Source organism: Idiomarina sp. MD25a (assembly GCF_001870515.1).
GTDB lineage: Bacteria > Pseudomonadota > Gammaproteobacteria > Enterobacterales > Alteromonadaceae > Idiomarina.
Genome location: NZ_MDGT01000003.1, coordinates 115,344 through 173,014, shown reverse-complemented (window position 1 = coordinate 173,014; position 57,671 = coordinate 115,344). Strand labels below are relative to the sequence as shown.

Below are 57,671 nucleotides of genomic sequence, written 5' to 3'. Positions count from 1 at the left end.
TCTCGACCAGTGAGCACGTGGCTGACTCGGCCAGTCAGCTTATGTCGTTAGTCACGTTGATTCAACAAACCGCAGATATGAGCACGCAGATTGCCACAGCTACTGAAGAGCAAGCCTCTGTAAGCCAAGATGTGGCGAAGAACATTCAGTCGATTGCGGACTTCTCACGCGAAGTCAGTGCGGCTGTGGGCACCAGTCATAACGATTGCCAACACATGAACGAAATGGCACGTCACCTCGCCGAGCTACTCTCACAATTTAAAACACGCTAATAATTCAAGTGGCACTAGAAGTGCCACTTAACCAGCAAATTAGGGTTATGTTCGTTAACGCCATCAATATAGAATTTATTACGCCAGTACACATATTCGACACCGATATACAGAGGCGAATCGATATTAAAGTAAGGCGCTAAATCCAGTTTGAGCTGTGAGGTAAAGTTTAGATTAGCAGGCCCCACACCTGAGATACCTGAAGCATAGTCGATAAAGCCGTCATACAACCATTGCGTATCGGCGATGACAAAGCGCGCTCCCCACGATGCGGTTAGTTGGTAATTGTTAGGTAATCCGTCATTATTACGCTTATAAGCATCAAGCTCTAAAAAATCAAAGCCTGGTACATCAAATGCCACGCCCAAACCGTAAAGATAGTTAGTAAATCCATCCCCCACTTCTGCTGTACCCGATACGCTAAAATTTTTAATCCAGCTATTCTCGAATTCAGCAATATAGTACTCAGGCGAAATTTCAATGTAGGTTTCCTTAAACCCATCACTCGACTCTAACCGATCCGCAAAGCTAAATAGTTTGCCCCAGTCGTAGCCCGCAACGTACTCGAAGGTCAAAACCTGTCGATCAGGATCGCCGACTTCATATTGACTGCCATTTAAATAAGTCAGGCTGGCGTCCGACCAATATTGCTCTGCGGATACGTTGCTAGTGGTGAAACCCAACAGCACAAGGCTAGCTATCGAGATAAAATTGCGCGACATAGTACTCATTTCCGTTCTAACCGAAGGCGACTTAAAGCAAGGCGCGGATTATGCCAGTGCCCTATCGAAAAGTACATTGTTGAAGCACCTGTTAATTTTTCTAAATAATTGATATAAACAACTATGATAAGAATCATAGTTTGTCGTTGCTAAAACAAAAATAATAAGTGAGGCGGGAATGGCTGAGGCGTTAATCGAAACATCGGCAATGAGTAAAGTGTTTGGCTCGGGTAAAACGCAGTTTGAGGCATTAAAAAGTATCGATTTAGTTATCAATAAAGGTGAATTCGTTGCCCTGGAGGGGCCTTCCGGTAGCGGTAAGTCTACCCTGCTTTCGATCATTGGTTTACTCGACGTACAAAGCAACGGTGAATACTCTTTAGCAGGTCATCCCGTCCATACGTTATCGGCATATCAACGCGCCTCTCTGCGTAATCAACACGTGGGTTGGATTTTTCAAAACTTTAATCTGGTTAATGACATGACCGTTGTAGAAAACGTCATGCTCCCACTCCGTTATCATCCTTCGATCAATAAGCACCAGTATAAAGAACGTGCCATGAAGGCTTTAACACAAGTTGAAATAGCAGATAAAGCAGACAATTACCCAACGCAACTATCAGGTGGCCAACAGCAACGTGTGGCTATTGCTCGAGCATTAGTAACCAACCCTAGCCTTATTCTTGCGGATGAGCCCACGGGTAACCTCGATAGCGTTACCGCTGAGCAAATTTTAGCGGTACTCGAATCATTGCATGAACAGGGCTCCACAATCCTGATTGTGACCCATGATGCGAAAGTCGCTGCGCGTTGTAAGCGCCGCTTACAATTAAGAGACGGTCAGTGGAGCGCATAACATGTTTTTCAACTTGCGTTACGCGCTCAGGCAGTGGCAGAAGCGTAAATTTCAGACATTAACGTTAATTTTATGTCTCAGCCTATTTTGTGCTTTTACCGCCAATTTAATCGCTACAGCACCTGCGCTATTTAGCGATAGACAGCCATGGATGTCTGATTCAACGCCTTATATCACCATCGGTTTAGAGTCCCATAGCGGTAAATTTAATCCGATTGATAAGACCAACTTAGACAAATTCACACAGTCGCCAGCCATTGGTAAATTGATGACGCTGAGCAACCGGACGCTCCGAGGTTTGAAGGACCAAAGTGGCGTTGCTATCGACGATGCCGGTGCAGTATATCTTCCCCCATCGTTTATCGACCGTTTTGCGGACGAACTTCCCCCAGTGATGAAAAAGCTCTCGGATACACGTGTTATTTTGTCTTACCCATATTGGCAATCTTTAGGTGCTAAGCCGATCGAAGAGCTTGTTATTAATGCCAGCCTTACCGGTGCGCAACTACCTGTCGCAGGCGTCCTACCGAAAGGATTTAGGTTATTTCAAGGTATCGTCTCAGATATCGTTTTAACCGATCAAAAAGTGACTTCAACCTTTGGTATTAATTTTGGTTCTAATAGGCCACCTGATGAATATGTGGATAAAATAATTAATCAGCTGGTCGAGTCCGTTGCATTTCGCTACGGCATCGCTGAGTTAAAGCCGGGTTACGAGCCTGAAGATGTATCCGCTATCACACTAGCTAAAGAAGAAGCGGACGATGACAGTGTCGTATTACTTTCAGGCACTGCGAGTTGGACCCCTAAGGTGATTGAGGGTCTTCAATTTCATCCTCAGCAGCGCCAAAGGCTAATCGATCAATGGCAAATGTTACTAGGTCTTACGCTCGGCTTCCTGCTCATTGGTTTATTTAACCTACTCACTTCCAACTTCTCTGAGTACCTGCAACGAGAACAAGAATTTCAAACACGAAAAGCTGTGGGCGCATCCAACAAGGATCTAGTCCGCCAGCTGTTCACTGAAAACTCACTTTTAGGGTTCGTATCGGTGGTGCTTGGTGCTGTTCTAAGTTGGTATATTCTAAAGCACGTAGAAGCTGAGCTCGTATTGGTCTCACTGCTCAGTAGCGAAATTAAGGCCACTGGGATTATATTGAGCGTTCTTTTAACGGCAACTCTGGCAATTTTAGTTGGATTAATGCCGTTTATTTCTCTCAACCGACAAGCTCGATTCTCACGCAGTAAAAGTAACGGACAAGGGCGGCTACAGCGTTGGCTCAATGCTGGCAATATGACAGTGCAGATTGCATTAGCACTGGTTGCTATTACGTGCTCTATCAGCCTTTGGCTAACGCAAGAGCAGCAACTTGAGCAGGTTTCAGTCAATACCGACATCACTCAACTAAGCTATAAACAAGGTGAAACCAGCTCCGACCCTGTCATTAATCTCAACGAATGGAAGAGTAAGCTCGCTAATCAACCATTTGATGTCGCCATGAGCGTCGATAACTTTATCGATTCTAATCCAAGTGCTACGCAGGCAAGCACTGAGGGCTTAAATGCGCCTTCCGCTATTCCTATCCAGATAATGTCAGTTTCTGATAATTATTTTAACGTTTTAGATGCTGTTCCTATTGCGGGCGATCGAAATCCAGCCGAAGTTAATCAGGTTATTATCAACGAAACTGCCGCACGCGAGCTGGGCTTCAAACAACCGCAACAAGCACTCCAACAAACTCTATTTATTAAAGATGCTTCGAGTTATCAGTTTACTGAGGATGAACCCATTATCATTGTCGGAGTGAGTAAAGACTTACCCCACTCGAGCCTTAATCAAAACGCACAACCAATGATTTATAACCTCATAAGGGAAAGTGGCCAATTGCTCCGCGAAATATATCTGTACACGCGACCTACTAACGTCGATGCGGTTGTTGAACTGATGCAACAACAAGCTGCGAGCCGTGAGAATATGTACAATGTTAACAACGACGGCACGCTGCTACAGCTATTAAAGCAGCAGGATGAGGAGTGGTTTGTACTTGCGCAACTATTGCTTGGCTTAACCTTATTGATCTGCGCTTTAGCCGCGACCAGTTTATATCAACAAATCGTTGCCTATGTCATTCAACGCAGTCGACTGTACGCAGTTATGCAAGCTGTCGGCGCTCAAGTCAGCGACGTTGCGAAAAGTATATCGCGCATGTTGGTCACGAAACTGCTATCCGGTTTGATCCTAGGTGTGATACTCATCGCCGCCATCAATAGTTGGTTTTCTCAGCAATTTCATGCCGAGTTATTCACGGTTCATTATCTCGTGTTAAGCCTCGTCGCGATTCTACTATTGGTGTTACTGAGTTATATTCCGGCTATTTGGCGCCAGTTATCACTCCCTATACAACGTATTTTACGCGATGAGTAGACAGTAGAATTAGAGTTTTCTTAATTGCTCTAACAAGCGGTCGAGCGAACGATAGCTTAATGCCTCAGCGATGTGGCGTCGGCCCACCGACGCCTTATCATCGAGGTCGGCAATCGTACGTGCCAGCCTCAAGGTGCGATAAAATGCTCGATGTGAAAGCCCCAACTTTTCTACCACCTCAACTAAAAACCTATGGTCATCCTTGCCAAGTTGGCTATGTTCTAGTACAGCCTGTGCTGCTAACTCACCGTTCAAACAGCCTTGGCGTTGCCTTTGTCGTTGATGACATTCAACGACTTGCTTGCGAATTTGAGGTGAAGTGGGCGTGGGCTTGTGCTGCCCATCGAGCTGTCTAAGTGACTCTGTTTCTCGAGGTACCTCGACTTGAAGGTCGATTCGGTCAAGCAATGGGCCCGATAGTTTATTCAGATATTTAAGAATTTGGTCAGGTGTTGAGCGGCAGCTATCTAACGTTCCATCAAATTGGCCACAAGGCGAAGGGTTAAGCGCTGCAACTAATTGAAAGTGAGCAGGGTAAGTCGTTTGATACCCAGCTCGACTTATGGTGACTTCGCCCGATTGTAATGGCTCACGTAATGAATCAAGTACATAGCGAGAAAACTCAGCCAATTCATCAAGAAATAAAACGCCATGATGCGCGAGGCTCACTTCACCTGGCTTGGGCGGCGAGCCGCCGCCGACAAGCGCCGCAGCCGAACATGTATGATGAGGCATACGCAAATTTCGTTGAGTGAGCTGCTGAGGGGTCAGGTGTGTCTCAACCAGTGACTTTATGCTGGCGATTTGCATGCCTTCATGGTGTGTGGGTGTTGGTAAGATAGTTAAGAAGCGCTGAGCGAGCATCGTTTTTCCAGTCCCAGGCGGCCCGACAAAAAGTAGATGATGACGACCGGCTGCGGCAATGAGCAGCGCCCGCTTTGCTTGAGTCTGTCCAATAATATCAGCTAGATCGCCGAGATTGTTGGCGGCATCGGTTGGCTGATTCTGAGTTTGGGCATGCGCTAACTTGTTATGTCCTTGCAAGTGTTCAAACAACGCCGCTAAGTCGGGCACTAGAAAATGGTTACTCTGCGCGGCATAACCCGCTTCCGCCTCATTGGCCGAAGGAACAAACACGGTTCTTTGTGCCTGCCTAGCGGCTATCAATGCGGGAATCAAGCCCGACACGGCTTGAGAATTGCCCGCTAGCGCGAGTTCACCGTAGAATTCAAATTGTGCTAATTGCCCAGCATCGAGTTGGTCCGAGGCGGCAAGGATACCTACGGCTATCGCCAAGTCGAAGCGAGCACCTTGCTTGGGAATTTCAGCGGGTGCTAAGTTGACGATGATACGCGTTGCCGCGGGGAATTCGAGGCCTACATTGAGAATAGCTGATTTAACACGATCCCTCGCTTCTCTTACCGATGTCGCGGGCATCCCAACAATCGTGAAGGTCGGTAATCCACGGGCGAGATCAACTTCTACACGTACTTCGGGGGCTTCAATACCAATACTGGCGCGGGTAAAAACAGTTGCAGTAGCCATGCTCTCTCTCGCAAATTAGGAGAGCATAGCGATACAACGGTAACTTAGATGTCAGCTTGAGCAGAATTTTTTGTCGACGGGGCGATTACCAATAGTTTTCAGAGGTTACTTGGCCTGGCTTACGGCGTGTATTTTTTTCTAAACCGAGCGCTTTTAACTGTTCACGCGATGCTTGTATCATATCGGGGTTACCGCACAGCATGACCTGACTACGCTCGTTAAAATGAACACCACAGGCCTCTTGTAATTGATTACTCGCGATTAAGTCGGGGATCCGACCTGACAATGCTCCCGGCAGTGCCTCACGAGATACAATCGGCTGATAAACTAACTGCCCTGGATAACGTTGCTGACACTCATTAACAAACTCCCGATAGGTCAAGTCTTGCGCTTCGCGGACGCCCTGCACTAACACAATACGTTTAAATCGACGCCACGGTTGCTCAGTACGCAGCATTGAAATAAACGGACCAATACCGGTTCCTGTGGAGAGCAGCCAAAGATCATCGCCATCGGGTACCTCATCCAGCGTAAAAAAGCCCCCTGCCGGCTGAGTGATATTGACTTCATCGCCTGGCTTCAGCTCTGCTAATAGTGGACTTAATAATCCACCTTCGACCTTTGCAATCACGAAATCGAGAATAGACTCTTGCGGCGCACTGGCGACCGAATAAGCGCGAAGAATTTGCTCACCGCCAACGTTTAAACCTAACCGTACGAACTGCCCCGCTTTAAAATCAAATGATTCAGTGATTACGCGTAGGCTAAAAACACTGTCACTCCATTGAAAATTCTCAACGACTTTACCGCTAATCCATTGAATCATCTTACTCTTTACCCTTACTCTTGCGTGTCGTCTTGCTTATTCTGTTCAGCTACTTGCTGCTCTAACTGCTCTACACGCTCTCGCAGACGTAGCAACAGTTGTTGCTGAACATCCATCTCTTCGCGAGTGACCAGATCGAGTTTAGCAAGTTGTGATTGCAAAGTTTGTTTAACACGCTGCTCAACGTTACCGGCTAATTCTTTTACGCCAGATGGCATGCTTTCGCTAATTTGTTTAGCAATGTTTTCAATAGTCTTGTTGTCCATAAGGGGTCCTTAATTAATTTAACCGTTTGGGCTCAGACAAAAGTACGCTAAAATCGCCGCTCTTGATTTATTGTACCACTCCTAACCGAGCCTTAATAATGTTAAACGATCGACAGCGACAAGCCGTTCACTATGTGCAAGGTCCTTTACTCGTTTTAGCGGGCGCAGGCAGTGGTAAAACGCGCGTAATTACTGAAAAAATCGCTTATCTGATCCGTGAAAATATTTACACCGCCCGTCAAATCGCTGCCGTCACTTTTACCAATAAGGCCGCGCGCGAGATGCGGGAGCGTGTCAACCAAACCATGGGAGCCGGAGGCGCTCGCGGTTTAACGGTATCGACGTTTCACACCTTAGGACTTAATATTATTCGACGCGAGCTCAGCGCACTCGGTCTCAAGCCCGGGTTTTCTCTGTTCGATGATCAAGACACCTATGCACTGCTCAATGGCCTTACAGAGGACGCGTGGGAAGGCGACAAAGCGGTTATTCAAAAATGTCAGCACCGTATCGGTCAATGGAAAAACGCCATGACATCGCCAGAGCAAGCGTTGCAAGAGGCTTCGACGGAAGATGACCGACAATTTGCTACAGTTTTTGCACAATACGAAAAACATTTGCTCGCCTGCAACGCAGTCGACTTTGATGATCTGATTCGCTTACCAAGTCAATTATTACAACGCAACGAACATGTCCGTGCCCGATGGCAAAAGAAATTTCGCTACTTACTCGTCGATGAGTATCAAGACACCAATACGAGTCAGTACCTTTTGGTTAAGCTTCTAGTCGGCGAACGAGCACGTTTTACCGTAGTTGGCGACGACGATCAGTCAATTTACTCATGGCGTGGCGCACAACCACAGAACTTAGCGCTTCTGCAGCAAGACTTTCCCGCTTTGAAGGTCGTTAAGTTGGAGCAAAATTATCGCTCTCACGGTCGTATTCTAAAAGCAGCGAATATTCTGATAGAAAATAATCCCCACGTATTTGAGAAAAAATTATTCTCAGATAAAGAGTACGGTGAATCTTTGCGGGTTATTTTTGGCCGCAACGAAGAACATGAGGCGGAGCGTGTAGTCGCCGAAATTGTAAAGCAACGCTTTTTAAGCAAGACACCTTATCATCATTTTGCGATTCTATATCGAGGCAACCATCAATCCCGGTTGTTTGAGAAAGCGCTGATGAACAACCGAATTCCATACAAAATCACTGGTGGGCAGTCGTTTTTTGCGCGTGCTGAAGTAAAAGACATTATGGCCTATCTGCGCCTGTTGGTTAATCCCGTCGACGACACTGCTTTCCTTCGTATTATAAATGTCCCGCGCCGAGGTATTGGTCCACAAACCGTACAGCGTATTGGCGAACTATCTAAACAGCTCGGTTGTAGCCTATTAGAAGCTTGCGACTCTATTCACTTAAAAACCTTGCTCAATACACAAACCTTTAATGCGGTCGATACCTTTGCACAGATGATTAAGAAGGCTGCGCGGGATGCCGATCATAACGACAGTGCTGCTGTTGCCGTGCGCACTTTACTCGCAGATATTGGCTACGACGACTGGTTATTTGAAAGTAGTCCAAGCGCGAAGGCAGCGGAAATGCGGGTTAAGAACGTTTATGAGTTGCATAAATGGGTGTCCGATATGTTAGCGGGTAACGATGAGTACGAGCCCATTTCTTTAGAGCAGGCGGTCGCTAAGTTGTGTTTACGCGACATGATGTCTCGCAATGAAGACGATGAACAGTTTGATCAGGTACAGCTGATGACTTTACATGCATCAAAAGGACTTGAGTTTCCCTTTGTCTTTTTAGTCGGCATGGAAGAAGGATTACTCCCCCACCAAAGCAGTATTGATGGCAACGATATTGAGGAAGAACGCCGTTTAGCTTATGTCGGAATAACCCGTGCTCAGCAGCGTTTGGTCTTTACCTTAGCTAAGGAGAGGCGCCAATTTGGTGAGGTTTTCCAGCCACAACCCAGCCGCTTTTTACTTGAACTCCCACAGGATGACATTGCCTGGGAGCACGACAAACATAAACCAAGCGAAGAAGAACGTGAGACTTCTCGTCAACGAGGACTAGAAATGCTGAAGAATGCGCTAAACAAGCCTTCTTAGTTTAACGTGCCATTGACGGTCGTGCGTGATTTTGGTTGAAGCGATTTGAGGCATTTTGTTACGTACGCCCCTTGCCCATACTCAACACCTAACTCACTTAATATATTCGCTAAAGATTCCGTTTTAACGCCAGCTGCATACAATTCGATTTCTAACTCTTCGCAGAGCGTGGCAACGTGGCGCAACATGGCACGCGCTCGACTACTAGATTCTAACCGCATGACATAATCTTGATCGAGCTTGAGTTTCGAAAATGGATAATTATATAAAAACTGCAGTGGTCCCGCGCCACGACCAAAATGATCAATCACAAGCTTAAAGCCGGCCTGTGATAGACGTCTTAGACTCGCTACTGAACGTTTATCATTTTGTGTAAGTGCAGTCTCAGAAAACTCCAACACCAGTTGCGAGGGATTTACTTTGTATCGCTCGACAATATTCAAGAGTTGTCGAATATAACCCGACTTAAGTAGATGCCTTACCGATAGATTGAGATGAATACGCTCTTCACTTTGACCTGAGTTGAGTAAATGCTCGCAACAACGTTTCAATAGGTATTGATCCAACTTAACAATGAGCCCCGTCTTTTCAGCGAGCGCTAAGTAATCTGACGTTTTAACTCGATTACTTTCAATATTCCACTGTAAAAAGGCTTCCGACGCATGCTGCTGGCGACCCTCAATGTCTGCAATCGTCTCAAACTCGACAAAAAAATCTTGATCGATGCGGGCATGACGCAACGCTCGTTCACGCTTAACCGATTCGACTAATGTGCGATGCATAGTATTATCAAACACCACGTATCGCCCACGTCCTTGTGATTTAGCCTCATACATCGCAGCATCAGCATCACGCAGTAGACGCTCTACCGAGTCTTGCGAATCATCGCACATAGCGATACCAATACTCGCACCCGAGTAGTGTTCGTGACCATTCAGAATAAAGGGCTCATTTAAACTTGAGATAATTCGTTTTGCGATCTCACGCGCGTCGTCAACCGATGACATCGTATCTAATAGAATGACAAACTCATCGCCACCAAGTCTCGCAACCAAATCATTTTCTCGTACACACGTCTGGATACGTTTACTAACGTCCAATAGAAACTCGTCACCCGCCGAGTGACCTAATGTGTCGTTGATGGTTTTAAATCGATCGAGGTCGAGAAATAAGACTGCAAAAAAGTGTTCTGGATGACGCCGCTGATGAGCCAAGGCTTGCTGCAAACTCTCAGTAAACAAAGCCCTATTGGGTAAACCGGTTAGACTGTCGTGATGAGCATCGTGGAATAAACGTGCCTCAATTTTCTTGCGTCGTTCGATCTCAGAAACGAGCTCTTCGGTGCGTTCTTCTACTTTTTTCTCTAGGAATTGGTTAACTCGTTGAATTTCCTCATTCGCCCGGCGCCGTTCGATAGCAACAGCGACGTGCTGGGAAACAAAGTTCAATAGTTCTAAGTCTTCGTGTTTATATAAAAACTCGTCATCATAGGTCTGTACAGCAATCACACCAAATGCTTTGCCGTCCAAAACAAGCGGACTTCCCAGCCATTGCTTTGCTACGCTGCCGGTATCTTCAGTCAGCTTAATCTCGTTATTCTCAGTTAAAAGCGCGCGTTCTTTAGCATCAATAAACGCTGGCTCCGCTTTACGCATCACGTATTCTGTCAGTCCTTTACCAATACGTCGACGTTCAGCCTTATTGTCACGTTCGTCTTTATGGTATGGAAAGCGAATATACTTGTTATCAGACGAAACCAAAGCAACGTAGAAGTTATCAGCATGAATCAATGTCGCGATTTGGCTATGCAAGGCTTCGTAGAAGGTCACCATATCTTCTGACGTATTGGTCAGCTCAGAAATTGCGAACAGCACTGAAGTTTGCTGCTCGACTTTCTCCCGCACCGTGATTTCTTTCATCAAACTTTCGTTGGCGTGGCGCAGCTCAGCTGTTTGGTGAGCAATTTCGTTCTGTAGAATTTCCTTCTGCTTTAATCGCTCAAGTGCATTGACGACATGCTGCGATACGAAGGTGAGAAGATCTTTGTCGTTTTCATCATATCGATGATTATCGTGGTAACTTTGCACCACCATGGCACCGATGACATTACTACCTGAAATAAGCGGTACACCTAACCAGTCAACAGGAGCCGAGCCCATTTCCTCAACTTCACCTTGCTGGATTAGCTGCTGAAACACGTCCGGAGGGCATAGCAATGACTGACCCGTTCGCATGACATAGCCGGTCAAACCGCGTGCCAAAGACTCCATTGGCATTTGCTCGATTGCTTGTTTCTCGTCAAACTCATCAACGAAGTAAGCGAAACTGACGACTTTCTTTTCAGGCTCGTAAAAGCAAACATAAAAGTTGCGAGCATACATTAGCTCGCCGATGATGGCGTGCACTGATTGATAAAAGTTATCCATGCTGCGCGCAGAGGCTGCAAGCTCAGAAATACGGAAGAGTGCCTTCTGCACCACTTCTGCTGAACGATAACTGTATGTAAGCCGTTTTAGGCGTTCAATAACCTTGGTGAGCTTTTGGTTTTCGCGAGCAAGCTCTGTTTGATTATTGTTCGGCCCACTAGATGCCGCCATGATGCGGGGACTCCCTAACCATCACTTCTAATTATAGTTATTTATTGTTTTACTTATCGGGTTGTTACAATTATTAACAAACGTAAAGTATAAACTATAACCAGTGGGTTGCAAGAAATTGCCGCTTATATATACAAAAAAGCCACCGCTAATTGCGATGGCTCATATTCTTTTATCACTGCACGTAATTGATTAGATTTCTGCAGTCATATACTCAATGGCTGCTTTGATCTCATCATCAGAGCAATCAGCACATGTACCTTTTGGAGGCATTGCGTTAAAACCATTGATCGCGTGTTTTAAAACGGTATCCATGCCTTGGGCAAGACGTGGTTCCCAATCGTCCGCATTATTAATTTTTGGCGCACCCATCACGCCTGAAGTGTGACACGCTGTACAATACTGACCGAACACAGCTTCACCAGAGCGAGGTCCACTCGCCGCGGCTTCGCTAGCTGCGCTCTCGCCTGCTACGCGGATTTTACCAATCGGCTCAATACGTTTTGCAATAGCGTCCTTTGACATGTCATCTTGAACAGCGGCAGAGGCGCCAAAACTGATCATGGCGGCCAAGCCGAATGAAAGGCTCTTCAGTGCAAGTGTCGTCAATCGTTTCACGAGTGTCTCCTAAGAATCTGGCTGGTACACTATACCCAGTACTCGGAGATTATACCCACAAAAGCTCAAAGGATAAACACTTGAACGAAGTGACTCGTAAAATAGCGTTATTGGATCTTGACGCTTTCTTCGCTGCTGTTGAAGTACTGCGCGATCCCAGCCTCAAGAATAAACCCTTTGCGGTAGGCGGTGGCGGCGATCGCGGTGTGGTCGCGACAGCTAATTATTTAGCCCGTCGCTTCGGCGTGCATAGCGCCATGTCTGGACACCGAGCGCGACAGCTATGTCCTCAATTGATCTTTGTTAAGCCAAACTTCGCCGAATATAAGGCACTTTCGTATCAGGTGCGTGAGATTCTCGCGAGATATACACCGCTAGTCGAACCCGCGTCTATCGACGAATTTTATCTTGATTTAACCGACAACGATGCCTTTAAAGGTAGCGCTAGCTTGACTGTTGAAGCTATTAGAAAGGAAATTAGCCAACTTGGAATCACTGGCTCTGCTGGTATATCCAATCAGAAGATGGTCGCAAAAATTGCCAGCGATGATAATAAGCCCAACGGCCAGAAAGTGGTGCCACCAGAACAGGTGTTTGACTATTTAGCCACTTTACCGCTTAAGCGAATTCCAGGTGTTGGACCTAAGAGTCAGGAAACACTTGCACGCTATGGGTTAACTCATGGACATCACATTCAGACGGCCAACACATCGCAACTGCAACAAATATTAGGAGAAAAGGCTGGCTGGCTACTATTTCAACGTTGCCAAGGCATTGATCCGCGCCCGGTTACAACCGATAGAACCCGTAAAAGCGTTGGAGTTGAACAAACGCTGCCAGCGGATATTCAACAGCTAACGACGGTACAGGACTATATTCAGCAGCAGTTACTACCTCAGCTAAAAAAACGCTTACAAGTCGAGCATTGGCGTGAACGAGCGATAAAAACGCAAACCTTAAAGCTTAAGTTCTCTGATTTTAATCAAACCACAGTATCTAAAGCGAATGGATTCGTCTCACCCAGTTTGTTTTATCAACTAGCTGAAGAGGCTTGGCAGCGAGGTGCGGGTAAGCATGTAAGATTAGTTGGGATCAGCGTAACCTTACCTGATCCCAACCAACAAACCCAACTAGAGCTTGAGCTTGATTAGTCACCTTTGACAGTGATAGTGATTTTCTTAGAAACAACCGCGGGGTTGTGTGGTACGTGATTCTTATCGCCAAGAATGATTTGCAAGGTGTGTTCGCCTGGCTCAAGTGTCAGCGTTGTTTCGGTCTGACCGCCGCCAAAGTGAATGATATCGCCACCCATAGGTTGATCCATTGGCGGAAGCGAATCCATATCCACTAATAGGTGATGGTGCCCCGTATTTTTTACGTCAACACCCGCAGGCGCTACGCCCATACCTGACAAGCCGAATTTAACCTTGAAAGTTGAATTAACCACTTCGCCATCTTGCGGTGAAATGATATAAGCCTGTGCATCTTGTGGAGCTTCGCTCTGAGCCATTTCTTGAGCTTGTGCAGTGGCAACTACTGAGCCACCAAACATGGCGAGGGCGCCAATTAACCATGCGCGTTTCATAATCCTTCTCCTAAATTAGTTACGACAATTTAAACTTACTTACCAAGGACTCTAAACGATCAAACTCACCTTGCAAGGTCTGACAGGCTTGGTGTGTTTTCTTCAAGTTTTGCTGACTGCGTTCGTTCATTTCATTAATATCTGTTACATCGCGGTCAAGTGTTCGAATCACCTGGCTTTGCTGCTGTGTCGCAGATGCAACAGAATGATTCATATCATCAATTTGTGCAATCACTTCATCAATTTCTGTCATATGCCGCGTTGATTCGTCGGCACTCGCCACGCACGCCTCGCTGGTTTCCTGACTGTCATTAATAATTTCCACCACCGTGCGTGTTCCCTCACGCACTTGAGAAATCATTGTCTCGATTTCACCAGCAGACTGCGATGTGCGTTGCGCGAGGCTACGAACCTCATCTGCTACCACCGCAAAGCCTCGTCCTGCTTCACCGGCACGAGCAGCTTCAATAGCTGCGTTCAGTGCGAGTAAGTTGGTTTGCTCAGTGATGCCCATAATCACTTCAACGATCTTACCGATGTTTTGAGTATTCTCATCAAGGCTATGAATGGCATCGACGGAGTCCTTCATACGCTTCGACAAATCGGTAATTTGTTGCATATTGAACTTAAGCGCCTCGCGTGCAGACACCGAAATTTCTGTCGCCCGGGTGGCTTTTTCGGAGGCGCTTCCTGCACTAGACGATATATCACTTGAGCTCGCGCCTAACTCATTAATAGCAGTAACGACCGTATTGGTGCGTGCCGACTGTTCATCACCGAGTGCAACGGATTCGTTATTGGCTGAAACCATTTGCGTAACATTGGCTTCAAGCTGTTTAGATGCCTTACGCACATCAAGAATAGCTATCTGAATCTTTTCGATGAACTCGTTCATGCGCGAGGCGACTACGCCAAATTCATCCTCACTTTTGACAGAAATACGTTGCGTTAGGTCGCCCTCTCCTCGCGCTAGGTCAGTGACTGCATAATTAAGCTGACGCAATGGCTTCAGCAACACAGAGAGCAATGCATTAAGCAATAAAATGACTGCGCCAATACCGATAATTAGGTAAATTACCGCAGACCACGCAAATGAAGAAACATCAGCATACGCCTTTTCGGTATCGATAGCTACGGCCAAGTACCAGTTAACACCATCAATACCCTCAACAGGTTGAAAAGTGAGCATGTACTCGCGGTCATTTATCGGATAGTCGACAAACTCTCTGGTAATTCGGGCGTTATCGCCAAGATACTGGGAAATCGTTTTATCAACGTTGGCAGTTTCCGGGTGGCTTAATATTTTGCCCTGTTGATTCACCAAAAAGGCAAAGCCTAATCCCATAAAATCAGTGTTGTTGACGATTGCCGAAACGGTATCAAGCATCATGTCGCCACCGGCGACACCCAATAGCTGACCATTTTCCGTCATAGGGACCACCGCTGAAATCGTTAACTCATTGGTGGTGACATCAATGTACGGCTGAGTGTAGGTCGGTTGCTTTTGTTCGATAGCCAATTGATACCATGGCCGTTGGCGCGCATCGTAATCGTCAGGTAAGTCAATACTCGTATCATCTAGAATAAACTGACCGTCGATAAGGCCATAATAAACATTCTTAAAATCGCCTGACCGTTTCGCTTGCTGGACTTTACGCAAAGCCATTTCGGTCTCATCCGCAGGATCATACGACTCGGCAGTGGCGCGTACAATGCGCATGCGGTCATTAAGCCATTGGGAGATATTATTAGACACCGAGCCTGACATCGCATTAATTTGAGTGCGCAAATCAGAACGAATTTGGTCAGACATCTGCCAAAAGTTAGTCGCCGTAAAAATACCTAAAACCAGTACCAAAATAGCCGAAGCAGCAATAATAACTTTTTGAGTAAACTTCAATGATTTCAACATGTTTACGATCTCTTAATCCCACTCTTTGTTAACCGACCTGTATGGTGGTCTGTGGATAGCGAATTCTGCGCTTATTAGGCGTGGTCAGGAAATACACCAGCGTCAATGGTCCGACACGACCCGCAAACATCAATAACATGATGATGCACTGACTGACGGGTGTCAGATCCTCCGTAATGCCTCTGGATAATCCCACCGTTGCTGAAGCCGATAAAACTTCGAACGCTATATCTATAAACGGCAGATTGTTGAGAATCATTAGTACAAATATGCCAATAAATAACATTGCGATGGTCACCATGGTGACTGCGAGAGCTTTCATCACCGCATCCTGTGATACAGAACGTTCCATCAGGGTTACGTGTTCACGGCGACGGATGAAGGTATAAGTTGCTAACATTAAAATGATAAAAGTACCCAGCTTAATTCCGCCTGCGGTACTCATCGACCCACCCCCGATAAACATAAGCAGCAACATATATACTGCACTTGCATCGGTCAAAGAGCCAATATCCACGCTGTTAAAGCCAGCAGTACGCGGCGTGACTGCTTGAAACCAAGCCGCTGTCCATTGACCCAACTCATCGAGCCCACCTAATGTTTTGGGGTTGCTATGTTCTAACCCATAAATCACAAACATCGACACTAAATTGATCACCAATGTGGTCATCAAAATACTCTTGGTATATACCGAGAAATTACGCCAACGTCGACCTTCGTACATGTTGGTGATAACGGAAAAACCTAGGCCACCCACTATAAATAAAAACGAGATAATTAAGTTAACGGGTAAATTGCTCGCATAAGGAATCAGACTGTCTGGCGAAAGTCCAAAGCCCGCATTATTAAATGCGGATATGGCGTAAAATATGCCATGACCAAACGCTGTGAGTAGCGGCATTTCGGGCCACCACAATAAAGTCAGCGCCAATGCGGCGACCAGTTCGCAGATAACGGCAAGTAGCAATACCGCCTTCGCCGTTTTAACGATATTCATTAGGCTAGTTTGGTTCATTGCTTCTTTAGCCAATAACCGTTGTTGAATCGATATTTTACCGCCCAATGAAGATACTGCCAGAATCGCAAACGTCATAAAGCCAATACCGCCTAGTTGAATCAACACGGCTATCACGCTTGTACCAAATAACGTAAAGTCTCCACCCGTGTCTGCTACCACTAGGCCGGTCACAGTTACCGCAGAAGTTGCCGTAAAGACCGCCTGCAACCAAGTAATAGGCTCTAGCGTGGCAAACGGTAACTTCAACGCAAAAGTACCCAGTATAATTAACACTGCAAAGCCAGTCGCTAAAACAACTGGAGGGCTGGCTTTAAACGCTTTGCTCTGCGTGCGTGCGGAGGTTTTATATAAAAATGCGAGAGACGGCTTCCACAGTTTCATATTATTTCAACTTAGGCGCCATGGATTTTAGCGCTTTTAAACTACCCGCAATAACCATGGTCTCGTTGCCCTGCAATTCGCTAGAAAAGTCTGGGCTGGCGACGACTTCGTCGCGACGCTTTAACAACAGAACGTGAAAGTTTTCGACATCATCAGGCAAAATATCATTAATTGTTTTACCTTCTAAGTTTTCACTGACAGCGATTTCAACGCAGAACCAATTATGCCCTAGCGACATATATTCATTGACCATCGGATAATTCAACGACTGCGCGACACGAATCCCCATTTCTTCCTCTGGGTGGACAATCCGCGAAACACCTAATTTTGACAGTATTTGGTGATGCTCTTTAGACGTTGCTTTTGCCCAAATCGTCTCAACACCAATACTTTTTAGGTGTAAAACCGTCAAAAGACTAGCCTGTAAGTCTTCGCCGATCGCAACCAGCACAGTGTCACAACTTTCTAAGTTGAGTTCTCGTAACGCCTGCTCATCTGTCACATCCGCAATGGCTGCATGGGTAAGCTGATCAGCAAGCGCATCGACGCGCTTCTCGTCGGAATCAACACCAATAACCTCATGCCCTAGATTCAGTAACTCGAGCGAAGTTCTCGCACCAAATCGACCTAAGCCGACTACACCAAACTGTGCCATTACGCTATCTCCTGCACTGTATTGCGGACTTGGTTTCGTCCCATGTCTTTTGCGTGGTAAAGCAACTTATCCGCGCGCTCTAACCAGTCGAGCCAATTTTCATCTTTTCCTAGCTCACTCACGCCAATAGAAATCGTCATATTGACCGGATCTTGCTTGAGTTCAAAGTCAGTCTTTGCGAAATTTTCGCGCAACTTTTCTGCTGCCTGAGTAGCGCCCTCAAGGCTCGTGTCAGGCATTAAAATAACAAACTCCTCGCCACCGACTCGGAACACTTTATCAGAAGCCCTAAAGTTAGACTTAATAAGTTGCGCCGCTTGGATGAGTAGTCGATCGCCATCAAAGTGACCATACTTATCATTCACATCTTTAAAGTAGTCAATATCACATAGGGCTGCGGAGATGGCACGCCCATGACGCGCTTTTAGAGCAACTAGCTGCTCGATATCGGTCTGCAGTTGCTTTCGATTATAAACGCCCGTTAATGTGTCGGTGACAGCCAGTTCTGTGAAGTGTCGCTGCATACGCGTCAGTAACCTTACGAGTGTTAACGTGAGGATCATTAGCACTAACAGCGACACTAATGAGCGCCAAGCTACATCAGGTTCAATCGTGTATAGACTCACGCTGGTTAATAAGATTACGAATGTGACAGCAACGACGATCGCCAGTCGCCACGAGAGCAAGAATGCGATCGACGCCATGACCGGGTAGGCCCACAACAAGCCATGAATTCCGTTAACCAATGTCGAGTACATCACCGCTGCACACAACAACGTGATAAAGATAATGTGACGCCCGCGCCGCTTACTCAATCGTTTAACGCGCAACGCTGTTATAGATGTGTAGCACAAGAATGCACACAGCCAGGCGAGCATTAACCACTTACCCTCAAGTGCTTGGATGATGGTCAGCGGCAACGTTACCAGTACGGCACCCCAATAAATTCGATGGGCTACTTTTCCGGTAAACTGGCTAACAACGTCGTCCGCCGAATCGTTTGGCGTATCGCTGACCTTTCTCAAATCCATGTTAAACCATGACCTCGTTATTTCGTTTTAGCAGGTGCCAAAAACAGACTGTTTGTCAGCAACGGAACCCAGCCATCCATATAAGCGCGATAAGTAGGCGATTGCGCATAAGCTATCAGCATCCCTTTACCCATAGGCTCGACCATTAATTGCGGCTTAAACGGAAGTTGTTGCTTTATATCTGGCCACAACAGGCCACTTGCTAATACTCTCTCACCTTCAGCGAACCAAGCTAAATTACGGCCATCGTCAATACTCAGGGGAGCGAACACTTGATTACCCGTAAATGTAGCAACTAGTTCACTCTGTATTCCTGCAGTTAGCCAATGATTCTGATCGACTTCAACATTAACCAAGGCGCCCGGCACGTAGTCAGGCATCTTTTCGGATGCTTTGATATGCTCCTTAAACACCGCGGCAGACTCGATTATCTTGGCAGGTCTAAGCGCTTTTTCATCAGCGTTGTCTGCCTCAGCCGAATCCACGGCATATTCCATATGTGTCGACAGTAAGTCAGCCTCTACAGCCCACCCTGTTGCGTTACCCAAAGTGATGAGAACGCCACCGTTTTCGACCCAGTTTTGCAAATTCGTGAGACCTGTTGGCGAAAAATAGTTCGCATAGCTCGCCTGAGCTTCTGGCAGGATCAACACATCAATGCCTGCTAGGTTGGTACTTACTAACTGCGTCGTACGTATTGCTATGACCGGATAACCGATTTGCCGTTCAATTACAAAACGCGTGTGACCAGCACTTAATGATGAAACTGGCTCATCCCATGCCATTGCAATCTTTGGCGCGGTTAACGACTGAACATTTTCCGAACCAAAATTAGGTCCCTTAACCACCCAGCTCGTATCAACCCCGATGATATGAGCGCCTGTTTCAACAGCTAAACGTTGCAGGGTGGTAACTAGATCGTTCGTGGAGTTCTCAGCTCGCGTTAAGATGACAGTGCCGGCTGGAAATTCACCTGCCTTCTCATGGGTAAAAGCCAGTTCACTTTGTTTAATCGCTAAGCCCGCGCGCAGCGCGGCAGCAATAAACCGGCTTGAGTTCATATCACCCGCTTTCACAATATAACCGATCTGAGCGTCTGCATTAGTTAGTCGCCCAGGTGCTATTGGCGCAATAGCTTCCTGTACCACGGGTGATTGCACCGCTTCATCACAGTAAGCAACATCGACATTAAACATAAGCGGGAGCGACCAGCCCGTTACGTCATAAATCTGATCATCTAATAAATTAGCTTTGCGCTGCTTCTGTTGTTCAACAAAATCATCAGCCATATCGATTTGTTCGTCTAGCAACACCCGAATCAAACGATAGTTCGGCTGTGCCATGTCAACAAAGTAACTACCTTTAGGGTAGTTTACGTCACACACCTCTAGCGCCTTTTCACTGCGCATCACCTCAATACCGTGTTCCTGCAGTAAAGCTGCAAGCCGCTGTTGCCCCGCCGGGTTCTTTGGATCAGCAATAGCCACGGTCCTACGGTCACTCGCCCGACCTTGTTCGACAGCGCTGATACGATAATCGCGATATCGATTTAATAATGCCTCGCGACGAACGCTGGCTGTCTCAATAGTCGCCAAACTACTGGTAAAGTGACGTTCAACACCATCAAGATAGGTCAGTATCGTACCATCCTCGCGCGCAAAACGATGACCTCGTGCCGAGGCCATTTCGTACGTCATCGCCACCGAACCGGAATAAAGCGGCCAGCTTGCACCATAGCCTGGGTAAAAGGCATCAAATATCTCGCGAGTGTAGTAGTCATAACCGGCATCATCGAACCACTCTGCGTTATTGCGCCCCACCCAATGTAATATTTCGCGTTGTGACTCAGTGATGTAGGGGTTATAGGGGCGCGCTTCAGGTGTAAAGTAGTAACTCGAGTCTCCACCCATTTCGTGTAAATCAACAAACAGCAACGGTGGATAATCTTTTAATGCCGCCACGTGACCTTTAATTTCTGGCTGCGTAAGCGCAATCCAGTCACGGTTAAGATCAAAAAGGTAGTGGTTGGAGCGTCCTTGTGGCCAAGGTTCATTGTGTTCGGCACTTCGTCGGTCGGCATCATGAATTAAGCCAACAGTTGCGTAATAACGACTAACAAACCGTGCCCGACCATCGGGATTTTGTAACGGATCGATAAACACGACAGTATTTTCTAACCAGTTTTTTGTGTCAGCTGATGTATCTGCTAACAGATGATACAGCGTCATCATGGCTGCTTCAGGAGATGAAATCTCGTTTCCATGTACGCCATAAGATAACCAAACACTACTCGGTATGCCCTTCGCCAACTGCTCTGCCTCACGTGAAGAGGTTTTACGCGGGTCACCGAGTGCGCTCATACGTGCAGCGTAATTATCAAGCTCAGCAATATGTTGGGGGGCGGATACGGCAACAAAATAGAGAGGACGTCCCTCCCATGAGCGCCCATATTCGATTAACCGAACACGGTCACTATGGCTATCACTCAGCGCACGAAAATACTGATATATGGCATCGGGAGAAGAAATTTTAGTGCCAATTTCATAACCTAAAATATCCTTGACAGTTGAAACAGAATCTTGATAGTCATACTGATTGATTGTTGCTTTTGCGTTAACAAACGTTGGGCCAGCGAATAGCATAGCTAATATAATGCCACACATCGATTGGCGCTTAGGGCGAGATAAACGAGTCAGTTTCAGCATTTTCCGTACCTTTTTTAAGCAATTAGCTTACCGACTTTTTTTAGTATTGGATAGATATTTAACGTCCTTTTTAACCCATGAGGGCAAAACATGGATTACGAAAAATTACGGGTACTCAATCAGTTAAAAGAAGAGGGGACTATCTCGGAGGATGAGTACAACCGACAACGCGAGAAACTTAATAACGAAAGTGAGCTTGGGTCTAAGTCGGAGTTTGACGGGTTGCGTAAGCTCACTGAAGATGAAAAAACCTATGCGTTCTTCATGCATCTTGCACAGTTTTGTAGCTTTGTATTACCCATCATTGGCTTTTTAGTGCCCATTGTAATGTGGATCCTCAAGCGCGAGGACTCATACATTGATGCCCATGGCCGAATCATTTTTAATTGGCTTTTAAGCGCTTTAATATACTCAATCGTGCTATTTTTCCTCGGTTTTATTACCTTTGGCCTATCGTTTATACCGTTATTTATTCTCGGCATACTCTCGATCATTTTTGTTATTCTCGGGGCGATGAACGCTAAAGAAGGTGTTACCAAAAATTATCCACTATCAATTCGGTTTTTGTGATAGTGAGAGCTGGTGTAGCCCTGTAGATTTGCGTACACTCGAGCGACCATAGCGTTTGGGTCGTATTCATGAAGTGGATGTACATCACAATTTGGCGTTGTATTGCCGTTCTATTTGTTATGCTTGGCATTATCGGTCTTGCGCTACCGGTCATGCCAACTGTTCCTTTCCTAATTGTCGCGTTATGGGCAGCAAGCAAAGGATGGCCACAACTCGAGACGTGGTTGTTAAACCATCCTAAATACGGTCCCGACCTTATTGCTTGGCGCGAACATCGACAAATACGTCGACGCAATAAAGTTATCGCGATTACCATGATGGCAAGCGGCTATCTGATTTCTTGGTTGGTACCTTTACCATTGTGGCTTCGAATCACTGTGGGAAGTATATTGCTGATTGTCGCGGTATGGCTGGCATGTTTAGATGAATATGAGGAGCCCAAAAGTAATCACTGAGCGTTTTTAAACCACCCTTGATTCAAATCAAAAGCTAAAACATACCGAGCTTACTTAACTGCTAAACTTCCGCACTATCACGATAATTGGAGGTTTAATATGCAGCAGTGGGACTGGAACTGGCTGAAGAAGTACAATATTCACGGGCCTAGATATACTTCATATCCAACGGCTCTAAGCTTCCATGACCAGATCGACACATCCACTTGTCAAGCGGTTGTCGCTGATTATAAAAAGCCGATTTCGCTCTATATTCATTTACCTTTTTGCGCCTCGCTATGCTATTACTGCGGTTGCAACAAGATTATTACTCGCCATCAGTATAAAGCCGATGAGTATCTAGATGCTTTAGGCACGGAGTTAGAACTCTATCGTCATGTATTAGCTAACAAACATATTGCCAGTGTTCACCTAGGCGGTGGTACACCGACATTCTTAAACACAGCTCAGCTGCGACGCTTGATGGCTCTGATCAAAGATGTCAGTTCGAATCAAAGCATCAAGGAGCTGAGTATCGAGATCGATCCACGTCAATGTGATAATGAAAAACTCAGTGTATTGCGTACTTTAGGCTTTAATCGCTTAAGTTTTGGTATTCAAGACTTCGATAACGATGTCCAAATCGCAATTCATCGCACTCAGTCCTTTGAGCTCGTGGCAGAGCAAGTCAGCCATGCGCGTTCGCTCGGATTTGAGTCTATTAGCTTTGATCTCATTTACGGTCTGCCACTACAAACCGAAACCCGGTTTGCCCACACGCTCGCACTAGTCGAGCGTTTAAATCCTGATCGTGTATCGCTCTTTAATTATGCTCATTTACCAGAGCGCTTTGCAGCGCAACGCAAAATTAAAGCGAGTTGGTTACCCAAGCCGGAGCAAAAACTCGCTTTGTTCAAGCAAGCCATTGAGCATCTCACTGGGCTCGATTACCAATTTATTGGCATGGACCACTTTGCTAAGCCAACAGATTCGCTTGCCATCGCTCAACGCGAGGGCACTCTGACCCGCAATTTTCAAGGTTATGTCACTCAAGAGCAAAGCGCAGTGTTAGGGCTCGGCGTATCTTCAATCTCTCACATCGATGGTCATTTTTGGCAAAATGAAAAAGGATTAAAAGATTATTACGATGCACTTGTTAAACAGCAACTGCCTATTATCAAAGGCTATCACTCAACGTTAGAAGATAAGATTCGCGGCGATCTGATTAAAAGGTTACTGTGTGAGTTTAAAGTTAACCTTCATGCCTTTAATACAAAATGGTCAATCGATAACTTTGCAAGTCACTTCGCTGAAGAGATTAAACGCTTACAACCCTTCATCGACGATGGCTTGGTCAAACTCACCACAGACCAATTAACAATCACCTCGGCAGGTAAGCTTCTGGTAAGGACAATTGCTAGCAGTTTCGATGAGTATTTAAATACTCATCAAATGCGGTATTCTCGTGTAATATGAAGATAGCGGATAATTTATAACCAGCTTGATCTAGATCAAGTTTTGCAAAGCAGGCATTTGCTACGCTCTGCATCACGATTAATACTGATCTATATCAACACCATCAGGTGTTAAGGGGACGTCAGATGTGCCGCATGAATCACCGTCGAAGCGAGTCAGGTATGAGAAATCCAATTCAATGTAACCAATGCAGTATGCAATCTATTTGTGTACCTGCGGGTCTCGTCTCAAGTGAGATCGATAAATTGGACAAAAGTAGCCGTGAACCGCACGTTTACAGCAAACGTGACATGGTTTACAGCCCTGACCAGCCGCTCAATTCATTATTTGCAGTTAAGAGTGGCTCGGTAAAATGCTACACCATCGATAGTGAGGGTAAACAACAAATCACCAGTTTCCATTTAACCGGCGATATCATTGGCATGGAGTCGATTTCCAACGGTGCTGCTGTAACCTACTGTGAGGCAATGGAGACCTCGATGCTGTGCGAAATAAAGCTAAATCGATTGTTCGCACAAAATTTCACAGGTGTTGATAAAAATCTACTCAGACTCCTCAGTCACCGTATTGGCCAACGCAATACGCACTATCTCAACGTGGTTAATACCACGGCTGAGCAACGAGTGGCATCCTTTATTATGGGTCTATCTGACCATTTATATGAACACGGTTTCTCGCGTCATGAGTTTAAACTTCCCATGACACGCACTGACATTGCTAACTATCTGGGTTTAGCTGTAGAAACTGTGAGCCGCGTGTTTTCCTCACTAAAACAAAAGGATATCATCGACACCAAACAGTCGATTCTATTTATCCAAGCGCCAGCTGAGCTTAAACAGATGGCGAGCTAAAATTTAAGAGAGGTATCATGCCGCAACCTGCGTTTGATTGGTCAGATCCACTTAACTTACGCCATCAACTGACTGAAGAAGAGCTGTTAATACAAAAGACAGCGCATCAATACGCGCAAGCTAAGCTGATGCCTCGCGTTCAATCTGCATTTCGCGAAGAACGCTTTGACCGTGAGATCATGCAAGAACTCGGGCAGTTAGGTTTACTCGGCGCGACTATTCCAGAAGCATACGGTGGTGCGGGTGTAAATCATGTCAGTTATGGCTTAATCGCACGGGAAATCGAACGAGTCGATAGCGGTTACCGCAGTGCGATGAGTGTTCAATCATCTTTAGTTATGCACCCTATTCACGCATTCGGCAGCGAAAAGCAACGTCAAAAATACCTACCCAAATTGGCAACCGGTGAATGGGTCGGTAGTTTTGGCCTCACTGAACCAGACGCGGGCTCTGATCCTGCGAGTATGCGAACTAAAGCGATAAAAACCGAGGCGGGTTACCGCATCACAGGCTCCAAAATGTGGATTACTAATTCACCTATCGCTGATGTGTTTGTTGTATGGGCTAAATTCGACGGCGATATCGTAGGCTTCATTTTAGAACGCGGCATGCAGGGCTTATCCACACCCGAAATCGAAGGTAAGTTTTCATTACGCGCATCGATTACCGGTGAGATTGTAATGGACAATGTTGAAGTCAGCGAAGAGCAACGACTCCCAAACGTGAGCGGTCTTAAGGGGCCTTTCAGTTGCCTCAATAAGGCGCGATACGGCATCGCTTGGGGAGCCATGGGTGCTGCCGAATTTTGTTGGCATGCAGCGCGTCAATACACCTTAGACCGTGAGCAGTTTGGACGTCCGCTGGCCGCCAATCAGCTGATTCAAAAGAAATTAGCGGATATGCAAACGGAGATAAGCTTGGGCTTGCTTGCAGCGCTTCAGGCGGGTCGTCAACTCGATTTAGACGCACTTAACCCAACGGCTATTTCGCTTATTAAACGCAATAACTGTGGCAAAGCGCTGGATATCGCTCGTCAATCGCGTGATATGCATGGCGGCAATGGCATTTCTGATGAGTATCATGTGATAAGGCATGTTATGAACCTCGAGTCAGTTAACACCTACGAGGGCACCCATGATGTGCATGCGCTGATATTGGGTCGCGGTCAGACGGGTATCAGCGCTTTTTAAAAGCATACATAGGATAACGAGGGGTTAATGTACCCCTCGCTCATTCAGGTGGGCTTGATAAGCCTTATCACTGTGCTGAATATGCTGCAATAGCCATCGCTTCACAAATTCGAGTAACTCTCCTACCACTTGGTCGCCACGCTCGATACGGGTCCGAAAATCAATGACTTGCTGCACTAACTGCTGATGCTTGTGTTTATGCGCACCCAGATCGGGGTAGTCGTGGCGCTCCATTAACAACTCTTCGTAACTAAAATGGGTTGCAGTGTAGTTAATCAATGAACTCAATAATCGTTCAACCGCCTGACGGTCACCACCTCGCTGCTGTATTCGGTACAGCTCGTTGGCAATGTAAATCAACCGCTGGTGCTGACGATTAATCTCCTCAATACCAACATCAAACTGCGGTGACCATTCAATTAGCTTTTCTTGCTGCGCCAGACGCGATTCGATTATCTGGGCGTCGACTGAATAGCGATCACCTAACGATTGAATCTCACCGCCAAGCGTCGTTAGCTGCGCAGCACTCTCAAGTGCATGTTGTGAATAGCTATCAACTTCTTTCGCCGCATCGGTCGCCGTGGTAATCGCTTCTTTAATCGTTGTAGTGGTCATCGCCTGTTGCTCGGTTGCAGAGGCCACCTGGGTATTGAGATCAGTAATTTGATGAGTAAAGGTTACGATGGTATCGAGCGCCGCCTCAGCCTCTTCAGCAGATAGTTTTGCTCGCTCTGCTTGCTGCGCATTATTATTAAGACTACTCACCGCTTGTTGGGTGTTTTGCTCCAAACGTTCCACCACGCTTTGGATTTCGCCCGTTGATGTTTGTACCCGATGAGCAAGTTTACGCACTTCGTCAGCGACTACCGCAAAGCCGCGTCCTGTCTCGCCCGCTCGCGCTGCCTCGATGGCCGCGTTAAGTGCAAGTAAATTGGTTTGCTCGGCAATGTCATTGATGGTCGTCAAGATAGTGCCAATAGCTTTGCTATCTTCAGACAGGCTCTTGATCACCGATTGCGAATGCAAGATATCCTCACTCAAAGTGATGTTATGTTTTGCTAATTGCTGTACGCGCTGCCGTCCACTGCTCGCAGCGTTAAGGCTTTCATGAGCGCTGGTAGCCGCTCTTTGAGTCGATTCAGACACTTCATTGATGGCAGCGGTCATTTGTTCAGCGGCAGAGGAAACTTGATACATCGTATCGGCTTGCTGTTTAGTTTTCTCTGCTAACGCTTTGTTGGCATCGTAATTAGCGGTACCGAGTCGATTCAAACCATCGCTGGCTGTGCGAATTGCGTGAACCGAATAACTTGTCTCAACAGAGATTGTGTTGAGTCGCTCAGTAAGCCACGCCAATTCATCACTGCCTTTGAGTTGTGCGGTATTATTAAGATCGCCATTGGCCAATGCGTTTGATATTCGGTTAGCCTCGCCCAGTGAACGTTTAATTCCGGTATACATGGCAGTGAAGATAATGAGTTGAACCAACACCATGCCAGCGAGCATAACCGCATTCCATAGGATAACTTGTGTAGGATCACTCACATCGAGCGCATGACCATTAAGCGCCGCCTGCTGGCGTTGGTAAGAGTCCCACATCATTAATAAACTGAGCACAATAACAGGCAAAAACAACAAGCTGCCGGTGACAATAAATTTGTTCCTGAAACGCAGGCCATTGAAGAAAAGTTGGATTGGTTTGGTGACTGAAACGAGTGCGTGCACAAGCCCTCCGAAAATTGGCTTACATAACTACCCAACCGGTAGCATTTCTGAATGCACGTTATCCAATTTATGACACTAATGAATTGATCAGGATCAAGTCTTCACTAAAGACTTGATCTGACCCATGAGCTGAGGGGACATTATTCAGTGCTCAACTGGTATCCGAGCACACTTAAATATTTATTCTCGCGAACGATATCCGCTTCCAGTATCGCGCTTTTTGCCAACGGTCCTTGTAGCTTCAATAATAATGTCGAGCCTTTTAACTTGACCGAATGCAACACGTTATGCGTCTGTCGACTCGCGTTAAGTAGTACCGCCAATCGAATCACCACAATCATGCGAGCAACGGTAAGGTGGTCAAACTGAGCAAATTCGGACAAGTCATCGACAACAATTTTCTTACGGAAATAGCGGCACAACAAGGCGAGCACGCGCTGCTCATCTGAGCTAAAGCCTGGCATATAAGCGTTCGAGAGAATATAGCCCGAGTGCTTTTGAATAGCGCTTGAGCTTATATTCATGCCCACCTCATGTAAGCCACTTGCGCCAACGAGCAAGAGTTTGATGTCAGGTGTATTCAGTTGCCACGCTTTACCGAGTCCCTGCAAAATGCATTCTACCGAAGCCCATACGCGTTGCGCCTGAGCATCATCCACTTGATAGCGCGCAGCCATACTTTGAATAGTTTTATAACGAATGTCTTTGTGAAACACCGCCTGTTCTGCGAGTTCAAATAACACGCCTTCACGGAGTGCCGCATCCACCGAACTTAAACAATCAATATTAAGTTCTTCACACACGGCAATGAGCACTGCTAACCCACCGACAATTGACGGTATCCGTTGTACCTCGATCTCTGTTGGGTCAATCTGTGCTACATTTTTTAACGACAGCAACTTGTCGCGCAACTGATGCAACTGGTGCAGTGTTATCGTTAAATCGCCGTCGGCGTTTGGGTTAATCCACTTGGCTAGCGCCTTTATAGTACCAGAGGTACCTAACACTTGTTCCGCGTGAGCTCGCTTGAGCTGCTTACTAAATGGCTCAAGCTCTTGTTTGACGCTAAGAACCGCTCTATGAAAGCGCTTTTCAGTAATCTTGCCTTTCGCAAAAAAACGCTCCGAAATAACTAAACTACCAAAACTTTTTGATAGCAATATCTCGGGTATCTCACCCTGACCGACGGCAAATTCAGTACTACCACCGCCAATATCAATAATCAGCCGTACGCCACGAAACGGAACCGCTTGCGCCACGCCCAAATATATAAGACGGGCTTCTTCACGACCTGAAATGACTTCAATTGGAAACGGCAATAGCTGCCGTGCGGCATGAATAAACTTTTTACGATTGTTCGCTTCACGTAAGGTGTGAGTCGCCACAACACGCACCCGCTCCGGACTGAAGTCTCTCAGATGCATGGCAAATTGGGACAGCGCATCTAAACCACGCTCAAATGCCTCAACGCTGATGCCTTTATTCACCAATCCTTCTGCCAAAGACACGCGTTGCTTGAACTTATGTATCGGTTGTATTTGTCCTTCAATTACCCGACCAATGATCAAGTGGAAGCTGTTCGAGCCCAAATCAAGCGCTGCCAGGTGCTCACGGTTATCTGATTTCAACCAATCAGAATGAGTAGTTTCAGTCATAAGTTCTTCGTTTGAAGTATTCATGTATTTTTAATTGTGACCTCAACCGCTTACGACGAGAAATCTGGCCGCGCTCAGACACTGGAGTGACATACTCATTCACTTGTTCGGCATCGATACGACGTGCTTTGATATTATCGTTCCACTGCATATCCATAATAGTCAGTATATCCTGTTGTGCAGCGTGATCATAAATTGGGCATGCGACCTCAACCCGATGATCGACGTTACGTGTCATCAAATCAGCCGACGAAATAAAGACCTTTGTATCACCATCATTGCCAAAGATATAGACACGCGCATGCTCTAAAAACCGATCAATAATACTAATAACTTCGATATTTTCGCTGAGCTTAGGTACATTGGGTCGCAGCGTACACATTCCGCGCACAATGCAACGAATTTTTACGCCTGCGCGACTCGCTCGGTAGAGTTGTACGATCAGCGCATTATCAACCAGATTGTTCAGCTTTAAGAAAATTTCCGCAGGTTTACCATTTTTCGCATAATTAATTTCTCTCTCAATGAGTTCATTAATTCGCGTACGTAAATTATTGGGCGCCACCAATAGCTGATGCCACGGGTAAAAACGATAAGGTTGCTCAAGATAATTAAACACGTTCTCAATATCTGAACAGATCTCAGGGTGACAAGTAAACAAGCTAAAGTCGGTGTAGAGTTTTGCTGTTTTTTCATGAAAGTTCCCCGTCCCAATAACACCATAACGGCGAATAGCATGCTCCTCTTGGCGATGTATCAACAATAACTTCGAATGAACCTTGAGTCCTTGCAGACCGAAAATCACTTTCACACCTGATTCAGTCAGCTCCTTCGCCCATTCGATATTGGCCTCCTCGTCAAACCGCGCTTGCAGCTCGACCATCACGGTGACTTTCTTTCCGTTTTGCACCGCGTCCATCAATGAATGAATAATCCGAGAATTAGGTGCAACGCGATAAATACACATATGAATTTTTAACACATGGGGGTCATAACAGGCCTGTCGGATCACCTCAGTAAAGTGACCAAACCGATGATAGGGGTAGTAAAGCAAAATATCATTACGCTTAATGGCATCAAATACATTGTCCGCCAACTCAAAACGAGGATGCTTGAGTGCAGGAATCGGTGGATGCTCGAGCTTTTTGCCGCCTAAGTTTTTAAAGCTTAAAAAGTCTTTCGTATTGCGATAGCGGCCGCCCGCAACCATGGCATCGTATTGATTAAGATGTAGTTTCTTACTCAACAAATTCAACATGTGAATCGGCATTGCCCGATCATAAACAAGCCTTACAGGGTCCGCTTTTTCCCGCTGTTTTAAGCCTTCTTCCATACGTTCAAGTAAGCTCTGCTCAATATCATCAGAGGGGCGGTACTCTGCATCACGCGTCATTTTGAAAGAAAAGGCAATAATAGACTGAAACGGCACAATGCCTTTAAATAAACTGGCCAAATTGAGTAAAACAACATCATCTAGGAATAGTACTTTACGCAACTTGCTATCACGCTTTTTAGGCAAAATAACAAAACGCGATAACTCATGAGAGGGGATCTGCACTGCAGCGTACTTACGTTGACCTGACTGTTGCAATTGCGCCAATAAGTAAGTTTTATCTTCGTTTATGACTTTAACCAAATCGGTCGTATCGTTAATGAGGATAGGCACAATTTGCGGCTTTATTTTATTATCAAAATACTCCCGTAAACCTGTCTTTTCCTCTTCTGTGACTTGCTCACCCGAAGCCCAAATAATGTTTTCAGCCCGCAACGCCTTTATCACTTTACGGTGAATCAGCTCGAACTGTTCCTGTAACTGCACTACTTTTTGTTGGATAAGATGCAGTAATCGCTCGCTGTCTTTTCGTTGTGCATCAGTTTGTGCAAAGAAAATTCGTCGACGCACATCTGCGACACGGACCTGAAAAAACTCGTCCATGTTAGAGGAAAATATACCAAGGAATCTTACTCGTTCAATAACGGGCACTTCCTCGTCATTGGCTTCTTGAAGCACGCGCTCGTTAAACGAAAGCCAACTTAATTCTTTAAAATAGAACTTCATACAAAAACGCCTGGCCGCTCATCTATTTAATATACAGAATAGCGCGACCAAGCGATTACAGTATGACAGTAAAATGACAACTAGAAGGTATACCGTAGCGCAATCATCGCCACATAGGGGTCAATTGCCACATCCGTCTGCTCAATTGTACTGCCGTTTAAACGGACTGACGCTGTGGTATCAATGTCGATATGGCTCACCATTAACTGCGCACCCCAACGCTCTGAGATCTCCCAGTTCACACCCGCCTGTATTGCCGCCCCCCAAGAATTGGATAACGCCAAATCTACGGAGTCATCAGCGCCCGCTACGCCGAGTGTTTGTAACGTTTGGGTTAGCTCGCTCGATGCCTGATCATCGAAAAACGTGGTGTAGTTAACACCTAAGCCAACAAAGGGCTCAAGTCCTTGAACACCCGTATCCCAATGGTATTGAACAAATAACGTTGGCGGTAAATGTTTGGTCTTACCGATAGACAAGCCGCTCAAAGTGCCCGAACCGTAGATATCGTGAGAGAACGGCGTCGCTGCGACCAATTCAAGGCCCCAACCATTTTCCCACTGATAGTCAAAAGTGAGACCGAGCTGGGTGTTGGTGTTTACGGCGACACCGGTTGAGTTAGCAGGTAGTCCAGCTACTTGCTCTACAGTGTTTAATGAGCTGCTACTATCATCAGGAATAACTGAAATAGCACCCACGTTAATTGAGAAGTCTTGCGCTTGGGCAAACGATGCGGCGAACAGTGTTGCAAGTGCAACGGCGGAAGTTAAACGCTTCATGAGTCACTCCTACTTTTAGATGACCCATGAAGCATAACGAGTTTGAGATCAGCGATGCTTGACCTGTATCAACAGAGTCTTTTATACCTCAGCATTGTGATAGATGTTTTGCACATCATCACAGTCGTTAAGCATATCCATCAAACGCTCAAACATCGGCATATCATCTTCCGCAATTGCGGTCGTGACATGAGGAACAAATTGAATTTCGTCCGTATCAAAGTCGATATCGGCGAAAGCAGCGGTTAATGCCTGGCGCGCAGCTGCATACTCAGTATGCGGAGCGAACACGGTAACAACACCGTCATCAAACTCCACGTCGCCCACATCGACATCAGCATCCATCAATGCCTCGAGCACCTCGTCTTCGTTGTCATGTTTGAACGCAAAAATCGCACAATGTTCGAACGAATGCATGACACTGCCCTGCTCACCGATCTTACATTTGCTTTTAGTGAAGCAGTTGCGCACCTCACCAAACGTGCGGTTCGGATTATCCGTAAGACATTCCACAATGACCATGCAGTTACTGGGCCCATAACCCTCGTAACGAGCCGGTGAAAAGTCTTCACCCGCACCGCCCTGCGCTTTATCAAGCGCTTTATCAATAACATGAGACGGAACCTGCTCCTTTTTGGCCCGGTCAATCAAGCTCCGTAATGCCAAGTTCGCATCAGGATCGGGCCCACTTTGTTTTGCACAGACATAAATTTCGCGACCAAAGCGACTGTATACGCGGCTCTTTGCGGTCGCTGTTTTTGCAATGGATTCTTTTCGGTTTTGATAGGCGCGGCCCATAATAGTCTCTCTTACCTTACAAATCAGTTCATAAAACGCACCAGATTTTACACAGCCAGAGCTGAACGGTCTATTTTATTCACAGATTTGTCATGAGCTATTAAACGGGTTGTCATCTTTACGGGCTATTTTTTCAGCGTTCATCATCGGGAGGCTGAACATGAGCAAACATAAGCCATCGGTCAACACGCTGTTTCTTTCTGATATTCACCTCGGTTCATCCACCAGTCATTGTGAGCTGCTGCTCGAGTTTTTAAAGCATATTCGTTTTAAAAAACTAGTTTTAGTAGGTGATATTATTGATTTATGGGCGATCCGTAGCAAAGGCCAAGGGTTGGATGAGTCGCATATTAAAGTGATTCGCAAACTGCTCAAGCAGGCGCAAGAGGGCGTACAGGTAGTTTATATCACAGGCAATCACGATGGTGGCTTACGCCAGCTGCTCGACGACTACCCCTTTGATAAGGGCATCGTTAATATCCAGTTGACCAACACCTATGATTATCACGCGATTAATGACCGCCATTATATCGTAATGCACGGGGATCAATTTGATAATCAAGTAAGAGGACATCGCCTGCTCAATTGGGTTGGCGATAACATCTATGAAGGGTTGCTTAAAATTAACCGTCGCTTTAATCGTTGGCGCACTCGAAAGGGTTACGTCTATTGGAGCCTAGCCAAAGCAGTGAAGTCTCGTTCTTCGCAAGCATTGAAATATGTACACCGTTATCAACTTGCTGCGACCGCCTACGCAGAACGTAAGGGTTATGACGGCGTCATATGCGGACATATCCATGTGCCCGCCGATCGTCATTTTAATAATACGCATTATTTAAACACCGGTGACTGGCAAGATTCCTGTAGCGCTATCGTTGAACACGAAAATGGCGAATGGGAGCTATTAGACGTACCTTCATGGCTCAATAGTCAGGCGAGCATCAAACAACTCAAACCCCGTGTAGCTTAACTCATCACACAGTTACGTCCGCAACTTTTAGCGGCGTACAGCGCTTTGTCAGCGTGGCGCAGTACTTCATTATGCGTCGCGCCGTTGCGATGGATGGCAACGCCAAACGAAGCTGTAATTTTAATTTCATTGCCCTCAGATCGAATCACTAACGCCTCTAAAGCGGCGCGGAATCGCTCAGCCGTATGAGTTGCTTGTTGCAGCGTCTGATTGGGTAACAACAGCGAAAACTCTTCACCGCCAGTACGCGCAAAGATATCGCTTTCCCTTACCAATCCGCCGAGCGTCTGCACCAACTCAATTAATACGCGATCACCCGCTTCGTGACCAAAGTTATCATTAATTCGCTTAAAATGATCGATATCAAACGTGACGATCGCCAAGGATTCTTCATAGCGTTCACTCCGATACACCAGTGTTTCTAAAGCCTCGGTAAAAAAGCGCCGATTATAAGCGCCGGTAAGTGGGTCACGTTCTGCTTGCTCTTTCAGTTTTAACTCGAGTTCTTTCTCTTCGGTAATATCCCTTAGTGTGCCTAACACCATTTCACCGTTAGCTTCCATTTCCACGATCTGCCTCACCCACAAATAGTGTCCATCCGTGTGTTGAACGCGATGCTGAATATCGACAGTGTGGCCGGGCTTTAATTCACGTTCGGCTTTTATAATTTGATCGAGGTCATCGGGGTGGGTTCTGTCTCGAAAAAAGTGAAAGTCGCCACTGTCTGGCTTTTCGCGCCAACCTAAGATGGTATAGATCATATCAGACCAATAGATTGTTCTATTGTTCAGGTTGGCTTCCCAGTGACCGAGTTTGGTTAATGCTTGCGCCTGTTTTAAATTACGCCGGCTACGTTCGAGCTCAAGCTCCATCATTTTGCGCTCAGAAATATCGACAATCATGCCGTACCAACTAATCGCATCATTCGTCTTATAAACCGGTCGAGCGTGGCCAAATACCCAACGCTCCTTGCCATTTACTACCACGCGGTATTCACAGACCCAGTCGCTCATATCGGCACGGGATTGTGCGATAGTTTCCATAATGTGAGGCATATCATCAGGGTGAAGCGTTTCAAACACGGCTGATGCATCCTCGATGACGTGCTCGGGGTCGACACCGTAAATTTCTTTAATGCCTGCGCTGGCGTACGGGAACCGTGTCCGACCATCTTTGAACTGCTGGAACTCATAAACGACACCTGGAATTAACGAAGCAATCGTAGAAAAGCGATGACGCAACTCAACCAGGTGGGTAATTTCAATATGGCTTCCTATTACCCACTCAGGCTTGCCATCGGCAGTCCACGTTTCACACCGTCCCGAATCACGAACCCAAACCCAATGCCCATCCTTGTGGCGCATTCGCGCTTCACACTCATAAAATGGCGAGCGACCTGCAAAGTGCTCTTCAAGTCGCTGATTGGATAAAACGAGGTCTTCTGGATGCGAGTGTTGGAGCCAACTGTCGATACTCGGTGTCAGTTCATCCAGTTGATAACCGATAATCTCTGCCCAACGCTCGTTAAAGCGGTATTCGCCGGTTTGTACGTTCCACTCCCACGTGCCAGCCTGCGTCGCTTCAATCATCGACAATAGCTTTTTCACGTACAGCGATTCAGGTGGCTTTGGCGAGGTATACATCAGAACGCTCGTTCCTTTTACTGATAACTATTTTATTTAGTATTCTCTAAAGCAGAATATAGCAGCGAATATAGCGTTTCAATCTAATATAGAAACATTCGTTCGTTTATAAAGTATACCGTGCGTCATATATTGAGCGTCATCAAGTTTCAGGGAGGCGCTTATGACTGTAGCCACTTTACCTATCATATCAATGACTCAGCTCGAATCTGCAGCCGGTTTAGCCCAACTCCGGCGCGCGGCAAGCGATGTAGGATTCTTTTATTTAGTTGATCACGGTATCAGTCACGAGAGTCAGCAAAACTATTTGCGGCTAAGCCGTGAGTTTTTTCAACTCTCTGCGCAACACAAACAGGCAGTCGATATGATTCACTCACCGCATTTTCGTGGCTATAACGCGATGGGCAGTGAGATGACTGGGGGTCGACTCGATGCGCGTGAGCAGTTTGACTGGATGAACGAAGAACCGGCAATTCCTGAATCAGCATTGTCGCAACCTTGGCAAAAGCTGATTGGCCCTAATCTATGGCCAACCAGTATGCCGACGCTAAAACCGACTCTGACAACACTGCAGCACCGATTGAGCGATATCACTGTAGACCTGTTGCAGAAATTATGTTTATCGCTAGGGGTTGATGCTTATGCATTGGACCATACCATTGGTACGCAACCATACACCCATGCCAAGCTCATACGCTATCCTGGTCAGCAAAATCCGCAACAAGGCGTGGGAGCGCACAAGGATCCAGGTTACCTAACATTGGTCATGCAAGATGCCCAAAGTGGGCTCAAAGTAGAACGAGGTGCTCAGTGGGTTGATGTGGCGCCTATTCCCGGTGCCTTTGTGGTTAATATTGGTGAACTACTAGAACTTGCATCTAATGGCTTTTTAAAGGCAACTAATCACAAAGTTGAAAGTCCAAAGCAAGGTGTCGAGCGTTATTCAATTGCTTTTTTTATGGCCGCTCAGTTATCTGCCACTGTGCCTGTACTATCATTACCTGAAGAACTGAAAGCACGCGCATCAGGACCATCTGCGGATCCCAACAATCCGTTATTGACCGATGTCGGTAATAATGTACTTAAAGGGCGTTTACGCTCACACACACATGTGACACGTCGCTATTACTGCCAACAAACTGCGCGAACATTGCTGGTCAATAGCTTTGCACAACTACCGATCAACGATATTTGTAGTGAATGCACCATTTAACGTAAGGAGAACAGAGATGGGTTTACGAATTGGCGATAAAGCTCCAAATTTTGAGATTGAAACCACCCAAGGTAAAATCGATTTTCACGATTGGGCAAAAGGCTCTTGGGTATTCTTCTTCAGTCATCCAGCGGACTACACTCCAGTGTGTACGACGGAAATGGGTCGCACGTCACAGCTTGCGCCTGAATTTGCCAAGCGCAATGTCAAGCCTCTTGGCCTCTCAACCGATACGGTTGAGGCCCATAACGGCTGGATTAACGACGTCAACGACACACAAAACACCTTGTTGGAATTTCCTATCGTTGCAGACCAAGAGCGCAAAGTGGCTGAACTCTACGATATGATCCACCCGGGTGAAAGCCAAACGGCAACGGTACGTTCAGTATTTATTATCGATCCCGAACAGAAAATCCGTTTAACCATGACTTACCCGATGACGGTAGGCCGTAATTTTGCGGAAATTCTGCGTGTCATCGACGCATTGCAGACCACTGACTCACAAGAAGTGGCTTGTCCTGCTGATTGGGTGCCGGGCGATCGAGTGATTATCCGTCCGACGGTATCGGAAGAAGACGCACAGAAGAAGTTCCCGCAAGGCTATGAAACATTGCGTCCATATCTACGCTTAACGGATATCAACAAGTAACTTAAACGAAGCTGTTTAATAGAGCCGGCACTTTCGCCGGCTTTTTTGTTTCTTCTCTCGCCACAATCGATCCTTTCATGATCATCCACCGATCCCAGCAAAGACTTGTGCATTAAAAAAGCATATAATACACGCCCGAACGGCGGTTTAAAGTTGAGTGTTTTACTCGGGTATTTTATAATGAAGGTATCTTAAGTTCAGCAAGGTGGTAAGCATGAGCGAACAAATTGATCAGGCACTCGCACGGAAATACGATGCGGGCTTTGTCTCAGAAATCGAATCAGAAACCTTTCCCGTAGGGTTGGATGAGGACGTCATCCGCCGCCTGTCGGCCATTAAAGGTGAACCTGAGTGGATGCTTGAATGGCGATTAAAAGCCTACCGAACTTGGCTCAAACTAACTGAGCCCGAGTGGGCGCACGTCGATTATCCAAAGATCGACTATCAAGATATTTCCTATTACTCAGCGCCTAAGTCGATGAAAGACAAACCGAAGTCATTGGACGAAGTAGACCCTGAGTTATTGCGCACCTATGAAAAGCTTGGGATTCCTCTGCATGAGCAAGAAATGCTTGCGGGCGTGGCCGTTGATGCTGTGTTTGATTCTGTTTCCGTGGTCACCACCTTCCGCGAGAAACTCGAGGAAGCCGGTGTTATCTTCTGCCCAATTTCTGAAGCACTGCACAAGTACCCCGACTTGGTAAAAAAATATCTTGGCACGGTAGTGCCACGCGGCGATAACTACTTCGCTGCACTCAACAGCGCTGTATTTACCGATGGTTCTTTCGTGTACATCCCGAAAGGCGTTCGTTGCCCGATGGAGCTCTCAACGTATTTCCGCATCAACGAGCAAAATACAGGTCAATTTGAGCGTACATTAATCGTTGCCGAAGAAGGCAGTTATGTAAGCTACCTCGAAGGTTGCACGGCACCGCAACGTGACGAGAATCAGTTGCACGCTGCGGTAGTAGAGCTGGTCGCCTTAGACGATGCAGAAATCAAATATTCAACGGTACAAAACTGGTATCCAGGCGATGAAAACGGTAAAGGCGGTATCTACAACTTCGTTACCAAGCGTGGTCTGTGCGAGAAAAACGCCAAGATCTCTTGGACGCAAGTTGAAACAGGTTCTGCTGTGACGTGGAAGTATCCAAGCTGTATTCTTAAGGGTGATAACAGTGTCGGTGAATTCTATTCAGTGGCGCTCACCCGCGGTAAACAACAAGCCGATACCGGCACTAAGATGATTCACTTGGGTAAAAACACCAAATCGACCATCATCTCTAAGGGTATTTCAGCAGGCTACAGTAATAATGCCTATCGTGGTTTGGTACGGATGGGGCCAGGTGCCGAAGGCGCGCGTAACTTCACTGAGTGTGACTCGCTACTCATTGGCGATAAGTGTGGCGCGCATACATTCCCGTATATCGAAAGCAGCAATCCGAGTGCGATTGTTGAACACGAAGCAACAACATCTAAGGTCAGCGATGACCAGCTCTTTTTATGTCAGCAACGAGGCCTTGACCCTGAGAAAGCAGTCTCAATGATTGTGAATGGCTTCTGTAAAGAAGTATTCCGCGAGCTTCCTATGGAGTTCGCCGTGGAAGCCGGTAAGTTGCTTGAAATCAGTCTTGAAGGTTCAGTGGGGTAATAAATGCTTACGATCAAAGATCTACATGCACGCGTCGAAGAAAAAACCATTATCAAAGGGCTTAATTTGGAAATTAAGCCAGGTGAAGTGCACGCAATCATGGGCCCCAACGGTGCTGGTAAAAGTACCTTAGGTTACGTATTGTCGGGTCGTGATGGCTATGAAGTGGAACAAGGTGAAGTCACCTTCAACGGCGCTAACCTACTCGATATGGAAGTCGAAGAACGTGCTCAAGCCGGACTGTTCTTAGCATTCCAGTATCCTGTCGAGATTCCTGGCGTGAGCAACATGGAGTTCATGAAAGAATCTGTTAACGCAATGCGCAAAGCACGTGGCGAAGACGAGCTGAGTTCTGCTGAATTCTTGAAAATGGCGAAAGAAGCGTGCAAGCAAGTGAATTTGCCGCTTGACTTCCTCAAGCGTGGTGTCAACGAAGGCTTCTCGGGCGGCGAGAAAAAGCGCAACGAAATCATGCAGTTAATCATGCTAAAACCGAAGTTGGCGATTCTTGATGAATCAGACTCGGGACTCGACGTTGACGCATTACAAGTGGTCGCTAACGGCGTTAATAGCCAACGTGACGGCGAACGTAGCTTTATCGTGGTAACTCACTATCAGCGCCTACTTGATTTCATCGAGCCAGACTACGTGCATATCTTGGCACAGGGTAAAATCGTCAAGAGTGGTGGTCCAGAGCTTGCGAAAGAAGTTGAAGCATCCGGTTACGCTTGGTTAGGTCAAGCAGACGAGGGAGAAAAAGCATGAGTCAATGGTTAGCCCACGTAATTGAGCGTGCCGCCGCCGTTGATGATTGGTTATCACCAGTACGTGCGGAGGCACTGGCCAAGCTGAAAGAACAATCTTGGCCTGGACGTCGCACCGAAGCGTGGCGATACACGTCGCTGCACGCGGTCGAAGATTTATCGTTGCCGACCGAGAGTAATGCGGAAGCAGAAGCGCCCGCGATTAAGGGGCTCGATGCCATCGACTTAGTATTTGTTGATGGACGCTTAACCAGCGATTTGGCGGCACTCAACCTGCCCGAAGGCTTAACAATTCGTTCTTTGACGGATAAATCGGACATCGCTGAACAAGTCTTTACTCAGGTAAAGCCAAGTCACCATTTATTTGGACTGGTTAATGACGTACTCGCGACACAGGGGATCGTTATCGATGTAGCGCCTAATGCAACCATTGAGCGCCCTATCCGTGTCGTGAACTTTGCGACCGACAACGTCGAGTCGCACACGCGTGTGCTGGTCAGCTTAGGCGAAAATGCTAAAGCAACAGTAATCGAGCACGGTAGCGGTACGGGTCATAGCTTGAATACCGCCTTTGCTGAGTATGATATTGCTGATAATGCACGTTTAGAACATTATCGTTTTGCACTGCATCAGGGTGAAGCGATCCATGTCGGCGGCAGTCACTTTAAGCTCGCTAATAAAAGTCGTTTAAATAGCACGTTAATCGGTTACGGCTCACAATTAACGCGTTTGGACGTGGATATTATTCACGCAGGTGAGCATGCGCACGCGAAATTCAATAACGCGTACTTGTTAGCACCCAAAGAGCATTTTGATTTACACAGTACCATTGAGCACGCGATGCCTAATGGTACCACTGAAGAAAATGCACGCGGCATCATCGGCGATAAAGCGAAAGCTGTATTTAACGGTCGTATCCACATTCATCGCGATGCACAAAAAACACTAGCAGAGCTGAATAACCGCAACCTATTGCTATCGCGTGGAGCGCAAATTAATACCAAACCTGAGCTCGAAATCTACGCAGATGACGTGCAATGTGCTCACGGCGCAACCGTCGCAGAAATAGACGAAGAAGCGCTGTACTACTTGTTAACGCGTGGTATTGATAAGCAAAAAGCGTTGGTGATGCTCAACTTTGGTTTCGTCCAAGAGATGGTTTTCGACATGCCCAATGAAGCGTTAGCCGAATGGTTACAGCCTATTCTGAAGCAGCGCTTTGAAGACATGATGGAGCGCTCATGAGCCTGAATGTGGAGCAAATTCGTGCCCAGTTTCCGGTGTTGCAGGAGCAAGTTAACGGTCAGCCGTTAGTTTATCTTGATAACGCGGCGACCACGCAAAAGCCACAGGCAGTGATCGATGCATTAGTCGAATACTATTCGACCTATAATTCGAATGTTCACCGTGGTGCGCATTTTTTATCGGATAAAGCAACACGTCGTTATGAAGAGGCGCGTCAAGTCGTTGCACACTATCTTAACGCTTCACGCACCGAAGAAGTGATTTGGACTTCGGGCACCACCGAAGGCATTAATTTGATTGCTAACGGTGTTGCACAGCGTTTAGAAGCCGGCGATGAAGTTCTGGTGACCGAAATGGAACACCATGCAAACCTTGTCACCTGGCAGCAAGCTTGTAAAAAGGCAGGAGCCACACTTAAGGTCGCGCCAATTAATGATGCAGGCGAACTTGATATCACGGCATTTGAGGACCTCGTCACTGAGCGCACAGCGTTCGTGGCGTTCCCGCATATCTCTAATGCGTTGGGCACCATTAATCCAGTTCAAGAGCTGACCCAAATCGCCAAAGCTGTAGACGCATTGGTTTTGGTGGACGGGGCTCAGGGTGTTGCTCATGGCGCCGTTGACGTGCAAGCAATTGGCTGCGACTTTTACGTATTCTCAGGTCATAAAGTATTTGGCCCAACCGGTGTTGGCGCGCTGTGGGGGCGTTACGAGTTACTACAAGACTGGCCTGTATGGTTGGTCGGTGGCGAGATGATTGCCACAGTCACCTATCAAGATGCGACCTGGGGTGAATTACCCAACCGATTAGAAGCTGGCACACCCAATATCGCTGGCGTTATCGGTCTTGCTGCTGCTTTGCGTTGGTTACAGCAGTTCGATGCTGATGCAATTTTAGCGCATGAGCAAGATTTGCTGACCTATGCCACCGAATGTGCGAGTACCATTGAGGGTTTGCGTTTAATCGGTACCGCGAAGAATAAAATTGGCGTGATGAGTTTTGTGCTCGAAGGCACTCATCCAGCGGATGTTGGTTTTATCCTCGATAAACAAGGCGTGGCGATACGTACCGGTGATCACTGTGCACAGCCTTTAATGAAGCGCTTAGGCGTGCCAGGCACCGCGCGGGCATCGTTCTCAATATATAATACGCGAGCTGACATCGATCGCTTGTTTAGTGCAATCAAAAAAGCACAAATGATGTTAGCGTAACGACAGGAGGTAAATTATGTCTGTCGAATCTTTTGTACCTAATCAACAACTCATTAGCATGACCCCAACCGCTATTAAGCATTTTGAGGGCAAACTAGCTGATCAACCTGGCGCGATACTGCGCCTATCGACCAAAATGAGCGGTTGTACTGGTTATGCATACGTGTTGAATGCGGTTCCTGAAGCTGAGGCTGATGATGAGCTGGTGCAAGTTAATAACACACTCACCGTGGCCATTGCTAAAGATGCCGTTGATGTCCTGCGTAATACCGAAATTGATTACGTCAAAGAAGGCATTAATGGCGTGGTAAAATTTAATAACCCTAACGTGGTTAATGAGTGTGGCTGTGGTGAAAGCTTCAGCGTGCAGGAATAGGTACTGATTCATGCAACAAAAAATGGTCACCACCCAACGCGAAGTCAAGTGTCGCAAAGTACCCTCGGGCGAAGTTAAGATTATCCCTAAAGGCGAATTCGTCAATATAACCCAGGACTTAGGTGGCAACTACACCGTGACTTGGATGGGTAACATGCTGCGCATTGACGGCACAGACGCCGATGCGATTGGTCGTAAACCGCAGACGCTTAACTTCGAACCGCCTGCTGATGGCCAGATTAGTGAGTCCCAAGTATGGGAAGCACTCGAGACTATTTTCGATCCAGAAATCCCTATCAACTTAGTCTCATTAGGACTGATTTATGCCGTCAACATCGATCAAGATGCGCAACGCATTGATATTGATATGACGCTAACCGCTCCCGGTTGCGGCATGGGCCCCGTGCTCGTAGGTGATGTCGAGTATCGCTTGAGCTTAGTGCCACATGTGAAGGACGTCCAAGTCAATTTGGTATTCGATCCACCGTGGTCGCGCGACATGATGTCCGAAGAAGCTCAGCTTGAAGCAGGCGTATTCTTTTAATTGTTAGCAGTCAATAAAGGTCGACGTGAAGATGAATCTACCCAGCACTGATGAAATCATTGAAGATCTCGAGTTTTTAGATGATTGGGAGCAACGCTACCAGTATATTATCGATCTCGGTAAGGGCTTGCCGGGTCTCCCAGAGGCGCTTCGTAAAGACGAATTTATTGTGCGGGGTTGTCAAAGTAATGTGTGGCTCATTGCTGAGCAAAAAGACGGCCGTTTATTGTTTCGAGTCGATAGTGACGCAGTCATCGTACAAGGCCTACTGACATTAGTATTAGCGGCATTTCACAATAAGACACCTGAGCAAATTTTAGCGTTTGATATTGATGGTTACTTCAAAGAATTGGATTTAGAAAATCACATTACGCCGACCCGTGGTAATGGGCTTAAAGCGATTGTCGCTAAAATTCAGTCAATAGCACAGAACGCTTAGTCGCGCCGACCTGTGATCATTGGGCGTATTAATTGAATGCGCCCCCACCATTGCACAAAGATAACGGCAACAACGTGCAGGCAAACTAAAGCAAACAAAGCATGCGCACCGAGTTCATGTACATCCTCTAGCGTGCTACTACCATAAAAGGCGTCTACTTCTTCAAGCATAAATCCAGTCGTCGCTTGATACGCCAATAACACCATCATTAGTAAGATAACGACTCCACCTAACGGATTGTGTCCGGCGTCTCGAGGTAACTGACGTTGTTTTAAATGCGTGATATGAGTTCTAATGCGCGAGGGCGTTGGAAAGAAGTCACTGAACCTCGCTCGTTGAGGTCCTAAAAAGCCCCAGATAACGCGAAAAATGAGCCACGCAAATGCGTAATAACCGGCAATTTGATGCGCCGTCTCACCCGGCTCGAGTAAGAAATAATTCAGTACAAAAACGAGCGCTATACTCCAATGAAACCAACGAACACCGATGTCCCAAATTTGCATAGCGCTCTCTCTACCTTATTCCATTTCTTGTTTAACGATACTGCCATCAACCGGGTTAAAGTAAATTTCTACTTTTTGGTCGTCGGCATTAAAGCCATAGATCTCATAACACTGACCTTCGGTGACTTTAAACTCGTTAATTTTATAGCCCTGCTCTTCCAATCCTTGCTGAAACTGAGCTTGGTCCATCCATTCGCTCTGTGGCGCAGAAGTACACTGAGTATGTGACTCTTCTGCACTACAGGCACTTAATAATAAAGCGCCTGATGCGACAGCGATTGAAGCTAACAATGTTGCTCTCATTACCCCTCCTATTCGTTCGGTAACGACTGATAACCCATGTGGTATAGGGTAAAGCCGAAAATATCCGAATACTGCTCAATAGTCTTCGATACGGGCGTGCCTGCACCATGTCCCGCGTTTGTTTCAATTCGGATCAGCTGCGGTGCATTACCACCTGCTTTATCCTGCAACTCTGCGGCAAACTTAAATGAGTGCGCAGGCACCACACGGTCATCGTGATCACCAGTAGTAATCAATGTTGCTGGATACTCCACACCTTGTTCTACGTTATGAACGGGCGAGTAGTTCAGCAGGTATTGGAACATCTCTTTGCTATCCTCTGCTGTACCATAGTCGTAAGCCCAGCCTGCGCCAGCAGTGAAGGTATGGTAACGCAACATATCCAAAACGCCGACGGCAGGTAAGGCAACCGCAAACAAGTCAGGGCGTTGTGTCATCGTTGCGCCAACTAATAAGCCGCCATTGGAACCGCCACGGATAGCAAGCTTTTCTTTTGACGTGTAATCTTCATCAATCAAGTACTCTGCCGCAGCAATAAAGTCGTCAAAAACGTTCTGCTTTTGCATCTTCGTACCGGCATCGTGCCATGCCTTACCATACTCACCACCACCGCGTAGGTTAGCAACGGCATAAACACCGCCCATTTCTAACCACGCCGCATTTGCGATGCTGAACGAGGGCGTTAAGCTGATATTAAAGCCACCATAGCCATATAGGATCGTTGGATTACTACCGTCGAGCTCCGTACCTTTCTTATAGGTAATGATCATTGGCACCTGAGTACCGTCTTTTGACGTGTAGAACACCTGTTTCGACTCGTAGTTACTTGAATCGAAATCCGCGCCGGACTCTTCATAAACGGTTGATTCGCCAGTATCCGGATTCAAAGCATAGATAGTTTGTGGCGTGCTGTAATTAGTAAAAGAGTAGTACAACGTTTCAGCGTCATCTTTACCGCCAAAACCACCTGCACTCCCGACACCTGGTAAGTCGATTTGACGAATTTCTTTACCTTGGTAGTCAAATTGCTTCACTTGCGAGACCGCATCGACCATATATTCCGCGAAAATGTAGCCTGCTCCGGTGGTTGGGTTGAGTACGTGCTCAGTCTCAGGGATCAAGTCGCTCCAGTTCGCTTCTTGTGGCGCTCCAGCATCAACTACTACGACACGGCCGTTAGGCGCTTCACGGTTTGTCTCGATATAGAGTTTGCCGTCTTCACTATCTAACACCGACACATCTGAGTCATAGTCATCGACCACAGTGACCAGTGGCGCATCCTCTTTGCTCAAGTCTTTGATAAAGAGTTTATTGCCTGATGTTGAGTTAGCGGCAGAGATCACCAAAAACTGATTGTCGTCTGTCACGTAGCCGCCCACATAGCGGTGCTTCTGCGCGTCCGTGCCACCGAATACCAGCTCGTCATCGCTCTGTGGCGTACCTAACTCATGGTAATACAGCTTATGTTGGTCAGTTTTTGCCGAGAGCTCACTACCTTCCGGCTTATCATAGCTTGAATAGTAGAACCCTTCGTTACCTTTCCAAGAGATACCACTGAACTTCACATCAACCAGTGGGTCCTCAAGACGCTCTTTCGTTTCAGCATCAATGACAATAATTTTACGCCAGTCACTCCCGCCCTCAGAAATCGAATAAGCTGCTAGTTTTCCATCTTCACTAAAGGTCAGTTGTGCTAATGACGTTGTTCCATCTTCGCTGAAGGTATTCGGATCCAAGAACACTTCTTCTTCGTCACTATCGTTCTTCTTACGATAGACCACGTATTGGTTCTGCAAACCATCGTTCTTATAGTAGTAGGTGTAGTCACCCTCTTTGAATGGTGCACTGACTTTTTCGTAATTCCACAACTCCGTCAGGCGCTTTTCAATTTTGTCGCGGAACGGGATTTTTTCTAAATGATTGAAGGTAACCTCATTTTGCGCCTCTACCCACGCTTCGGTTTCGGCACTTCGATCATCTTCTAACCAACGATACGGGTCTTTCACTTTTGTATCGAAATAAGTATCGACGGTATCCCCTTTGCGTGTTTCTGGATACTTCACTTGCATCGACTCCGCTTGTTGCTTTTCCACTTGCTGAGTTTCAGCTGTTTGCGACGAATCGTTTTGTGCTGGAGAGCACGCGACAAGTACGCTAACAGCGACAGCACTGAGTACGTATTTCATAGATATTTCCTTTGTTGTTATTTTGTAACTATTAAGTTAACAGACTGTCCTGAATTGCGAAACTTTGATAGAACAGTATTTCGACCGAATATGCCTAACTTGAGACAAAGCCAAAATGAAGAGTGAACCGACATTAAAAGACTTACCCCAATTACTCTGCGGCCCCTTAGTTAGGCATGTTGAGTCTGATCATTTTTACTTATGGCTGGTCACAAAAAGCGACCATGTTCCTCAGGTGGAATGTAGTATCGATGAGACGCCGGTCGATATCAAACAAACAGACCGAGTCATTGCTATTGGCAAGCATGCTTATGTGATGTTGATAAGGGTCGAGCCTGCTCAACCGCTTGCTCACAACCAACGAATCGGTTACGACCTGGTTTGGCCCACCGAAAACGAGCGTTTATCAGAACAACATGACTTCTTGCTTTATTCAGGGCAAACATGTCCGCAGTTTGTTTATAAAGAGACGATTGACCAACTGCTTCATGGTTCATGTCGCCGCCCTCATCATCCCGCTCGTGATGGGTTATCACGCGCTGATAAAGAGATTGAGGCACACCTCGATCGCCCCTCGAAACGCGCGGGTATTCTTCTGCACACAGGGGATCAAGTCTACGTCGATGATGTCGCTGGCCCGATGTTGGCATCCATACACGCATTAATTGATGTGCTAAAGCTGGCTGATGAGGCCTTGCCCGATGATCAACTGAATCAGCTCAATGACTTGATTCAACACCCGAATGGCTATTACAGTCGCCAGTCCTTGCTACCGGATACTAAAGCGAATGAAGCGCTGACTGAGAAATTTTTTGGTGGCGTGAAAAAACCGATTTTTACCTCAGCGCACGCGGGAAATCACCTGATTACTGTCGCTGAAGTCTTCGCCATGTATCTGCTCTGTTGGTCTCCCACGCCGTGGCGTTTAATCAAGGTGCAACAACCGTCGCAGTTAAACCAAGAACAACAAAAGCGCTTTATCGATGAACAAGCAGCCGTTGATGAGTTCGTTAAAACACTACCGCAAGCAGCGCGTGCCATGGCTCACAGTATCAACTATATGATGTTTGACGATCACGATGTGACCGATGACTGGAACCTATCAGCCGCTTGGGAGCTCACGGCCTACCACCATCCTTTTTCAAAACGTATTGTCGGCAACGCGCTGTGGGGTTATTTAATTTTTCAAGGTTGGGGCAACCAACCTGAAGTGGTAACTCCTCTGATGGATGCCACTGCACAGTTACTTGAAAAGCCATTAACTGAGCAACCCGAGGAGCACGATCAACTTATCGAGCAACTGCTGGATTGGGAGCAATGGCAGTTCTCCTTAGACACGCAACCCAAGGTTCTTGTGCTCGATACCCGTACCCGCCGCTGGCGAAGTGAACGTAGCACCCGCAAACCATCGGGATTAATGGATTGGGAGTCTCTAATGGAGATGCAGCACCAAATTATGGATCAAGAAGCTGTCATTTTAGTGTCCCCTGCACCGATATTTGGCGTAAAACTAATAGAAGCAATCCAAACGGTGTTTACCGCGTTGGGTAAACCACTCGTTGTCGATGCTGAAAACTGGATGGCGCACAACGGTGCCGCCAATACCCTACTCAATATCTTTTCCCACAAACGCACACCGCAAAAGTTCACGATTCTGTCGGGTGACGTGCACTATTCATTTGTATATGACGTGCAGTTACGGCGCGAAAAAGCCGAATCATCGATATGGCAAATTACCAGTAGTGGCGTTAAAAACGAGTTCCCGAATACATTATTAGAGTGGCTCGACCGTATGAATCGGTGGCTTTACTCCCCGCGTTCACCTCTCAACTGGCTAACTAAACGACGCCGTTTCGCCGTGTCGCCACGGCTGCCGACCGGCCGTGATGCCGGTGAGCGACTCTGGAATCATTCCGGTATCGGCTGGGTCAGTTTTGATCAGGACGGTGCTCCGTCGCGTATCCGACAATTAAATGCAGACGGTAACGAAACCGAGTTTCTAAAAGAAGAGTAGAAACTCGTTTGTTAGTCGCGCTTATCCTTATTATTGAATCGCGCTAAAGTTTCGCCGTAGACGCACTCAACATGGCGAGTAAACGCCTCCACAGAGTAGTCCGCAGCGAACCTAAGTGCTTGTTTACCGAGTCGCTCACGCAGCTCATCGTCATTGATGAGCTTAACCACTTGCTCACTCCAACGGTCTTGTTTTGCAGGCGTTTTATAGCCGTTAATATCATCTTCGACGACATCTTCTATACCGCTCGAGCGCACAGCAACAACTGGCATACCCGCAGCCATCGCCTCAAGAATAACCATACCTTGAGTTTCAGACTGCGACGCAAACACAAATAAGTCACCCAACGCATACCATTCAGGCATGTCCTTGGGCGGTACGGCCCCCACTAACTGAACACAGTCAGTCAGCCCATTGTCATCAATCCGCTGTTGCAGATAGTCGCGCTGATGTCCTTCACCGATTTGCAGCAGGCGCACAGACTTATTGGCACGCTTACGGATATCCACCATCGCGTCTATCATGAAGTCGATATTTTTCTCGTCAGAGAGACGCGCCACACTTACCAATACACATTCGTCGTCATTCATGGACTGTGATGCTTTTATTGACTTAATCTTATCGTGGCTGACTTTTTGGAAGCGCTGATACTCAATGCCCGTTGGTTGCACATAGATAGGCCGCGTCACACCAATCATACGTAAATACTCTTCAACCGACTGGGTGGGCACAATCACACTATCGCACTTGTTGGCAAAACGACGCACCATAATATGCGCGATGATATTCCGAAATAGGTTACCCGGCAGCATGACATAATGAGCATAGTGTTCTAGCCGTGTGTGGTAGGTATAAACGACGGGCACTTTCAAACGCTTGGCCATGTAAACACCGAGCGAGCCTATCCAAAACGGATGATGCACATGAATAATATCAGGCTTGAGTGCTTTCACCTTTTGTCTAACTACACGTGAAAATAAATGCGCGAACTGGAATTCACTGTTTTCACCAAACGAGAACCAATTAGGCATACGAATAACATGCGCTTCATCGGTACGCGCATTTGCGTATTTGGGTGCCACGATCGAGATTTTATGACCGAGATGCTTTAGACCGACTCTTAAGCGTTCGATAGAAATAGGTACACCGCCGATAAACGGTAAATAGTTATTGGTGAACATCACGATGTTCAGTGGTTTACTTAACCATGGCTTCGGATCGATATCATAATCAGGATAATAAGACTTACCTACGAATACCATTTGATACAGCTTTACGCTCACAAGTAGCAATGCGCTTACGATAAGAATAAAGTTGATATAGCCTGCATAGAGCAAAGAGTAGATAAAGAACCAGAGGCTTTCGAGTATTTTGAGCACCGGATGTTGACCGACTTCAAGCTCATTCACATTCACCTCGATACCGGCATCTGTTACACGCACCATCAAATAATGGTAGAAGCTATTATCGTGATTAAGTACTAAGCCACCTGCACCACCCGTGATATAAAATGGCGTACCTTTGTACATGACTTTATCGTAAATCGATAAATGACTGGAAAATACCGCGTCAACTGAATGCTGCTCGACCAGTTGCAAAAGCCCAGAGCGAAAGCCCAACGGTTGTAAAAAGTCATCCTCCGTCGCAAACAAGGTCTCGTTCTTGGGCTGCACAGGCGGATGAGATACAAAAATAAAGCGATGTTTTGACTCATCGGCGCGCAAAATATCCGTCAGCCAACGCAACTGCCACTGCCATGGCGTTTTACCCGTACTATCCAAAAAAATAAAGCGCGTACTGTCTGCTACAAAGCTAAAAAAATGAGGACCAAAATGCTCGTAGTAGCGAAAGCTGCCAAATTCGTCATATTCATTATCGCCAAAAGTCAGCAAATAAGGCTTATTCAAGTGCGAAAGACTGCCATAAAGTGCGCGATATTTGTCTTCGCCACCACCACTCACCGCATTACCAGCGGATACAACAAAGTCGATATCAGCTTGGTTTAATTCAGGAATGATCCGCTGCTCAAAGATACCAATCGAATTGTTAATATTGCCCAGTACCGCAAACTGATAGTCTGCATCACCTTGCAAACGACTACTGATGCTCGCCACCTGATCGCTATGCACCACTTCAAATTCCGGCTGGCTAAAATTCAAATAAATCTTATAGCCAATAACCAACGCCACAATGGCGACATTGACGTAAAACAGTAACTTCAGCCATTTATTTTTATTCATGCGTCCTTCCTGCGACTTGCCAACATCTCATACTGCAACGTCACCATGCCAATCAGCATGCCCAAATAAATAGTGATAAAGCGCCAGCTAAAGATAATTAATAATAAATGATTACTTTGCACAAACTGCGCAAAAAATGAACCGAAAACGCCCTCAGAAACGCCTGATGCTCCGGGGGTTGGTGCAAAATACATGACAAAGGTGGTCACTACCAAAAGACCAACGGACTGCCAATAAGGAACCGTATAGTCGAGTCCCCATAATAGAATAGCGGGGAAGCTGAAGAGGCTTAATAAAAAGACAACCGTGAAAAACACAGAGCCCCACACATAGAGCGGCTTGCCCTTACAATAATCTCGAAAACTGTCAGCAAAACGGAGCATTTCACGTTTGCTCCAAAAGCCAAGTACACGGCATTTATGTGCACTAATTAAATTGACTGCCGTAAGTACTCTAAGCACGCCATTGATTGGCGCAATCAGCCAGTGGGTTTTGAACAGCACCATCGCAAAAAATGTTAAGTAAGCCGTGACCAATACAGCAAGCGAGCCGCCAATGCTTTTAGACAGCGTTGAGTCAGAAAGTGCAGGCAGTGTCAGCAATAAAACCGGCGTAAATGTGAAGATAAAAATTACCGCCAACACAGTCCGAATCGTTGTGGCTGCCGTCGCACGTCCCACGGGCACGCCCTGCTTGGCCAAATACCACACTTGCGCAAAGCCTCCACCGGTCGCCATCGGTGTAACATTGGAAAAAAACATATTAATAAAAATCAGCCGAGTCATTGGTGCCGCCGGCACCCGATACCCCAATGCCCGTAAAGTAAAATAGAGGCGCAATCCGTCACTGGCGAAATAGACAATAAGTAGCGCCAGTAAGCTGAGCAACACCGCAGGTTGCAGCAACTGGCTGTCAAATTGTAGCTCGGAACCTTGGAAAAACTGCTGAATGCTGTAAAAACCGAGAGCCGTTAATACAACAAAGAGGCCACTGAAAATCAGTAGCCTCTTCCAAGCAATAGGTTGTTTCTCTGTGTTAATAGGCATTAGTACCCGGGCATTAAAAACACTTCGCGAACACAGTTACGCGGATGCGCATTAAGCGCATGTAAGACCGCGTCGGCCACATCTTGAGGGTCTAATTTATCCGGTTTTGGCTCATCAAAGAACGGCGTATTGACCATACCCGGTGCAATTACCGTGCAGCGTCCGCTCCATTCGCGCATCTCTTCCGCTAAGTTTTGGGCAAAACCATGCACAAACCATTTGCTTGCGCCGTAGACAGAGCCCTTAATCGCGGTGCGACCTGCTGCCGAACCGGTCATAATAAAGTGGCCCGTGGATTTCCTTAAGTGCGGCAAAGTAAGTTTTGCGGTATAGAGTAAAGCATTGATATTAAGATCAATCATTTCGCGCCACTCGTTAGGGTCGCCATTTTCAGTGCCTGCAGCATTCAATCCCTTACCCGCATTAGCAAATACGGCATCGAGTTGGCCAAACTGATCAACGGTTTGCTGTACCACACGCTCCAGTTGCTGATAGTCCGTTACATCGGCCGCAATAGGTAATACGTGCTCAGCGCCCAAATCATTTGCCAATGCTTGCAGCTTATCTTCACTGCGAGCGGTTGCCACAACCTTGTAACCTTGCTTTACTGCCTCTTTAGCCGTGGCTTCACCAATCCCCGAAGAGGCGCCTGTAATTAACAATACTTTGGCCATGGAAACTACTCCTTTCGGTTTGTTAAAGTCGTTCTTACGATAAATTCGATTAAACGGTTTAGCTCGGCGCTAAAAACAAGATACTCACCCACGTAATTAACATCAGTAGAATCGAAATAAAAACCGCTGCCGAGGCAATATCCTTTGCTTTACCGCTCAACTCATGAAAGTCGGGGCCGATGCGATCAACGACCGCTTCAATGGCGGAGTTAAGTAGCTCCGTAATAAGAACGATGCCGTAAGTAATAATGAGTAATAGTTTAGCTATCAGTCCGCTTGGCACAAATAATAGTGTTGGAATGATAATAATAAGTAATGCGCACTCTTGCCTAAATGCAGCTTCACTTCTCAGAGCTGCGACCAAACCGCGAAACGAATATCGGTTCGCATTAATGATTCTGCGTAGACCTTTTTGACTTGGTTTCACTTAACCTTTCCTTGTTTTACCCTAGTAGCTGATTACCTACTAAACCAATGATAAATCCAAATACGGCACCTAGCGGGGGCGTCCAATAACGTGGCATGGTCGATTGCGGCGCAATATCTTGAAAGATCAGATACAAAATACCACCTGAAGCCGTTGCCATGATAACGGCTGTCGCCTCGGTGTAGTCAGCGAGCACCCAGTGCCCAGTGAGCGCAGAGATAGGTCCAATGAATGCCACCAGGAAAAACCCCATTAAACGCTTTTTCTCTGACAACTTAGAACCTTGGAGTTCCCTAAAGGCATTAAAACCTTCAGGAAGATTTTGTAAGCCGATAAATAGCGCCAGCAACATGCCAAACTCGGGCTTAATTGCAAACATCGCCCCCAAACTCAGTGCCTCTGGGATAAAGTCCAGTAACATTGCCAGCAGTTGAGACGCTTGGCTTGCCTGCTTCGCTAGCCACTGGTCGACCCAGCAAAACAATATCCCGCCTGCCATGAAGGCAGTCGCAACTGCCCAGACGGGCAAGTTCTTGTTGGCTTCAGGCAGCAGCGCAAACATAACGGCGGAAAGAAGTATCCCACCACCTATGGCGACAACACCGTGAACTAACTTTTGCTTATTAGCAGACTCAGCCGAGCCTTCCCACTTGGCTAACAAAGCCCCTAAAAAAGCTGTAAAGCCAGCAACCCATGTTAGAACAAGCATCTTTATAATCATCTAGCGCTCCGTGCTTATCCTACTTATGTAACAGTTAGTGATCTATCACGCATTAAATCTAGCACCTAGAGAACTCAGTTACCGACTGTCATCAAACCAAAACACATCTTCAAGGCGCTGCCCAAAAACGCGCGCTATCAGAAATGCTGTTTCAAGTGAGGGTGAATAACGTCGTTGTTCAATTGCCGCAATGGTCTGACGCGTTAAATTGACCTTGTCGCCGAGTTCGGCCTGGGTCATTCCACCGTGTTGTTCGCGCAAAGCACGCACACAGTTATCAATGGGCAACATATTAATAACCCCGTCGATATCCGATAATTTCTACAACGTACTCCGCAGCTTGCGCCACCACTAAACTCAACAATGCCATCAAAAACAGAAGATCCCCATGTTGATGCACCAAATACGTCATTAAGCTAGAAACAATGAGTACGCCTAATAAGATACCAGAATAGGCATCCGCACGTTGTTGAATCGTTTTTTCGCGTTCATCTGCGGGGCGATTCGCCGACTTACGTTCCACAAGCGCTAACGCGATCTGACCGACAATACTCAACACAATGAGTCCTATCGTTAACCGTGTAAAGACCGAAACCGCTGGCGGCCACTGGCTTGTTGAATTAAAGCCCTGCACAACTTCAAAAGTAAGACCGCCACCGACCAATAAAGTAATGATTAACATCAGCCATGCTGATTTTTCACGAAATGCCATAACCCACCCCACAATGTTAAAAATAGTTAACACTCGAAGATTAGATTCATCGCCTTATTATGTCAAATATTTTTAACATCGCAGAAAAAATAATATAATTAGCAATCAAAGTGAGCCACATATTATGCTTTTTGCGTAATTGTACTTAGTCCTGTTAGTCAGTCGGCAGAGTCATTGTGTTAAATTTAGATTTTCAGCAACGTGTTGTAATTAATACTTCAGAACAAGATTGGATCGATAGCCCCTCAGCAGGCGTTAAGCGTAAACTACTCGAACGAGAAGAGGCTGAGCGTGGTCGCGCAACCAGTATCGTTGAATATAAACCCGGCGCATCGTTTAATACCCACTCACACCCACTGGGTGAAGAAATACTGGTGCTGTCAGGTGTATTTTCTGACGAATATGGTGACTATTCAGCGGGTACCTATCTCAGAAATCCGCCCGGCAGTAGCCATGCCCCTTTTAGTAAAGAGGGTTGCGTATTATTGGTAAAACTCCACCAGTTCCAACAGGATGATACCGCCACAGTCAGAGTTAATACTCAGCAGACGGACTGGCTAGCCGGTCAAGGCCGACTCAAGGTGATGCCGTTGCATAGTCACGGTACCGAACACGTCGCACTCGTAAAATGGCCACGCAATGAGAGATTCAAGCCTCATAGGCACCTCGGTGGCGAAGAAATATTTGTGTTGTCCGGCGAGTTTTGTGATGAACACGGTCGCTATCCGAAAGGAACCTGGCTCCGTAACCCACATATGAGCGTTCACCACCCGTTCGTGGATGAAGAAACCGTGATCTGGGTCAAAACAGGACATTTAGGATAAATGCTCTGTTACTGCGACTCTATACCCTCAGCAATCATTTGAGCAGCAGCGATACAGGTGGGTGCCGTCGCAGACATGCGCGCCGATCGTCCTGCAACAGGTAACTCTACCGTTTGCGTACAAGAGCTTGCAGCGTCTACTAAATCTGCACGGCTATCGTCTTTAATCTCCACAGATTTTAATGTGACCTCGATACCTCGCTTGGCCGCAGCTTCTTGTATTTGCTGAAACTTCTCGAGTGTCTGTGCTTTCTCGTCAGGCAAATTCTCCGCATGGCAGACAGCCGAAAAGGCTATAAAAGTTAAGGGAACAATACTTTTAGCTAGTATCAACTTCATTGTTTTTGGTATCCATTTTTAACATTAATATAAAAAGAAAATCATAGTGAATAAAGTGTGTCAAATAAAGCAATGGCGTAATTTAATTTGGTAAACCAAAAGCTCCCTCTTTACCACGAATGTATTGAGTGATTTACTAGAACGAATCTAGTCTATCGTATTCACTGCCCAGCCATGTCTAACATCACGTCAGAGTCCACAAGCCTTCAGAAACGCGTCGACTTACTGCTTAATCAAGTCGCTCAAGGCACGGAGTTTCATTTTCAATCAGGACTCTGTGGTGATTGGACATTAATGGCCAATAAACCCGCTAAAGCGGCATTGCACTTAGTCACTGAAGGCCATTGCTGGTTTGGCTTGTCGCCCCAGCAGCCCAGCGTATTAGAGCTTAGCGCCGGTGACATTATTTTTGTGAATCAAGGAGTGTCTCACTTTCTTAGCCATAGCCCAGTTCCGAATGATATCGCTGAACACGAGCTCGCTTCTTTTTGTGAACCCGAACACCAGCAAGACGGTGTCGTGTGCTATGACATTGACAGCCCCTCTCAGATAACCGATACCGTGTTTCGTTTGCTACCGCCATGGCTGGTGCTAAGCCACGAACGTCAGGCACATGAAATGAAGGCGATCATCGACATGATTCGCGCCGAGGCCAAGCGCAATGAACCCGGCGGTTCGGCGATTGTACAGCGCTTGAGTGATGTGCTGGCTATTCACTTATTGCGAGCCGTGATTGACGGACACCAAGAGCTTACAGGTCCATTAGCGGCCCTTCAGGATAAATATCTGCGCGATTTAGTGTTCACCATTATCGAATACCCCGCAGCGAACTGGTCCGTAGAATCTATGGCAAAGCAGGTGTTTTTGTCGCCGAGTGCGTTTGCGGAGCGTTGTCATAAACAAACGGGATTGTCGCCAAAGAAGCTCGTTGATCAGCTTCGCATGCAACGGGCCCGTATGTTGCTCAACAATACCGCGTTACCATTAACTGCCATAGCACAACAAGTCGGCTATCAATCAGTCGCTGCATTCAGCCGATTTTTTAAACGCTACGCAGGTATCGCTGCAAGTGATTACAGGGAAACCAGCCGATGATGCGACCTGTTGTTGTTCAAAACACCTGTTTTCACAACCAAAACGACTGACCCACCTGAACGTCCTTTCCTAAGCTCGGGTTTAGCGCTTAAGATGCATAGACACGCTTAATCACAACACAGTTGGAGAAAGAATATGGCAGAGTTTAAATTACACGATGCATCGTCAGCTCCTGAAGAGAGTAAACCACTCATTAAAAACTCAGAGAAAGCATTTGGCATGCTACCTAACTTACATGCGGTCATGGCAGAAGCGCCTGGATTACTAAAAGCCTACCAAGACAGCCATGAATTGTTCATGAACAGTAGCTTTGACAAGAATGAGCTCACGGTCGTTTGGCAAACAATTAATGTTTACCATGAGTGCCACTATTGCGTACCCGCACATACCGCTATCGCCAAACAAATGGGTGCTGACGACGCAATCACCGACAATATTCGTGCAGGAAAAGCGCTCGACGATAGCAAATTACAAGCTCTGCGCGACTTCACACTTGTGATGCTCGAGAAACGTGGACAAGCGACAGAAGATGACCTTGCCACGTTCTTTAACGCAGGTTACAGCCAACGTCATGCACTCGATGTGGTGCTTGGCCTCGCTCAGAAAACCATGAGTAACTACACCAATGCCATCGCTGGTACGCCTATCGACGGGCCTTTTAAAAAGTTTGAGTAACTCTCACCTAAAGTTGCTTATCGAACACCACCCTCTCGTGCCCGTTGGGCACGAGTTTTGGAGAAGCAAAAATGACGCAATCACTCGAGCAAAAACTACCATGGGCGCTACTCACCCTGCGTGTCGGTATTTTTATC

At 46.6% G+C, this 57,671-nt stretch carries 54 protein-coding genes (2 of these 54 cut by a window edge); 25 read left to right on the top strand and 29 right to left on the bottom strand.

Annotation, left to right across the window (positions count from 1 at the left end; genetic code table 11):
* Positions 1–272, top strand: the end of a protein-coding gene (locus tag BFR57_RS04910; RefSeq protein ID WP_071462923.1) for a methyl-accepting chemotaxis protein. It extends 1,645 nt beyond the left edge of the window; the window shows 272 of its 1,917 coding nt (coding positions 1,646–1,917); its start codon lies off the left edge, out of view; it ends in the stop codon at positions 270–272.
* Positions 273–286: 14 nt separating this feature from the next.
* On the opposite strand, the gene BFR57_RS04905 is transcribed toward BFR57_RS04910, so the two are convergent.
* Positions 287–994: a DUF5020 family protein gene (locus BFR57_RS04905; protein ID WP_071462922.1), complete on the bottom strand. Its 708-nt coding sequence runs from the start codon at positions 992–994 to the stop codon at positions 287–289.
* A gap of 178 nt (positions 995–1,172) precedes the next feature.
* On the opposite strand from BFR57_RS04905, the gene BFR57_RS04900 reads away from it, so the two are divergent.
* Positions 1,173–1,850, top strand: coding sequence for an ABC transporter ATP-binding protein (locus BFR57_RS04900; RefSeq protein WP_071462921.1), 678 nt, complete (start codon positions 1,173–1,175; stop codon positions 1,848–1,850).
* A gap of 151 nt (positions 1,851–2,001) precedes the next feature.
* Positions 2,002–4,275, top strand: coding sequence for an FtsX-like permease family protein (locus BFR57_RS04895; RefSeq protein WP_171903940.1), 2,274 nt, complete (start codon positions 2,002–2,004; stop codon positions 4,273–4,275).
* Positions 4,276–4,284: 9 nt separating this feature from the next.
* Here the strand turns inward: BFR57_RS04895 and BFR57_RS04890 are convergent, their stop codons facing one another.
* The 3 genes from BFR57_RS04890 to BFR57_RS04880 form a co-directional block, all read right to left on the bottom strand.
* Positions 4,285–5,820: a YifB family Mg chelatase-like AAA ATPase gene (locus BFR57_RS04890; protein WP_071462919.1), complete on the bottom strand. Its 1,536-nt coding sequence runs from the start codon at positions 5,818–5,820 to the stop codon at positions 4,285–4,287.
* 85 nt (positions 5,821–5,905) lie between these two features.
* Positions 5,906–6,646: a ferredoxin--NADP reductase gene (locus BFR57_RS04885; RefSeq protein WP_083405042.1), complete on the bottom strand. Its 741-nt coding sequence runs from the start codon at positions 6,644–6,646 to the stop codon at positions 5,906–5,908.
* Between the two features lie 14 nt (positions 6,647–6,660).
* The gene (locus BFR57_RS04880) at positions 6,661–6,912 is read right to left on the bottom strand and encodes an accessory factor UbiK family protein (RefSeq protein ID WP_071462918.1); all 252 of its coding nucleotides are present in this window, start codon (positions 6,910–6,912) and stop codon (positions 6,661–6,663) included.
* 98 nt (positions 6,913–7,010) lie between these two features.
* On the opposite strand from BFR57_RS04880, the gene rep reads away from it, so the two are divergent.
* On the top strand, positions 7,011–9,029 hold the full coding sequence (rep, locus tag BFR57_RS04875) for a DNA helicase Rep (RefSeq protein ID WP_083405041.1): 2,019 nt from the start codon (positions 7,011–7,013) through the stop codon (positions 9,027–9,029).
* Here the strand turns inward: rep and BFR57_RS04870 are convergent.
* Positions 9,026–11,626, bottom strand: coding sequence for a diguanylate cyclase (locus BFR57_RS04870; protein WP_071462917.1), 2,601 nt, complete (start codon positions 11,624–11,626; stop codon positions 9,026–9,028). The genes rep and BFR57_RS04870 overlap by 4 nt on opposite strands.
* A gap of 192 nt (positions 11,627–11,818) precedes the next feature.
* Complete coding sequence (locus tag BFR57_RS04865) at positions 11,819–12,244, bottom strand: cytochrome c5 family protein (RefSeq protein ID WP_083405040.1); 426 nt, start codon at positions 12,242–12,244, stop codon at positions 11,819–11,821.
* Positions 12,245–12,333: 89 nt separating this feature from the next.
* Between BFR57_RS04865 and dinB the strand changes: the two genes are divergently transcribed.
* Positions 12,334–13,395, top strand: a complete 1,062-nt coding sequence (gene dinB, locus BFR57_RS04860; protein ID WP_253183631.1) for a DNA polymerase IV — start codon at positions 12,334–12,336, stop codon at positions 13,393–13,395.
* On the opposite strand, the gene BFR57_RS04855 is transcribed toward dinB, so the two are convergent.
* Genes BFR57_RS04855 through BFR57_RS04830 form a run of 6 tightly spaced genes read right to left on the bottom strand, consistent with a single transcriptional unit; the run spans position 13,392 to position 21,531 of the window.
* Positions 13,392–13,829, bottom strand: coding sequence for a DUF4399 domain-containing protein (locus BFR57_RS04855; RefSeq protein ID WP_071462915.1), 438 nt, complete (start codon positions 13,827–13,829; stop codon positions 13,392–13,394). The genes dinB and BFR57_RS04855 overlap by 4 nt on opposite strands.
* A gap of 19 nt (positions 13,830–13,848) precedes the next feature.
* Positions 13,849–15,741, bottom strand: coding sequence for a methyl-accepting chemotaxis protein (locus BFR57_RS04850; protein ID WP_071462914.1), 1,893 nt, complete (start codon positions 15,739–15,741; stop codon positions 13,849–13,851).
* A 28-nt stretch (positions 15,742–15,769) separates the two neighbouring features.
* Complete coding sequence (locus BFR57_RS04845; protein WP_071462913.1) at positions 15,770–17,140, bottom strand: TrkH family potassium uptake protein; 1,371 nt, start codon at positions 17,138–17,140, stop codon at positions 15,770–15,772.
* Between the two features lies 1 nt (position 17,141).
* A complete protein-coding gene (locus BFR57_RS04840; protein WP_071462912.1) occupies positions 17,142–17,795 on the bottom strand; it encodes a TrkA family potassium uptake protein in 654 nt (217 codons plus the stop codon).
* Positions 17,795–18,826, bottom strand: a complete 1,032-nt coding sequence (locus BFR57_RS04835; protein ID WP_071462911.1) for a GGDEF domain-containing protein — start codon at positions 18,824–18,826, stop codon at positions 17,795–17,797. Before BFR57_RS04835 ends, BFR57_RS04840 begins: the two co-directional genes overlap by 1 nt.
* Before the next feature lie 17 nt (positions 18,827–18,843).
* Positions 18,844–21,531: a M14 metallopeptidase family protein gene (locus tag BFR57_RS04830; protein WP_083405039.1), complete on the bottom strand. Its 2,688-nt coding sequence runs from the start codon at positions 21,529–21,531 to the stop codon at positions 18,844–18,846.
* A gap of 90 nt (positions 21,532–21,621) precedes the next feature.
* Between BFR57_RS04830 and BFR57_RS04825 the strand changes: the two genes are divergently transcribed.
* The 5 genes from BFR57_RS04825 (at position 21,622) to BFR57_RS04805 (ending at position 26,052) form a co-directional block, all read left to right on the top strand.
* Positions 21,622–22,101, top strand: coding sequence for a DUF4870 domain-containing protein (locus tag BFR57_RS04825; RefSeq protein ID WP_071462910.1), 480 nt, complete (start codon positions 21,622–21,624; stop codon positions 22,099–22,101).
* 68 nt (positions 22,102–22,169) lie between these two features.
* A complete protein-coding gene (locus BFR57_RS04820) occupies positions 22,170–22,556 on the top strand; it encodes a YbaN family protein (protein WP_143441046.1) in 387 nt (128 codons plus the stop codon).
* Between the two features lie 99 nt (positions 22,557–22,655).
* Entirely contained in the window at positions 22,656–24,011 is a 1,356-nt protein-coding gene (hemN, locus tag BFR57_RS04815; RefSeq protein WP_071462909.1) for an oxygen-independent coproporphyrinogen III oxidase, read from the top strand.
* A gap of 161 nt (positions 24,012–24,172) precedes the next feature.
* Positions 24,173–24,862 carry a helix-turn-helix domain-containing protein gene (locus BFR57_RS04810; RefSeq protein ID WP_253183604.1) on the top strand — a complete coding sequence of 230 codons (690 nt, stop codon included), beginning with the start codon at positions 24,173–24,175 and terminating at the stop codon, positions 24,860–24,862.
* A 17-nt stretch (positions 24,863–24,879) separates the two neighbouring features.
* Positions 24,880–26,052, top strand: coding sequence for an acyl-CoA dehydrogenase (locus BFR57_RS04805; protein WP_071462908.1), 1,173 nt, complete (start codon positions 24,880–24,882; stop codon positions 26,050–26,052).
* A 24-nt stretch (positions 26,053–26,076) separates the two neighbouring features.
* On the opposite strand, the gene BFR57_RS04800 is transcribed toward BFR57_RS04805, so the two are convergent.
* The 5 genes from BFR57_RS04800 to BFR57_RS04780 form a co-directional block, all read right to left on the bottom strand.
* A complete protein-coding gene (locus BFR57_RS04800) occupies positions 26,077–27,777 on the bottom strand; it encodes a bacteriohemerythrin (RefSeq protein WP_071462907.1) in 1,701 nt (566 codons plus the stop codon).
* Positions 27,778–27,917: 140 nt separating this feature from the next.
* Positions 27,918–29,432 (bottom strand): exopolyphosphatase, encoded by a 1,515-nt coding sequence (locus BFR57_RS04795; protein ID WP_171903939.1) that lies wholly within the window; start codon positions 29,430–29,432, stop codon positions 27,918–27,920.
* A complete protein-coding gene (gene ppk1, locus BFR57_RS04790; protein WP_071462906.1) occupies positions 29,425–31,491 on the bottom strand; it encodes a polyphosphate kinase 1 in 2,067 nt (688 codons plus the stop codon). The genes BFR57_RS04795 and ppk1 overlap by 8 nt, the downstream gene beginning before the upstream one ends.
* 80 nt (positions 31,492–31,571) lie before the next feature.
* Positions 31,572–32,270, bottom strand: coding sequence for an OmpW family outer membrane protein (locus tag BFR57_RS04785; RefSeq protein ID WP_071462905.1), 699 nt, complete (start codon positions 32,268–32,270; stop codon positions 31,572–31,574).
* Between the two features lie 81 nt (positions 32,271–32,351).
* Entirely contained in the window at positions 32,352–33,068 is a 717-nt protein-coding gene (locus tag BFR57_RS04780) for a YebC/PmpR family DNA-binding transcriptional regulator (protein WP_071462904.1), read from the bottom strand.
* A gap of 160 nt (positions 33,069–33,228) precedes the next feature.
* Between BFR57_RS04780 and BFR57_RS04775 the strand changes: the two genes are divergently transcribed.
* Positions 33,229–34,038 (top strand): UDP-2,3-diacylglucosamine diphosphatase, encoded by an 810-nt coding sequence (locus tag BFR57_RS04775; protein ID WP_071462903.1) that lies wholly within the window; start codon positions 33,229–33,231, stop codon positions 34,036–34,038.
* On the opposite strand, the gene BFR57_RS04770 is transcribed toward BFR57_RS04775, so the two are convergent.
* Entirely contained in the window at positions 34,035–35,681 is a 1,647-nt protein-coding gene (locus tag BFR57_RS04770) for a sensor domain-containing diguanylate cyclase (RefSeq protein WP_071462902.1), read from the bottom strand. The genes BFR57_RS04775 and BFR57_RS04770 overlap by 4 nt on opposite strands.
* A 163-nt stretch (positions 35,682–35,844) precedes the next feature.
* Between BFR57_RS04770 and BFR57_RS04765 the strand changes: the two genes are divergently transcribed.
* The 9 genes from BFR57_RS04765 to BFR57_RS04725 all read left to right on the top strand — a co-directional run bounded on the left by BFR57_RS04765 (position 35,845) and on the right by BFR57_RS04725 (position 43,776).
* The gene (locus BFR57_RS04765) at positions 35,845–36,894 is read left to right on the top strand and encodes a 2-oxoglutarate and iron-dependent oxygenase domain-containing protein (RefSeq protein ID WP_071462901.1); all 1,050 of its coding nucleotides are present in this window, start codon (positions 35,845–35,847) and stop codon (positions 36,892–36,894) included.
* A 16-nt stretch (positions 36,895–36,910) separates the two neighbouring features.
* A complete protein-coding gene (locus BFR57_RS04760) occupies positions 36,911–37,543 on the top strand; it encodes a peroxiredoxin (RefSeq protein ID WP_071462900.1) in 633 nt (210 codons plus the stop codon).
* A 214-nt stretch (positions 37,544–37,757) separates the two neighbouring features.
* Complete coding sequence (sufB, locus tag BFR57_RS04755; protein WP_071462899.1) at positions 37,758–39,194, top strand: Fe-S cluster assembly protein SufB; 1,437 nt, start codon at positions 37,758–37,760, stop codon at positions 39,192–39,194.
* Positions 39,195–39,197: 3 nt separating this feature from the next.
* Entirely contained in the window at positions 39,198–39,959 is a 762-nt protein-coding gene (gene sufC, locus BFR57_RS04750) for a Fe-S cluster assembly ATPase SufC (RefSeq protein ID WP_071462898.1), read from the top strand.
* On the top strand, positions 39,956–41,203 hold the full coding sequence (gene sufD / locus BFR57_RS04745) for a Fe-S cluster assembly protein SufD (protein WP_071462897.1): 1,248 nt from the start codon (positions 39,956–39,958) through the stop codon (positions 41,201–41,203). Before sufC ends, sufD begins: the two co-directional genes overlap by 4 nt.
* Entirely contained in the window at positions 41,200–42,417 is a 1,218-nt protein-coding gene (locus BFR57_RS04740) for an aminotransferase class V-fold PLP-dependent enzyme (RefSeq protein WP_071462896.1), read from the top strand. The genes sufD and BFR57_RS04740 overlap by 4 nt, the downstream gene beginning before the upstream one ends.
* 16 nt (positions 42,418–42,433) lie before the next feature.
* Positions 42,434–42,793 (top strand): iron-sulfur cluster assembly accessory protein, encoded by a 360-nt coding sequence (locus BFR57_RS04735; RefSeq protein ID WP_071462895.1) that lies wholly within the window; start codon positions 42,434–42,436, stop codon positions 42,791–42,793.
* A 10-nt stretch (positions 42,794–42,803) separates the two neighbouring features.
* Positions 42,804–43,337 carry a putative Fe-S cluster assembly protein SufT gene (gene sufT, locus BFR57_RS04730; protein ID WP_071462894.1) on the top strand — a complete coding sequence of 178 codons (534 nt, stop codon included), beginning with the start codon at positions 42,804–42,806 and terminating at the stop codon, positions 43,335–43,337.
* Between the two features lie 31 nt (positions 43,338–43,368).
* Positions 43,369–43,776, top strand: a complete 408-nt coding sequence (locus BFR57_RS04725; protein WP_071462893.1) for a SufE family protein — start codon at positions 43,369–43,371, stop codon at positions 43,774–43,776.
* On the opposite strand, the gene BFR57_RS04720 is transcribed toward BFR57_RS04725, so the two are convergent.
* From BFR57_RS04720 to BFR57_RS04710, 3 genes are read right to left on the bottom strand one after another with little or no spacing between them, the layout of a single operon-like run.
* Positions 43,773–44,279 (bottom strand): cytochrome b/b6 domain-containing protein, encoded by a 507-nt coding sequence (locus BFR57_RS04720; RefSeq protein ID WP_071462892.1) that lies wholly within the window; start codon positions 44,277–44,279, stop codon positions 43,773–43,775. The genes BFR57_RS04725 and BFR57_RS04720 overlap by 4 nt on opposite strands.
* A gap of 15 nt (positions 44,280–44,294) precedes the next feature.
* Positions 44,295–44,582, bottom strand: a complete 288-nt coding sequence (locus BFR57_RS04715; RefSeq protein ID WP_071462891.1) for a PepSY domain-containing protein — start codon at positions 44,580–44,582, stop codon at positions 44,295–44,297.
* 8 nt (positions 44,583–44,590) lie between these two features.
* Complete coding sequence (locus BFR57_RS04710; RefSeq protein WP_071462890.1) at positions 44,591–46,768, bottom strand: prolyl oligopeptidase family protein; 2,178 nt, start codon at positions 46,766–46,768, stop codon at positions 44,591–44,593.
* A gap of 115 nt (positions 46,769–46,883) precedes the next feature.
* Here BFR57_RS04710 and BFR57_RS04705 point away from each other — a divergent pair, with 115 nt between their 5' ends.
* Entirely contained in the window at positions 46,884–48,782 is a 1,899-nt protein-coding gene (locus BFR57_RS04705; RefSeq protein ID WP_071462889.1) for a hypothetical protein, read from the top strand.
* A gap of 11 nt (positions 48,783–48,793) precedes the next feature.
* On the opposite strand, the gene BFR57_RS04700 is transcribed toward BFR57_RS04705, so the two are convergent.
* The 7 genes from BFR57_RS04700 to BFR57_RS04670 form a co-directional block, all read right to left on the bottom strand.
* On the bottom strand, positions 48,794–51,022 hold the full coding sequence (locus BFR57_RS04700; RefSeq protein ID WP_071462888.1) for a glycosyltransferase: 2,229 nt from the start codon (positions 51,020–51,022) through the stop codon (positions 48,794–48,796).
* The gene (locus BFR57_RS04695; RefSeq protein ID WP_071462887.1) at positions 51,019–52,068 is read right to left on the bottom strand and encodes a lysylphosphatidylglycerol synthase transmembrane domain-containing protein; all 1,050 of its coding nucleotides are present in this window, start codon (positions 52,066–52,068) and stop codon (positions 51,019–51,021) included. The genes BFR57_RS04700 and BFR57_RS04695 overlap by 4 nt, the downstream gene beginning before the upstream one ends.
* A complete protein-coding gene (locus BFR57_RS04690) occupies positions 52,068–52,742 on the bottom strand; it encodes an SDR family oxidoreductase (RefSeq protein WP_071462886.1) in 675 nt (224 codons plus the stop codon). Before BFR57_RS04690 ends, BFR57_RS04695 begins: the two co-directional genes overlap by 1 nt.
* Before the next feature lie 58 nt (positions 52,743–52,800).
* Positions 52,801–53,169, bottom strand: a complete 369-nt coding sequence (locus tag BFR57_RS04685) for a diacylglycerol kinase (protein WP_071462885.1) — start codon at positions 53,167–53,169, stop codon at positions 52,801–52,803.
* A gap of 16 nt (positions 53,170–53,185) precedes the next feature.
* On the bottom strand, positions 53,186–53,890 hold the full coding sequence (locus BFR57_RS04680; RefSeq protein WP_071462884.1) for a ZIP family metal transporter: 705 nt from the start codon (positions 53,888–53,890) through the stop codon (positions 53,186–53,188).
* Positions 53,891–53,968: 78 nt separating this feature from the next.
* On the bottom strand, positions 53,969–54,181 hold the full coding sequence (locus tag BFR57_RS04675; RefSeq protein WP_071462883.1) for a helix-turn-helix transcriptional regulator: 213 nt from the start codon (positions 54,179–54,181) through the stop codon (positions 53,969–53,971).
* Between the two features lies 1 nt (position 54,182).
* Positions 54,183–54,602 carry a hypothetical protein gene (locus BFR57_RS04670; RefSeq protein ID WP_071462882.1) on the bottom strand — a complete coding sequence of 140 codons (420 nt, stop codon included), beginning with the start codon at positions 54,600–54,602 and terminating at the stop codon, positions 54,183–54,185.
* A 176-nt stretch (positions 54,603–54,778) separates the two neighbouring features.
* Here BFR57_RS04670 and BFR57_RS04665 point away from each other — a divergent pair, with 176 nt between their 5' ends.
* A complete protein-coding gene (locus BFR57_RS04665) occupies positions 54,779–55,426 on the top strand; it encodes a cupin domain-containing protein (RefSeq protein ID WP_071462881.1) in 648 nt (215 codons plus the stop codon).
* An 8-nt stretch (positions 55,427–55,434) separates the two neighbouring features.
* Here BFR57_RS04665 and BFR57_RS04660 read toward each other — a convergent pair whose 3' ends face one another.
* Positions 55,435–55,764: a hypothetical protein gene (locus BFR57_RS04660; RefSeq protein WP_071462880.1), complete on the bottom strand. Its 330-nt coding sequence runs from the start codon at positions 55,762–55,764 to the stop codon at positions 55,435–55,437.
* 174 nt (positions 55,765–55,938) lie between these two features.
* Between BFR57_RS04660 and BFR57_RS04655 the strand changes: the two genes are divergently transcribed.
* The 3 genes from BFR57_RS04655 to BFR57_RS04645 all read left to right on the top strand — a co-directional run.
* Positions 55,939–56,859: an AraC family transcriptional regulator gene (locus BFR57_RS04655; RefSeq protein ID WP_071462879.1), complete on the top strand. Its 921-nt coding sequence runs from the start codon at positions 55,939–55,941 to the stop codon at positions 56,857–56,859.
* Positions 56,860–56,994: 135 nt separating this feature from the next.
* The gene (locus BFR57_RS04650) at positions 56,995–57,534 is read left to right on the top strand and encodes a carboxymuconolactone decarboxylase family protein (RefSeq protein ID WP_071462878.1); all 540 of its coding nucleotides are present in this window, start codon (positions 56,995–56,997) and stop codon (positions 57,532–57,534) included.
* A gap of 71 nt (positions 57,535–57,605) precedes the next feature.
* A protein-coding gene (locus BFR57_RS04645; protein ID WP_071462877.1) for a hypothetical protein crosses the window boundary here: on the top strand, positions 57,606–57,671 show its start. The gene runs 333 nt beyond the window's last position; 66 of the gene's 399 nt are visible here — the first part of the coding sequence; the start codon lies at positions 57,606–57,608; its stop codon lies beyond the right edge, outside the window.

Bases quoted from the DNA above. Each gene is read 5' to 3' on its own strand.
- BFR57_RS04905 (WP_071462922.1), bottom strand. From the start codon at position 994: ATGTCGCGCAATTTTATCTCGATAGCTAGCCTTGTGCTGTTGGGTTTC.
- BFR57_RS04900 (WP_071462921.1), top strand. From the start codon at position 1,173: ATGGCTGAGGCGTTAATCGAAACATCGGCAATGAGTAAAGTGTTTGGC.
- BFR57_RS04895 (WP_171903940.1), top strand. From the start codon at position 2,002: ATGTCTGATTCAACGCCTTATATCACCATCGGTTTAGAGTCCCATAGC.
- BFR57_RS04890 (WP_071462919.1), bottom strand. From the start codon at position 5,820: ATGGCTACTGCAACTGTTTTTACCCGCGCCAGTATTGGTATTGAAGCC.
- BFR57_RS04885 (WP_083405042.1), bottom strand. From the start codon at position 6,646: ATGATTCAATGGATTAGCGGTAAAGTCGTTGAGAATTTTCAATGGAGT.
- BFR57_RS04880 (WP_071462918.1), bottom strand. From the start codon at position 6,912: ATGGACAACAAGACTATTGAAAACATTGCTAAACAAATTAGCGAAAGC.
- rep (WP_083405041.1), top strand. From the start codon at position 7,011: ATGTTAAACGATCGACAGCGACAAGCCGTTCACTATGTGCAAGGTCCT.
- BFR57_RS04870 (WP_071462917.1), bottom strand. From the start codon at position 11,626: ATGGCGGCATCTAGTGGGCCGAACAATAATCAAACAGAGCTTGCTCGC.
- BFR57_RS04855 (WP_071462915.1), bottom strand. From the start codon at position 13,829: ATGAAACGCGCATGGTTAATTGGCGCCCTCGCCATGTTTGGTGGCTCA.
- BFR57_RS04850 (WP_071462914.1), bottom strand. From the start codon at position 15,741: ATGTTGAAATCATTGAAGTTTACTCAAAAAGTTATTATTGCTGCTTCG.
- BFR57_RS04845 (WP_071462913.1), bottom strand. From the start codon at position 17,140: ATGAAACTGTGGAAGCCGTCTCTCGCATTTTTATATAAAACCTCCGCA.
- BFR57_RS04840 (WP_071462912.1), bottom strand. From the start codon at position 17,795: ATGGCACAGTTTGGTGTAGTCGGCTTAGGTCGATTTGGTGCGAGAACT.
- BFR57_RS04835 (WP_071462911.1), bottom strand. From the start codon at position 18,826: ATGGATTTGAGAAAGGTCAGCGATACGCCAAACGATTCGGCGGACGAC.
- BFR57_RS04830 (WP_083405039.1), bottom strand. From the start codon at position 21,531: ATGCTGAAACTGACTCGTTTATCTCGCCCTAAGCGCCAATCGATGTGT.
- BFR57_RS04825 (WP_071462910.1), top strand. From the start codon at position 21,622: ATGGATTACGAAAAATTACGGGTACTCAATCAGTTAAAAGAAGAGGGG.
- BFR57_RS04820 (WP_143441046.1), top strand. From the start codon at position 22,170: ATGAAGTGGATGTACATCACAATTTGGCGTTGTATTGCCGTTCTATTT.
- hemN (WP_071462909.1), top strand. From the start codon at position 22,656: ATGCAGCAGTGGGACTGGAACTGGCTGAAGAAGTACAATATTCACGGG.
- BFR57_RS04810 (WP_253183604.1), top strand. From the start codon at position 24,173: ATGAGAAATCCAATTCAATGTAACCAATGCAGTATGCAATCTATTTGT.
- BFR57_RS04805 (WP_071462908.1), top strand. From the start codon at position 24,880: ATGCCGCAACCTGCGTTTGATTGGTCAGATCCACTTAACTTACGCCAT.
- BFR57_RS04795 (WP_171903939.1), bottom strand. From the start codon at position 29,432: ATGACTGAAACTACTCATTCTGATTGGTTGAAATCAGATAACCGTGAG.
- ppk1 (WP_071462906.1), bottom strand. From the start codon at position 31,491: ATGAAGTTCTATTTTAAAGAATTAAGTTGGCTTTCGTTTAACGAGCGC.
- BFR57_RS04785 (WP_071462905.1), bottom strand. From the start codon at position 32,270: ATGAAGCGTTTAACTTCCGCCGTTGCACTTGCAACACTGTTCGCCGCA.
- BFR57_RS04780 (WP_071462904.1), bottom strand. From the start codon at position 33,068: ATGGGCCGCGCCTATCAAAACCGAAAAGAATCCATTGCAAAAACAGCG.
- BFR57_RS04775 (WP_071462903.1), top strand. From the start codon at position 33,229: ATGAGCAAACATAAGCCATCGGTCAACACGCTGTTTCTTTCTGATATT.
- BFR57_RS04770 (WP_071462902.1), bottom strand. From the start codon at position 35,681: ATGTATACCTCGCCAAAGCCACCTGAATCGCTGTACGTGAAAAAGCTA.
- BFR57_RS04765 (WP_071462901.1), top strand. From the start codon at position 35,845: ATGACTGTAGCCACTTTACCTATCATATCAATGACTCAGCTCGAATCT.
- BFR57_RS04760 (WP_071462900.1), top strand. From the start codon at position 36,911: ATGGGTTTACGAATTGGCGATAAAGCTCCAAATTTTGAGATTGAAACC.
- sufB (WP_071462899.1), top strand. From the start codon at position 37,758: ATGAGCGAACAAATTGATCAGGCACTCGCACGGAAATACGATGCGGGC.
- sufC (WP_071462898.1), top strand. From the start codon at position 39,198: ATGCTTACGATCAAAGATCTACATGCACGCGTCGAAGAAAAAACCATT.
- sufD (WP_071462897.1), top strand. From the start codon at position 39,956: ATGAGTCAATGGTTAGCCCACGTAATTGAGCGTGCCGCCGCCGTTGAT.
- BFR57_RS04740 (WP_071462896.1), top strand. From the start codon at position 41,200: ATGAGCCTGAATGTGGAGCAAATTCGTGCCCAGTTTCCGGTGTTGCAG.
- BFR57_RS04735 (WP_071462895.1), top strand. From the start codon at position 42,434: ATGTCTGTCGAATCTTTTGTACCTAATCAACAACTCATTAGCATGACC.
- sufT (WP_071462894.1), top strand. From the start codon at position 42,804: ATGCAACAAAAAATGGTCACCACCCAACGCGAAGTCAAGTGTCGCAAA.
- BFR57_RS04725 (WP_071462893.1), top strand. From the start codon at position 43,369: ATGAATCTACCCAGCACTGATGAAATCATTGAAGATCTCGAGTTTTTA.
- BFR57_RS04720 (WP_071462892.1), bottom strand. From the start codon at position 44,279: ATGCAAATTTGGGACATCGGTGTTCGTTGGTTTCATTGGAGTATAGCG.
- BFR57_RS04715 (WP_071462891.1), bottom strand. From the start codon at position 44,582: ATGAGAGCAACATTGTTAGCTTCAATCGCTGTCGCATCAGGCGCTTTA.
- BFR57_RS04710 (WP_071462890.1), bottom strand. From the start codon at position 46,768: ATGAAATACGTACTCAGTGCTGTCGCTGTTAGCGTACTTGTCGCGTGC.
- BFR57_RS04705 (WP_071462889.1), top strand. From the start codon at position 46,884: ATGAAGAGTGAACCGACATTAAAAGACTTACCCCAATTACTCTGCGGC.
- BFR57_RS04700 (WP_071462888.1), bottom strand. From the start codon at position 51,022: ATGAATAAAAATAAATGGCTGAAGTTACTGTTTTACGTCAATGTCGCC.
- BFR57_RS04695 (WP_071462887.1), bottom strand. From the start codon at position 52,068: ATGCCTATTAACACAGAGAAACAACCTATTGCTTGGAAGAGGCTACTG.
- BFR57_RS04690 (WP_071462886.1), bottom strand. From the start codon at position 52,742: ATGGCCAAAGTATTGTTAATTACAGGCGCCTCTTCGGGGATTGGTGAA.
- BFR57_RS04680 (WP_071462884.1), bottom strand. From the start codon at position 53,890: ATGATTATAAAGATGCTTGTTCTAACATGGGTTGCTGGCTTTACAGCT.
- BFR57_RS04675 (WP_071462883.1), bottom strand. From the start codon at position 54,181: ATGTTGCCCATTGATAACTGTGTGCGTGCTTTGCGCGAACAACACGGT.
- BFR57_RS04670 (WP_071462882.1), bottom strand. From the start codon at position 54,602: ATGGCATTTCGTGAAAAATCAGCATGGCTGATGTTAATCATTACTTTA.
- BFR57_RS04660 (WP_071462880.1), bottom strand. From the start codon at position 55,764: ATGAAGTTGATACTAGCTAAAAGTATTGTTCCCTTAACTTTTATAGCC.
- BFR57_RS04655 (WP_071462879.1), top strand. From the start codon at position 55,939: ATGTCTAACATCACGTCAGAGTCCACAAGCCTTCAGAAACGCGTCGAC.
- BFR57_RS04650 (WP_071462878.1), top strand. From the start codon at position 56,995: ATGGCAGAGTTTAAATTACACGATGCATCGTCAGCTCCTGAAGAGAGT.